The organism is Arthrobacter sp. ISL-69 (genome assembly GCF_018613775.1).
Lineage (GTDB): Bacteria > Actinomycetota > Actinomycetes > Actinomycetales > Micrococcaceae > Arthrobacter.
In genome coordinates this window covers 56,523-113,292 of sequence record NZ_JAGGPO010000012.1, presented here as the reverse complement: position 1 = coordinate 113,292, position 56,770 = coordinate 56,523, and the positions used below count along the sequence as shown (strand labels likewise).

Genomic DNA, 56,770 nt, shown 5'->3' with positions numbered 1-56,770 from the left:
TAGACGCTGGCTACGAGGTTCTGCAAGCCTTCGCTGTCCGGGAAGTCCCACATGGCGCCGTGGCCTCCCACGAGATAGACGGCGTCGTACTGTTCGGGATCAACGACGTCGACGCGGGCCGTGTTGTAGAGACCGGCGCGCGTGGTTTCGTCCTCCGTAAAGGCAACCTGGATGGGATCTTCTGAGTCCACCTCGTCGCGCGGCGGCTTGCCGCCTTGGATGGACGCAAAGTCGACGAAATGCCCTGAATCCTTGAAGACCTTCCAGGGATGTGCGGCCTCGGCCACGTTGTAGCCGGTCTTCTCTCCGGTATCGCCGATCTCGGAAACGCTGGTCAGTACCATGAGGATTTTCTTCATGAAGTGCTCCTATCGTCTAAATTCCACCCTACGCCTAGCCCAAACTCAGGTCTTCCCTTCCCTTGATAGACATGGCTCTGCCTCATTTTTCGTTAGGGTGATGGCTATGTGCACGGCAGCGGGCCGGTGATTCACCGGCTCCTGAGGTCGCATCGTGTTGGTGGCGCGACGCCTTCGCGCGCCTTCGGACATCGGACCATCATGAACACGACTCTTCCCGCCCCCGCCACGGCAATGGCCGCCCTGCTGCCGGGCAGAGTCCTAATCGGCACCAGTGTCGTTGACCCGCGCGGCGCCGAGGTCGCAGCCTTGCCATAGCCCACGAGCCTGCTGCCGTACACATGAAAACCAGACTAGGCCGCAGGTGCGATTCCTGTGGACCCATCCATCCCGGGCCGAGCATGGCCCCTTATGAGAACGGACGTTGCGGACATATGGCCGAGGCCGAACCGAAACCCCATCCAGACCTGCCCAAGTACTGGTACGGGACTGGAGGGTGGAGCAAAGAGGTTGTCGTCTACGCCTACACTCGTGAGGAGTGGGGCTTGGGAGGCCACAGTGCCAGCGAATCCGCCAACATGGCCAACAGCTTTGTTGGCCAGAGCCTCGTTGCCCTGCTGATGACGGTCCCCGCTATCCTGGCCCCTCTCGGAATACTCTTCGGGATCCTCGCCCTGATCATGTCCTTTCCCGATCCGGGGGAGATGGGTATGGGCTTGATCATCATGCTGGGCTCCGCGGTATGCGCCGTCCTCTTCACTGGCGGCTGGCTCATGAGCGTCCGTTCCCTTCGCGATGAACTCCGTGCCCGCAAGCTCCGCAAGCCCAAGGGACTGCCCAAGCCTCTCTACGCCGTCACCGACGATCAGGCACGCAGATGGTTCGAGCAGCATTCCGGAACCCTTGAAATCACCCGGGAGAACTTCCCGAACAGTACCTACCCCTTTCCCGGAGAGCCGGGATATTTTCGAACCCAAGAGGACCGACCATGGTTTCTGACCGTGGGCGTGAGCGGCGCAAAGATGCCGTGTACGCCGAACACAAGAGGGCTGTAGCGGCCGGTGAGAAGCGTGTTCTCCGCAGGACCAGCACCGGCGAGCTGCACAGCTACCCAGGTGATGAGATCGGCTTCACGCCCGGCCGCGGCCAGGCCCAGGTCAGCACCTAGTGGGGCATGGGGATCCTCATGGTCTTTTCAGCATGCATGTTCATCGCCATGTGTTGGCTGTTCGTCGACATTGATCTCCTGGATCTGGGTCAGGAACATCCCGACCGGCCCGACACGTCCCGATAGGATTCGTTCCGATGTTCAACCAAGATATGCAGTTCCGCAGGCCTGACGGCACCCTGTATGACCCGAGCAGCTTCAGCGTGCGCCGGCACCGGCGCAGCAGGGCACCGCGGCACCAAGGGGAGAGGCAGTCCCAGCGAGGACGGGTCTTCAAATACGGTACCAATCACTCTAAGTATCAGGAGTGGTAGCGCGGTATAAATCCGGGCGAGCCGCCGGCACGCCCCCTAACGAAAGAGGACCATCCGTGATCACAGTGCACCTTCGATATGAGATCGATGCAAGCAAGCTCGCTGACTTTGAAGAATATGGACGGCGGTGGATCCGTCTCGTCAACAGGCTGGGCGGAGAGCATCACGGCTATTTCCTTCCGAGCGAAGGTGACAGCGACGAGGCCTTCGCCCTGTTCACCTTCCCGTCACTCGCCGACTACGAGAAGTACCGATCGGCGGCGGCTGTGGATCCCGAGTGCATCGATGCCTACCGATTCGCGACGGAAACAAACTGCATCCGACGGTACGAGCGAAGGTTCCTCTCACCCATGTTCGAATAACTTCTAGTGGTGATGGGACCTGGCGCGGATGATCCCGGCAGAAAGCCCCGCAGCGGCTATCAGGGATCCAAGCATGATGGCTACGCCTGAGAAGTAGTCAGTGATCGTCATTTCGGTACACCTTCCATCTAGTGGTGTACCGAAGCTACCCACGCAAACCCTGTCCCCGCGCAGGATCGCCGAAGGATTTGCTCACAATTGGGACACGGAACAGGCGCTGCGCCCCGGTCCCTTGTGCTGATGTCTCCCGGCGGACACCATGTAGGGACACCTTTCAACGGCGCCAAGGAGTGGTCTCACCGATGCGAATGCTGATCATGGGCCCTCCGGGGTGCGGCAAGGGCACTCAAGCCGAACGTTTGTCCCGGCACCTCGGCGTCAACGGGGTCTCAACCGGGGACGTCTTCCGCGAGCATGTGAAGAACCTGACGCCGTTGGGCCGTGACGTCGTGGCGCATCTGGACGCCGGCGACTTCGTTCCCGACAGCCTGACCAACCGCATGGTGCGGGACCGCCTGAGCGAGGATGACGTCCGGGACGGGTTCCTCCTGGACGGGTATCCACGCAATGCGGCGCAGCAGGCCGAGCTTGACACGATCCTTGCCGCCAACGGGCAGGCCCTGGACGTTGCACTCCAATTGACGGCCGACGATACCGAGCTGGTCAACCGGGTGCTCCGCCGCGCCACCCTGACCGGGCGCAGCGACGATACCGAGGACGTGATCCGGCACCGCCTGGAGCTCTACTACCGCGAAACCGAGCCGGTGGCCTCGGCGTACTCACAGCGCGGGATCCTGCTGAGCGTCGACGGCATGGGCACGGAAGATGAGGTCTTCGGCCAGCTACTCGCAGCACTCCGGGAGTCCTTCCCCTCAGCTGTGCCCGATTCAGCCCCTTAGGCCATCGCCAGGATCCCCGGCCGCCGTGCGGCCCAGGGCCGCACCGCTTCCACGGCCGCGCCCACTGTGAACACCGCGGCGTCGTCGTACGGGTGCCCGACAATTTGCACGCCCGTGGGGATCCCGCAGTCCGCCATGCCGCTGGGTACGGCCAGCACCGGGCAGCGGTTGGCGATGTTGAACGGCGCCGTCATGTGGCCCTGCCAGTAGTGCTCGAGCTGTTGCCCGCCGGCGTCGATCCCTTCAAGGTACATGCCGTCGGCATCCAGTGCGGCGACGGCGGACGCGGGGCAGACCAGGGCGTCGAAACCGGCCATGGCGGCAGCCAGCTCGGCCTGCAGGCGGGTCTCGGCCCGGATGCCGTCAACAAAGCGGTTCTCCTCGGCTGCCCGCCTGGCATCCGCCATGAAGCGGCGTGTGTAGGGGGCCAGGAGTTCGGTTGAGCCCTCGGTCTCGTCCTCCATGGCCGGGCCCAACAAGTACCCGAAGTGTGTGAACATCGTGCGGCTGATGGACTCCGTGGTCCACGGGAGTTCGATCTCCTCGACAACGGCCCCGGCGTCCTGCAAAGCCGCAGCGACCGCGCGGGTGTTGGCCTCGACGTCGGGCGCTACGGGGTAGTTCCCGACGCGGATGCACAGGGCGATCCTCATCCCTGCGACTGATGCCGCCGCGACGGAAGAACCGCCGTCGTGCGTCTCCAGTCCCGACACCGCAAGCCCGGGCGCGTCCGCGAGAGAGGTGTGGTCCCCCGGGTGCCGTCCGGCCATGACATTGGCCAGCAGGGCGGTGTCCGCCACGGTCCGGGCCATGGGCCCGTCGCCGCGGTAGTGGTCAGCGGCCAGCGGCGCCAGGCCGGGGATCCTCCCGTACGGCGCTTTGTAGCCCACCGTTCCCGTGAACGACGCCGGCAGACGGGTGGAGCCGGCGATGTCCGAGGCCGTCGCCAGCGGAGCCAGCCCGGCGGCCAGAGCGGCCCCGGAACCGCCCGAGGATCCTCCTGGCGAGAACTGCACGTTCCATGGGTTCCGGGTGACTCCCCATAGCGGGCTGTGGGTGACCGTCGCGCAGCTGTACTCGGGAGTGGTGGTGCGGGCGTGGATGATGCCGCCCGCACGCCGGATCCGGTCGACGACCGGGTGGTCCTCCGCCGCCAGCTCGTCCTTCCTGGCCACGAGTCCCTGTGAAAGCGTCCGGCCCTTGAGTCCGTGCTTTTCCTTGGCGGCCACCGGCAGGCCCAGCAGCGGGGTGATGTCCCTGCCGCGGGCGTATCTGGCGGCGGCCTGCCGGGCTGCGGGCAGTGCTTCTTCAAAGAGCGTTTCCGTCAGGGCGTTGACTTCCCCGTTGACGGCCTCCGTCCGCGCAATCACGGCCTCCATCAGCTCCACCGGGGAAAGCTCCCGGGTGCGGAAAAGCCGCAGTGCCGTGGCGGCGTCGAGGTAGTGCAGCTCCGTCATACGAGGGCCCCGCCGACGAGCTCCCGGGTCACACCGGTCAGCATGTCCACTCCCGCCACCATGTCGGCGTCGGTGGTGAATTCACGTTCGCAGTGCGAGACGCCGTCCACGCTGGGAATGAACAGCATGACGGACGGCGCCACCGTGTTCATGGCCACGGAGTCGTGGCCGGCCATGGTCCGGATCCGCCGGGCGGAGAGTCCCAGGTTGGCTGCCACCTTGTCCGCCAGCTCCAGGCCGGACTCGGGGAAGCGGCGGATGGGCCGGATGTCGAAGTCCTTCACGTTGACCTTGATGTCGTGTTCACGGGCCAGCACGTCGATCTTCTCCAGCAGGGTGGTCCGGGCGGCCTTGACGATCTCCGGATCCCCCGAGCGCAGGTCCGCCACGAGGTGCACCCTGCGTGCCACCACGATCGGGGAGTTCGGTTCCAGGGTCAGCTGGCCCACGGAGGAAACCAGTGCCTCGTCCGCGAAGTCACCGGTGACGTCGTGCACCATCAGGATGATCTTCGACGCCGCCACCAGGGCGTCATGCCGGTCCGCCATGGCGGTGGCGCCCGTGTGGGACTGCTCCCCCAGCACCTCGATGTCCAGCTTCTGCGTGTACCAGCTGCTGTCCACCAGGCCGATGTCGATGCCTTCCCGCTCGAGGATCCGGCCCTGCTCAATGTGGATCTCCGCGTAGCCCGCGACGTCCGGGCCCTCGGCGGCGCCCAGGTATCCGATGCGGTCCAGGGCCTCACGGACGGTGACGCCCTGCAGGTCCCGGACATCGAGCATCCGCTCCCGCTCCAGCAGGCCGGCGAAGACCGAACTTCCCATGATGCTCGGCGCGAACCGTCCGCCCTCCTCGTTGAACCAGTTCACCACCGCAAGGTTGAAGCGGGGCACTGCTCCGCCCTCCGCAACCTCGGAAGCCAGCCGGCGGGCCGCGTGCAGGGCGGCGATCACGCCGTAGGCGCCGTCGAAGCGGCCGCCAAGCGGCTGGCTGTCCAGGTGCGATCCGATCAGCACGTACGGTGCGCCGGGAGCCCACTCCAGCAGCCCGAACATGTTGCCGATGCCGTCCACCCGGAGTTCCCAGCCGGCGTCGTGCACCCAGGCGGCGAACCAGTCGCGCGTCTGCGCGTCCTCCGCGGTGGCCGCCTGGCGGTCAACGCCGTTGTTCGTTGTGGCGCCGATGGTGGCCACGTGGTGGAAGTCGGAGAGAAAAGCTGCTGAATTCATGGGAAGTCCTTTGTGTATTGCTGTGAAGAGGGCGGATGGCGGGCTTAGCCCATGCGTCCGCGGGTCTCGGGCACCTTGGTGAACAGCACCAGGAGGAGTACGACGGCGGCAGCGGCCGCCATGTAGAAGCCCGGCGCGTGCGGCACTCCGGTTCCTCCTACGAGGGCGGTGCCGATGAACGGGGCGGTGCCGCCGAAGAGGGCGTAGGCGCCGTTGTAGCTGATGGCCGCTGAGGTGAAGCGGGTGCGCGTGGTGAAGATCTCGACGAAGAAGGTGTAGCAGCCGCCGCCGTAGATGCAGAGCGCCACCACGAAGAGGGACTGTCCCAGCAGTGCCAGCGGCAGGCTGCCGCTGGTAACCAGCATGAAGCTCGGCACGGACAGCACGGCGAGGGCCAGCGAGCCAGCGATGAGCATCGGCTTGCGGCCGAAGCGGTCCCCGAGGCGGCCGCCGATCGGAAGGAGGATGGCGTAGAGGGCAAGTGCTGCGGCGTTCACCATCAGCGACTGTTCGCGGCTGAGGTGGCCGGTGGTCTGCACGTAGGAAACGAAGTAGGCCGAGAGGAAGTAGAAACCCATGGCTGTCAGGCCCATCACGAAGATGACCTGCACCATGCGGAGGCGGTTCTCGCGGAAGGCCTCGCGGACGGGGCTGAATTCCTTGGTCCGGGCTGCCTTGGCCTCGTTGAACGCGTCGCTTTCCACCGTGCGGCTGCGGATCCACACCCCGAACAGGGCCAGCGGCAGGGCGAGCAGGAACGGCAGGCGCCAGCCCCAGGCCATAAAGGCTTCGTTGGGCATCGACTGGCTGAGGACCAGGATCATGGTGCCCGCAACCACGGAGGGCAGGGCGGTGGCGGCGATGGTGATGTTGAGCCAGAAGCCGCGCTTGCTGACCGGGGCGTGCTCGAAGACGAACGACGGAGCACCCACGGATTCACCGCCGGCCGAGAAGCCCTGGATGAGGCGGCAGAGCACCAGGAGTGCAGGGGCCCAGGCGCCGATCTGGCCGTAGGTGGGCAGGAGCCCCATCAGGGCGGTCGCACCGCCGATGGCAACCAGGGTGATGGTCAGGACGCGCCGCCGGCCGATCCTGTCGCCGAGCGCGCCGAAGAACAGGCCGCCGATGGGCCGGACCACGAAGGCGACGCCAAACGTGGCGAAGGTGGCCAGCAAGGCAGCGACGGGGTTGCTGCCGGGGAAGAACAGCTGCGAGAAGATCACGGCAGTGAGGCCGTAGAGGGTGAAGTCGTAGAACTCGATGAACTGGCCAATGCTTCCACCCAGCAGGACGCGCTTCTGCATCTTGGTGGTGCCCGGCTGCCCGGCTCCGGGGCGGGCGGCGTCCTTCTCGAGCGTCGCAGCGCCTGGGCCGGCGGGTTTCATTGAGGACGTGTTGCGGCCGGACTCCGCGGCCGGCTGCGGCTGGTTCTTGATATCGTTGATGGTCATGTGAGCCACACTAGGTTTGCCGTGTTTCCGGTACCCGATGCCGCGTTACGGGCATTTGAAGAATTTTTTACGGACGTTGCCGCGCTGTTGCCGTGATACACCGGTCCGGACATGCCTCGGACACATTGTGTGTGATTCGGAACCATTGAATCTCCTTTGATCAACATGGTCAGCTCGCTGTGGGGTTTCGGCCCAAGCCGTGTTTGCGGGGTTTTCGCCGCTGGAGGATCCCCGGATCCACCCGGTTGCATCAACTGTGTGTGATACCGTTCACATCTGTCCAATTGATTGTTTTTGAGGAATCGATCGATTTTGTCAATGACGACGCGGCCGGATTTACGGCAGGGTTGATGCCGGGTCCGGCCATGCCGGTCAGTTGCGCGACGCCCCGTAGAGGCGGAGGCAGGTCTCCTCAAACGCCAGGGCACGCCGCGTCGGCTGCACGCCCTCAGGACGGACCAGCATCACTTCGATCGGCGGCAAATTGTCCGTCAGCGTCAGCGCCACCACCTTGCCACCGGAGTAGGTCATGTCGCTGTGGAGCCGCTGGTTCAGCAACGCGTATCCGTGGCCCTTCGCCACGAATGACCGGACAGTCTCGTACCCTGCGAAACGGTGCCGGACATTGGGCACCACCCCGGCGATGACATAGAGCTGCTCGAAGTACTCCCGGCTGTGCGGCAGGTCCAGCACCACGGCGGGTTCGCCGTCGAGCTCCTTGAGTGAAATGGTCTTTTCGGGCCGTGCCGCGGCGGGATGCCCGGCATGGACCAGCACGTGCGGCGGGACTCGTTCCAGCACCTGGTACGTGAAGCCGCGACCCAGTCCGAGGCCGTACGTGAGCGCCACGTCGCACTGCCCTTCCAGCAGGGCCGTCTGGAGGCTGGCCAGGTCGGCTTCCAGGAAGGAAACCTCAACGCCCGGGTGCTGCATCTCGAACGTCTGGAGGATCGCCGGAAGCCTGAAGGGCGCCAGCGGAGCAAACACGCCCACTTTGAGCTCACCCACCAGGCTGGCCGCAAGGCCGCGGGCGGATTCGTAGAGCGAATCAGCATGCTCCAGCAGCACCTTGATGTCCTGGGCAAGCTGCCGTCCGGTCGGCGTGAGGCGCAGGCCGCGCGTCCTGAGCCGCACGAACAGCTGCGTAGACAGGCTCGCTTCAAGCTGGGCCATGGCCGTGGACAGGGTGGACTGGGTCACCAGTAGCCGGTCTGCGGCCGCCGTCATGTTCTCGAGCTCCGCTACCACCGCAAAATACCGCAGCTGGGTCAGCGTAAAGGGCTTAGCCATCCGTCAATGTTCGCATTCTGCGGCATCTGCCGCGTTCGGGGGCAGGGGTGGGCTCTGATTCACAGCGCCCGGAGCCTGTGCAGCAGGAGGGCGACGTGCAGCGACGTCCGGGATTCGGCGTCGTCAAGGTCCACCGCCAGGAGCTCCTCCAACCGGGCAAGCCGGGCGTAGAGCGTGGGGCGGCTCAAATAGCCGCTCCGTGCGAGCGCGGCCTTGTTTCCGCCCGATTCGAGATACTGGCCCAGCAGCTCCAGGTATCCGCCGTTCCCCCGGGCCTCGGCCTGCAGCAGGCTTTCCAGTTCGGACTCCACAAACTGCTGTACGCGCGGATCGTTGCGCAGGAGCGCCAGCAGCCCCCGCAGCCGGATGTCGGTGGCCCGGTAGAACTGCTTTCCGGCACCGCGCAGCGTCGCCGCCGTTTCGGCGACGTGGGCAGCCTCGTCAATGCCGGCCGCTGCCTCCAGCAGGGAGCCCCGCGGACGTCCGACGCCGATGGTCCAGGCCGGTGCCGCCGCCCCCCTCAGGCGGGTCCCGCCGTCGTCCGCTGCCTGCGTACCGCCGCCCGCCTGCACCGCCAGGGCGTCCGCCAGCCGCTGCAGGGTGGCGTCCTCGAGTTGCTTCGCCGGGAGGGCAAGGATCATGCCCACCGACCCGGACTGGATACTGGCAGTCAGCGCGCTGCCCGCCGTGGACTTCACCACCTTGGCCAGCAGTTCCAGGAGGGCGCGTTCCTCCTGCTGGCCAGCCAGCGGATCGCGGGACTGTGCGCCGTCGGACGTCGGCGCAGCCTGCGCAGAGGCGCCGGTGCGGTACACAATCGGCACATAGAACGGCGAGCGCTTCAGCCCCAGGGCTCCGGCGCGCGCCAGGGCATCCGCCTCGCTGAGCCCCCGGGGGTGGCGGAGTGCGTTGAGCAGGCCGGCCTGGGCCTGCTGGCTGAGCTCGCGCCGGTCCCGCTCGGCGAGGCGGTTGATGGCGAGGGTCTGCGCCGCGCGCTCAAGCACCATGGCCGCGGTTTCCTCGTCATCCGGGGTCACCGGAAGGACCAGCCGTCCCCACAGCTGCTCCCGGACACCCACCGGAACCTGCAGCCAGTCCTCCGGGCCGGTGCGCACCGTTCTCGCGGACGACGGCGTGGTCCGCGAGCGGCGCTCCCAGTCATGCAGGAGCTCTGTTGTTGCAAGGCCCTGCGCCGAGTAGGCGAGGACCAGGTGGGACAGGTCCTCCAGCACCACGGGCGCTCCGATCATCCCTGCGGCCTGCTCCACCACCCGCTCCGTTCCGGCGCTTTCCAGGCTGAGGACCGTGAAGGCCTCGTGGACGTCGCGGGCGCGTTCCACGCGTTCCAGCTGCTCCGCCACGATCATCCGGTGCACCACCTCGGTGACCTCGACGAAGCGCACCCGCCGCTGCACCACGATCACCGGCAGCGTGCATGACTTCGCCGCCGCCTGCAGCGCGGCCAGGCTGCGGTCCCGTTCCCCCACCAGTTCCACGATCAGCCCGGCGGCCGAGGATTCCTCGAGGGACCGGATGAAGGACGCCGTGGCTTCCGGTTCCTTCTCCAGCTCCAATCCGGTGGTGAGCACCAGCTCGCCGCCGGAGAGAAGGCTGGAAATGTCCAGGAGCTCGCTGACGTGGACCCAGCGGACCGGTGCGTCGAGGCCGGCGGCGCCGCCCGCCCCGCCGCCGAGAATCTGCGGCGAGGCAGCGCGAAGCACAGGGAGGCCAAGAATGGTGCGGAGGGTTGGCAGCATTTACACAGTGTAATGGCAGCCACATTTTCCTTTACACATCGCCCCTTATGGCGGCGGTCCTCCGGCGACAGACTGGACGCAACGCACGAAGCGACCACAAGCCACCATCTAAGGAGATTCCTTGAACATCGTCGAGCACTGGATCAACGGCAGCTACGTCCCGGCCGGCGAGCGCACGGCGCCCGTCACCAACCCCGCCACCGGAAAAGTCACCGCCCAGGTGGTACTGGCCAGCACCGAGGACAGCAACGCCGCGATCGCCGCCGCGAAGGCAGCCTTCCCGGCGTGGCGCGACACATCCCTCGCCCGCCGCACACAGGTCATCTTCGCTTTCCGCGAGCTGCTCAACTCCCGCAAGGACGAGCTCGCCGCCATCATCACCTCGGAGCACGGCAAGGTCCTCGACGATGCCCTGGGCGAGGTGACCCGCGGCCAGGAAGTGGTCGAGTTCGCCTGCGGCATCCCGCACCTGCTCAAGGGCAGCTACACCGAAAACGCCTCCACGAAGGTTGACGTCCACTCCATCCGCCAGGCCCTCGGCCCGGTTGCCGTCATCAGCCCGTTCAACTTCCCGGCCATGGTTCCCATGTGGTTCTTCCCGCTCGCCATCGCCGCCGGCAACACCGTGATCATCAAGCCGAGCGAAAAGGATCCGACGGCGGCCAACTGGATGGCAGAGCTGTGGAAGGAAGCCGGGCTGCCGGACGGCGTCTTCAACGTCCTGCACGGCGACAAGGTTGCCGTGGACGCCCTCCTCACCCACCCTGACGTCAAAGCCGTGTCCTTCGTGGGCTCCACCCCGATCGCCAAGTACGTCTACCAGACCGCGACGGCCCACGGTAAGCGTGTCCAGGCCCTCGGCGGCGCCAAGAACCACATGATCGTGCTGCCCGACGCCGACCTGGACCTCGCGGCGGACGCCGCGGTCAACGCCGGTTTCGGTTCAGCCGGCGAGCGCTGCATGGCGATCTCTGCCCTGCTGGCCGTGGGCGACATCGCCGACGAACTCGTGGCCAAGATTGCCCAGCGCGCCAACTCCCTGCGCACCGGCGACGGCCTGCGCGGCTGCGACATGGGCCCCCTCGTCACGGCCCAGCACCGGGACAAGGTGGCCAGCTACGTGGACGCAGGCGAAGCGGCCGGCGCCACGATCGTCGTCGACGGCCGGACCATCTCCCCGGACGCCGAAGGTGACGGCTTCTTCGTCGGCCCCACCCTTTTCGACAACGTCACCACCGACATGTCCATCTACCAGGACGAGATCTTCGGCCCGGTCCTGTCCGTGGTCCGGGTGGACACCTATGACCAGGCACTCGAGCTGATCAACAACAACCCCTACGGCAACGGCACCGCGATCTTCACGAACGACGGCGGCGCGGCCCGCCGCTTCGAGAACGAGGTGGAGGTGGGCATGGTGGGCATCAACGTCCCCGTCCCGGTCCCCATGGCCTACTACTCGTTCGGCGGCTGGAAGAACTCACTCTTCGGCGACACCCACGCCCACGGCACCGAGGGCGTCGGCTTCTTCACCCGCGGCAAGGCCGTCACCTCCCGCTGGCTCGATCCCAGCCACGGCGGCATCAACCTCGGCTTCCCGCAGAACGCCTGACCGGCGCCCCTTCGAAAGGAACAGTCATGACTTCCACGATTGAAAGCGGCGTCCTGCCGCAGTCCGGGGACGCCGGAACGGCCCGCCGCGCCTACGACCTGGACCGCAAGCACGTCTTCCACTCCTGGTCCGCCCAGGACCTCCTGGATCCGATGGTCATCACCGCGGCCGAGGGCTCCCACGTGTGGGACGGCGACGGCAACAAGTACCTCGACTTCTCGTCCCAGCTGGTCAACACCAACATCGGCCACCAGCACCCCTCCGTCGTCGCTGCCATCGCCGCGCAGGCTGCGAAGCTGTGCACCATCGCCCCGAGCTATGTCAACGACGCCCGGTCGGAAGCCGCGCGGCTGATCGCCGAACGCACGCCGGGGGAACTGGACCGGATCTTCTTCACCAACGGCGGCGCCGACGCCAACGAACACGCCGTCCGGATGGCCCGGCTCCACACCGGCCGCCACAAGGTCCTCTCCGCCTACCGTTCGTATCACGGCGGCACCCAGCTCGCGGTCAACCTCACCGGCGACCCCCGCCGCTGGCCCAGCGACACCGGCAGCACCGGCACCATCCACTTCTTTCCGCCCTACCTCTACCGCACGGCGTTCCACTCCACCACCGAAGAGGAGGAAAGCCAGCGCGCCCTGGAGCACCTCGAGCAGCTGATCAGCCTCGAGGGCCCCGCCACCATCGCGGCGCTGATCCTGGAATCCGTTCCCGGGACCGCCGGCATCTACATGCCCCCGCCCGGCTACCTGCAGGGCGTCCGGGAGCTGTGCACCAGGCACGGCATCGTCTTCATCGCGGACGAGGTCATGGCGGGCTTCGGCCGCACGGGCAAGTGGTTCGCCGTCGAGCATTTCGACGTCGTTCCGGACCTGCTGACCTTCGCGAAGGGCGTCAACTCCGGCTACGTCCCGCTCGGCGGTGTGGCCATCAGCCCCGAAATCGCAGAGACCTTCGGGAAGCGTGTCTACCCCGGCGGGCTCACCTACTCCGGACACCCGCTGGCCACGGCAGCCGCCGTCGCCACGATCGACACCATGGAACGCGAAGGCATCGTGGAACATGCCGCCTTCCTGGGCGAAACCGTCATCGGCCCCGCACTGGCCGGCTTTGCCGAACGGCACCCGTCAGTGGGCGAGGTCCGCGGCACCGGCGTGTTCTGGGCCATCGAGCTCGTCCGGGACCGGACCACACGGGAGCCGCTGGCGCCCTACGGCGGCTCCAGCCCGGTGATGAACGAGCTCGTCGCGGGGTGCAAATCCAAGGGCCTGCTGCCGTTCGCCAACTTCAACCGGATCCACGTGGTCCCGCCCTGCAACACCAGCGTGCAGGACACCGAGGCCGGCTTGGCCATCCTCGACGAAGTCCTGGAAATCGCCGATCAGGCCATCGCCTGACCGCTCCCGCCGGTACCGTCCAATAGCCGGGCCCCGGGTCCCCTGCAAAAGGGGACCGGGGGCCAAGCTGCTGATCCTTGGGCGGTAAACCGCCGGGCTCCGGAGCGCCGGGTTAAGGAACGTCCGGGCGCTGGTCCGGGCGCTGGTCCGGGCGCTGGTCCGGCCGCTGGTCCGGCCGGTGGCCGCGCAGGTTGTCCTGGACCTTGCCGAAGAGATCCTTGATGGTGGATTCCGTGTTGGTAAGCATGTCCGGCTGGACGTAGACATTCTGCGTCGGCGGCAGGCTGTAATGCGACGGCAGCCCTCCGGCGCCATCAACGCCCTCCAGCGCGACGGTCACTCCGCCTTCCTTGCGTGCGATGGCGCCGATCCGGCCGAACACCAGCGTGAACTCGTCCGGCTGGAAGCTGACGGTTTGCCCGATGTGTGTCCGGTTGAGCTCGCCCGCAGCTACTGCTTTCTCGTTGCCGGTCCCTGAGTAGTCCATGGTCTCTCCTAAAAGGTGGATGGCAGCTTATGCCAGCAGTCTAGGGCGGGGCACGGATGCCGCATAGACCACGCTGGACGGCTGCACAATACTTTGCGGCACCATCATCACTTCATCCATTGAAAGCCTTCCCGGCCAGCGGCTTAGATGGATCTTGTCGGCGCTGACACACCAGTTGCCGCAGGGGAATCAAGCAGGCTTCTAGGAACGGGCATCGAGGAACATTGTGACGTCACAAACGAATTGGGTTGGCGGCGGACCGGGCTGGGACGACGTGCAGGTTGGGGACAGCGTGCAGCTGAGCCGGAACGGGCGCATCGAATTCACCGGCCAGGTGGACGACCGTACCGCAGCCGGTGACATCGTCTGGATCAAGTCGAGCCTTGGCCGCAGGCGGCTCTTCCACGTCGAAGACGGCTTCCAGCTCGCCGGGAGCAGCATGTGATCGCGGAAGCTGAAGACGCACTTTGTGAAGAGGACTGCCACTACTGCTCGGGGCCGGAAACGGACTAGCCGTAACGGAACCCATTTCCCCGCTAGAATTGCAGGGATCCGCCAGCCTCCTCCCGCACCAATGCCGGCGCCCCGGAGCGCGCGGATCGCAGCCGGCAACGAACCAGCCTGAGGGAGGACTCCGTGCGCACTCATTACGCCCGGACTCCTTTCCATTCCCTCCGAGCGGCCATGGTTGCCGCCATGATTGTGACTCTCGGCGCGGCCGCCCACGTGGTTGCCGGCGGCGAACTGCCGGTTCCGGGCATCATGCTGGCTGTCCTGGCACTCACCGGCATGGCGGCCACCGCGGCCACCCGCCTCAGACTGAATTTTCCCGCGATGGCCGCGCTCCTGGGAGCCGGTCAGCTGGTCCTACACGAGGCCTTCAGCGCTTTTAGCTCCCCTGCCGGGACCGTGCACGCAAACGTACCGGGGCATCACCCGGCGGCCCCGTCACTGGCCGGATTCCCGCTGGAAACCGCCGGCGCCGCGCACGTGCACCATGCCGCCCCCTGGGCCGCCTCACTGATGCTGGCGGGGCATGCCCTGGCCACCCTCGCCTGTGCACTGCTGCTAGCCAAGGGCGAGGCCGCCCTCTGGTCCCTCGCCGCGTGGCTCCGGCCCCTCGTTCAACTTCCCGAAGCGGCAATGCCCGACGTCGCCGCCGCACCTGCCGCCGCCGGCTGGCCGGCGGATTCCGCGCCGCTCCCCTGGCGCAACCTCAGGCCGGACTGCAGGCGGGGCCCGCCTGCCGCCGTCGTACTCTCCTGACACCTTTTCCTGGCTCCGGCCTGCCCGCCGAACCGCCGCTTCCGGCAGTTCCAGCGGCCCCGTGCCGCGGCACCGGACGCCCCTCCATAGTTTTGTGCACCGCCACTGGCCCCGTGCACCTTTGAAAGGCCCTCTTTTGAAAAAGTCATCACCCAAGTCCTTCCGCCGAACCCTCTCCGCAACGGCCGTGGCCGGCGGCACCGCAGCACTCATGCTGGCCGGAGTCACGGCTGCGTCCGCGCACGTCGGCGTCACCCCGGACAAGACCGACGCCAACTCCTACGCGCTGCTCACCTTCGGCATTCCGCATGGCTGCGACGACTCAGGCACCACCAAGGTGACCATCACGCTCCCCGAGGAACTCAACGACGCCCAGCCCACGGTCAACCCGAACTGGACCGTGGAGAAGGTTGTGGAGCAGCTGCCGGAACCGAAGAAGCTCGCGGACGGCGCAACCATCACCAAGCGGACCAGCCAGATCGTCTACACCGCCAAGGCACCGTTGGACCCCGAACTCCGGGACGCGCTGGTGCTCTCCGTCAAGCTCCCCGACGCCGCCGGCAAGACCCTCCATTTCCCCACCCTGCAGAACTGTGAGCAGGGGCAGACGGACTGGTCCGAGATCGCCAAGGACGGCCAGGACCCGCACTCCCTCGAAGCGCCGGCACCGTCGCTCACCGTCACGGCTGCCGCCGCGGACAGCCACGGGTCGGCGTCAGAAACGCCGGCGGCCGCGGCCCACGCCTCATCCGTATCGGACGAGGGGACGGACGACGGCTCGCAGCCGCGCAGCTGGGCCGGCCTCGTAGCAGGCCTCGGCGGACTTGCCCTCGGCGGGGTGGCGCTGATGCGCAGCAGGAACGGCAAGACGGCCGAGGCCCGTGTTGCAGCGGCCACTTCCGAACCCGGCGCTTCCGAACCGACTGATTCCAAGCCCGGGAAGTAGTACGCGGGATTGATGCCCGGAAATCACAATCCGGGCATCAATCCGCGGCAGCGGTCGTGGCATCGTTGACTCAGGCAACCGCGGGCATGAAGGTTGAGCCATGAGGTCTCAGCCAATTAAAAACGGTCTTGTCATCACGACGGCGGTCGCGGCCGCCGCCCTCCTGCTCACAGCATGCGGGCCCAGCCAGCCCCAGTCCCAGGGGACTCCGGAGCCGGCCTCCACTTCCAGCACTCCGTCCGGTTCCTCCGCGCCGGCCACAAGCCAGGCGCCCAGCAGCACACCGCCCTCGTCGGCCCCCGCACCCGCGGGACCCTCGCTGTGCAAGGCCGCGAACCTGACGGTGTCGGAGGATTCCACCGGTGGGGGCGCTGCCGGCAGCGTCTACTCCAAGCTCATCCTTACGAACTCCGGCGCAGAACCCTGCCTCCTGAGGGGCTTTCCGGGCGTCTCCCTCACCGCGGACGCCACCGGGGCACCTATCGGGGCACCGGCCCGGCAGGACGGGTCGTCGCCCGTTGCGGACGTGCTGCTGGCCCCCGGCCAGGCCGGAGCCGCGGAGATGCGCTACACGCAGGCGGGCAATTACCCGGACTGCACCGCAACGAAGGCTGCGGGCTACCGGATCTATCCGCCTGAGGACACCGCCTCACTGTTCCTGGCCATGCCCCGGAACGCCTGCACCAACGACGAGATCGAGCTGCTGACCATCGGGGCGTTCCACGCCATGTAAGAATTCGAGGTAGCCGCCCGGTCCTGTTCCCCGGTCACGCAGCCCATGACATGATAAGTCGACTTATGAACTCTTTCGGAGTCCCGACGGTGATGTCACGGGACTGAGGAAAGGCAGGCCGGCCGATGACCTCGTTGTGGTTGGACCGCACCCACACGTTCCGCAGCGACCAGTTCCATCCCCGCAGCGCGTTTGACACGGTGGTGGCAGGGGCCGGGCTGACCGGGCTGGTGACGGCCCTGCTCCTCGCCCGGTCAGGCAAGAAAGTGCTGGTTCTCGAAGCCAGGAGCCCGGGCGCCGTGACCACCGGCAACACCACGGCAAAGGTTTCCCTGCTGCAGGGCACTGTGCTGTCCGCGCTGAGGAACCAGTATTCGCAGAAGGTGGTGGATGCCTACGTCGAGATGAACCGCGAGGGACAGGCCTGGCTGCTGCGGTATCTCAGGGACCGGGGAGTGGCGTTCCAGCGTCGGGATGCCTATACGTACGCCACTTCCGAAGACGGTACCGACATCCTCCGTAAGGAAATGGCGGTTGCCCAGGCCGCTGGACTTGCTGTGGAGTATGTCCGGGAACCCGGGCTCCCTTTTCCCGTCAAAGGTGCGCTCCGCCTGGGCCGGCAGGCCCAGATCCACCCCATGGAAGTCATCGACGCCCTGGTGGACGACGTCCGCTCGCACGGAGGTCAGATCGTTTCCGGCGTGCGGCTGAACGGGTTCCGGGGACTTGGTGCGCTCCGGGGTGCGGAACTGGAGGTCCAAACAGATCATGGACCCGTGCGTGCCGGGGACGTGGTGCTTGCCACGGGGACCCCGGTCCTGGACCGGGGGCTATATTTCGCCAAACTCAAGCCGCTGCGGTCCTACGCGGCGGCCTTCGAATTGCCCGGGACAACCGCTGTCCCGGACGGTATGTTCCTGTCCGTTGAGCAGCCGATCCGATCCCTGCGCGATTATCCCGCCGACGGCCGTCGGCTCCTCCTGGTGGGAGGCAACGGGCATCCGGTGGGCCGCGCCAGGTCAACGCAGGCCTACCTCGACACACTGATCGACTGGACAACGGCGAAATTCCCCGGCGCCAGCCTCACCCACTCCTGGTCCGCTCAGGACTACCAGGCCACCAACCTGATGCCCTTCTTCGGCAAGCTGCCGCGGGGGCTGGGCCGGGTTTATTTCGCCACGGGGTACAACAAATGGGGCATGGCCAACTCCGTGGCCGCCGCCCTGGACATCACGTCCGGCATCCTCGGCACCCGGCTCCCCTGGGCCAGCGTCATCCACCACCGGGTCACGTCCGCGGCCGGAGCCGCCTCGGCAGCAACCCTCAATGCGGCGGTGGCCGCCACGCTAGCCAGGGATTGGGCGCAGGTGGGACTCAAGCGCCTGGGCGAGTCACGGGAGCAGCCGCCGGAGGGGTCGGGCATGGTGTTCCGCCGCGGCCGGAAGCCTGTGGCCGTGTCCACCGTCGACGGCACCAGCTGCCAGCTGTCCGCCGTCTGCACCCATCTGGGCGGCATTGTGCGGTGGAACGACAGCGAAAAATCCTGGGACTGCCCGCTCCACGGCTCCCGCTTCAGCAGCACCGGGACGGTGCTGGAAGGTCCGGCCACCCGCGATCTGCGGCAGGTTGACTGACCCTGCGGGGGCCTCGCCGGAACCCGCCGGGAGTGCCGCCAATAGTGTCGGTGCCTTAGGGCATGATGGAGGAATGCAGGGGAAGGACGTCGCCGGCGGGCGGCCAGGCAAAAAACAGTCGGGCGACACACCATCAGGAACGCCGGCCGGCGGGACTTCTTCCGGGCGGACCATGGACAGGTTCAGCCAGTCCACCAGGGAGTGGTTCCTCGGTGCGTTTTCCGCGCCCACACCCGCACAAAACGGGGCCTGGGACGCCATTTCGTCCGGCTCCCACGCGCTGGTGGTTGCCCCGACTGGCTCCGGCAAAACCCTCGCAGCATTCCTGTGGGCACTCGACCGCCTCCAGGCGTCCGCTCCCGCCGAACCGGAAGCACTGCCCGGCCTGGACCAGGCTGCCAAAGGCAGGAAACCGAAGGCGCCCCGGCGCAAGACCCGCGTCCTGTACATATCGCCGCTCAAAGCGCTGGGTGTCGACGTCGAACGCAACCTCCGGGCGCCGCTGATCGGCATCACACAGACAGCCAAACGGCTGGGCCTGCCCGCCCCGCTGATCACCGTTGGGGTCCGTTCGGGGGATACGACGACGGCGGACCGCCGCGCGCTGCTCTCGCACCCGCCCGACATCCTCATCACCACCCCGGAGTCCCTGTTCCTTATGCTCACGTCCCGGGCGCGGGAAACCCTGGCCGAGGTGGACACGATCATCGTGGACGAGGTCCACGCCGTCGCCGGCACCAAGCGCGGCGCGCACCTGGCCGTGTCGCTGGAACGGCTGGATGCGCTCCTGCCCAAACCCGCGCAGCGGATCGGCCTCTCAGCCACCGTGGAGCCCCGCGAACTCGTGGCCCAGTTCCTCGCAGGATCCGCCCCGGTGGAAATCGTGGCGCCGCCGTCCAAGAAGAACTGGGACCTGACCGTGTCCGTTCCGGTGGAGGACATGTCCGATCTGCAGGGGGCCGCCGGCACCTTCGACTCCGGCCCTGCGTCGGGGCTGCAGCCACAGGCGTCCATCTGGCCGCATGTGGAGGAGAAGATCGTGGACCTGGTGATGGCCAACCAGTCCACCATCGTGTTCGCCAATTCGCGCCGCCTCGCCGAACGCCTGACGGCCCGCCTCAACGAGATCCACGCCGAACGTGAACTGGTGGCGGCGGGCGGAGGCTGGGGCGAATTCGGCGCCGGGGGGCCGGACTTCGGATCCTCGCCTTCAGCAATACAGTCCGCCGTGCCGTCGGCGGTGCCGTCCGCGGGCACCGGCATACCGGCGTCGACGGCGACGCCGGCCCACATGATGGCGCAGGCGGGCAGCACCGCCGGCGCCGATCCCGTGCTGGCACGGGCCCACCACGGTTCCGTATCAAAGGACCAGCGCGCGCTGATCGAGGACGACCTGAAATCGGGCCGGCTGCGGTGCGTTGTCGCCACGTCCTCCCTTGAGCTCGGAATCGACATGGGCGCGGTGGACCTGGTGGTCCAGGTGGAGTCGCCGCCGTCCGTGGCCAGCGGTCTGCAGCGGGTGGGCCGTGCCGGTCACCAGGTGGGCGAAGTGTCCCAGGGCGTCCTGTTCCCCAAACACCGTGCCGACCTCGTGCATACGGCCATTACCGTGGAGCGGATGCTCGGCGGCAAGATCGAGCGGCTTAGTGTTCCCGCCAACCCGCTGGACATCCTGGCGCAGCAGACGGTGGCGGCCACGGCCTTGGGCTCCATCGATGTGGAGGAATGGTTCTCCACGGTCCGCCGGTCCGCCCCGTTTGCTTCCCTCCCCCGGTCCGCCTTCGAGGCCACGCTGGACCTTTTGGCCGGCCGCTACCCGTCCGACGAATTCGCCGAGCTCCGGCCCAGAATCATCTGGGACCGGAACGCCGGCACCATCGAGGGCCGCCCCGGGGCTCAGCGGCTGGCCGTGACGTCCGGCGGCACCATTCCGGACCGCGGGCTCTTTGGCGTCTACATCATCGGCACCGAGGTGGAAGGCTCTGCCTCGCCTTCCAGCGAGGGCAAGGCTGCCAGTCCGGGGGCCTCCGCCGCCAAGGGTGGCCGGCGCGTGGGTGAACTCGACGAGGAGATGGTCTACGAATCCCGGGTGGGCGACATCTTCGCCCTCGGTGCCACCAGCTGGAAGATCGAGGACATCACGCACGACCGCGTCCTGGTGTCCCCGGCCTTCGGCCAGCCGGGCAAGCTCCCCTTCTGGAAGGGTGATTCGCTGGGCCGGCCGGTGGACCTGGGCCGCGCCCTGGGCGCCTTCGTGCGTGAACTGTCCGCGTCCGACGTCGGACCGGCCATGGAGCGGTGCAAGGCCAGCGGGCTTGACGACTTTGCTGCGAACAACCTGATCCAGTATCTGGCCGAACAGAAGCTGGCCACCGAAGTGGTCCCCAGCGACACCACGCTGGTGGTGGAGCGGTTCCACGACGAACTGGGCGATTGGCGGGTGGTCCTGCACAGCCCCTTCGGCCTGCCCGTGCACGCGCCCTGGGCCCTCGCCGTGGGCCAGCGGCTCCACCAGCGCTACGGAATGGACGGCTCCGCGATGGCCGCGGACGACGGCATCGTGCTGCGGGTGCCCATGATGGAGGACGAACCGCCGGGCGCCGAGCTGTTCCTCTTCGAACCCGAGGAACTGGAGCAGATCGTCACGGCCGAGGTGGGTGGCAGCGCCCTCTTTGCCTCGCGCTTCCGTGAGTGTGCCGCCCGGGCGCTGCTGCTGCCCCGGCAAAACCCGGGAAAGCGGCAGCCGCTGTGGCAGCAGCGCCAACGGTCCGCGCAGTTGCTGGACGTGGCGCGGAAATATCCGACGTTTCCCATCGTGCTGGAAACCGTGCGTGAGTGCCTGCAGGACGTCTACGATCTCCCGGCGCTGAAGGACGTCGCAGCGTCCATCGAGCGGCGTGAACTGCGGATCCTCCAAACCACCACGCAGCAGCCCTCCCCGTTCGCGAAGTCCCTGCTGTTCGGCTACGTCGCGCAGTTCCTCTATGAAGGCGACTCACCCCTTGCGGAGCGCCGGGCTGCCGCGCTGGCCCTGGATTCAACCCTGCTGAATGAGCTCCTGGGCCGGGTGGAGCTGCGCGAACTGCTCGACGCCAGGGTCATCGAGGCCACCGAACGGGAGCTGCAGCGGCTCGCGCCGGACCGCCGGGTGCGCGGGATGGAGGGCGTCGCGGACCTGCTGCGCATGCTCGGTCCGCTGACCCCCGAAGAAGTGGCCGCACGGCTGGAAACCGCCGCCCCGGTGGCTGAGCCGACGGAAACCCTGGTGGCTGAGCCGGCGGAAACCCTGGTGGTTGAGCCTGCCCAGGTGGCCGACGCCGTCACGCACCTCACCGCCCTGCAGCGGGCCAACCGCGCACTCCGGGTGTACATCGGCGGTGCCGAGCGCTTTGCCGCCGTGGAAGATGCCGCCCGCCTGCGGGATGCCATCGGAGTGCCCCTGCCCATGGGGGTGCCGCTGGCGTTCATCGAACCGGTGGCCGACCCCCTTGGCGACCTCGTCTCCCGCTACGCCCGCACCCACGGACCGTTCACGGCAGCTGAAGCCGCGGCAAGGCTGGGACTCGGCGTCGCCGTCGTCAGTACTGCGCTCAAGAGGCTCGCCGCGGACGGCCGCGTGGTGGAAGGAGAGTTCCGCCCGCATTCCGCGCCGCCCGAACAGGTGGCCGCCGCCGAACACCCGGAAACGGGGGACGCTGATGCCGCCCAGGCCCCGTCCCCACCATCCGTGGTGGCACTGGCCGGCACCAGTGAATGGTGTGACGCAGAGGTGCTGCGAAAATTGCGCCGCCGGTCGCTGGCGGCGCTGCGTGCCGAAGTGGAGCCCGTGGATACGGCGGCGTACGGCCGGTTCCTTCCGGCCTGGCAGAACGTCCGAATCCCGGGAGGCGGCCGGGGCCAGTCAGCCCTGCGCGGGCTGGACGGCATCATCACGGCTGTCGATCAGCTCTCCGGCGTGCCGGTTCCGGCTTCGGCATGGGAACCGCTCGTCCTCGCCAGCCGGGTTGCCGACTACCAGCCCGCCATGCTGGATGAGCTGATGGCGGCCGGCGAGGTCCTCTGGTCCGGTGCAGGCGCGCTTCCCGGCAACGACGGCTGGGTGAGCCTGCACCTCGCGGACTCGGCCGAACTCACGCTGAATCCCGCGGCTGACTACGAGCCCGGGGACGCCCAGCAGCGCCTGCTGGACCATCTGCAGAACAATGGCGGCGGCTATTTCTTCCGCCAACTGACGGACATCGCGGGCGGCATGGACGCCGTGATGAGCGACCAGGATGTTGTGGCTGCGCTCTGGGACCTGGCGTGGGCAGGCCGCATCACCGGCGATACGTTCGCGCCCGTCCGGGCCATGATTGCCGGCGGCCACACAGCCCACCGGCAGGTTGCCCGGGCACCGCGGGCGCGCGCACCCCGGATGAGCCGGCTGGGACGCGCCCACGGCACCGGTCTGCTGGGATCTCCCGGGCTGACCGGGGGGCGCTACGGTTCGGTCACAGGTGCCGCCGCCACGCCGCCGCTGGCGGCCGGCCGATGGTCTGCCCTGCCGTCGCCCGAACTTGACCCGACCATCCACGCCCGCGCCACGGCGGAGCTGCTGCTGGACAGGTACGGTGTCGTCACCCGCGGATCAGTCATGGCGGAGAACATCCTGGGCGGCTTTGGGCTGATGTACAAGGTCCTGGCCAGGCTGGAGGAAGCCGGACGCTGCCGCCGGGGTTATTTCATCGAGCACCTCGGCGCCGCCCAGTTTGCTGTGCCGGCCACGGTGGACCGGCTGCGGTCCTACACGGAGGACACCCAGCTGGCGAAGCCGGAGCCTGTTGCCCTGGCCCTCGCCGCGACGGACCCCGCCAATCCCTACGGCGCGGCGCTGGCCTGGCCCGCGCTCAGTGTGGAGGCCGGCAGCGGCCACCGCCCGGGGCGGAAGGCAGGAGCCCTCGTGGTCATGGTCGACGGGTTTCTGGTCCTCTACGTGGAGCGCGGTGGCAAGACACTGCTCGCCTTCGATGAAGATCCGGAAATACTCGCCGCCGCGGCGGCAGCCCTGGTGGGGGTGGTGAAGCGCGGCGCGGTGGACAAGCTCATCATGGAGAAGGTCAACGGCCACGGCATCCTGGACACGCCTGCGGCAGCCGCTTTGACCCACGCCGGCGCCTATTCCACTCCGAAGGGACTGAGAATCCGTGCCTGAAGGTGATTCCGTCTGGCGGGCCGCGGCGCAGCTGCACGCCGCCCTGGCCGGACAGCAACTCACAGCCTCCGACTTCCGGGTGCCCAGATTTGCCACGCTCAAGCTGGACGGCTGGACAGTGGACGAGGTGGTTCCCCGCGGCAAGCACCTGCTGATGCGGCTCCGGGGTCCGGCGGAGGAACAGCTGACCATCCACTCCCACCTGAAGATGGAAGGCGCCTGGCAGGTCTACCCTCCCGGCGGCCGCTGGCGGAAACCGGGGTTCACGGCCCGGTGCGTGCTGCGGACCGCCACGGCGGACGCCGTCGGGTTTTCCCTCGGCATCCTGGAAGTGGTCCGCACGGCTGACGAGGTGTCCGTCGTCGGCCACCTCGGGCCGGACCTCCTCGGCCCGGACTGGGACATCGCCGAGGCGGAACGGCGGCTGCTCGCGGCGCCCGACGTTCCCATCGGCGTGGCCCTCCTGGACCAGCGCAACCTGGCCGGCATCGGCAACATCTACCGCTGCGAGGCCTGCTTCCTTTCCGGCATCCATCCCGCCGCACCTGTCTCCGAGGTAACGGACCTGCGCGCCATAATGGCCGATGCCAAGCAGTTGCTGGAGGCCAACCTGGGACCGGGTCGCCGCACCACCGTGCTCAACGCCCGCGGAGCACCGGTGGGCAGGATGGCCGGAAGGCCTGGATACTGGGTATACGGTCGCGAGCACCAGCCATGCCTGAAATGCGGGACGCCCATCCGCCGCGGCGTGCTCGCCAAAGGCACCCACACAGGGACCGGCACCGAAGAGCGGGACATCTACTTCTGCCCGAAATGCCAGCCGCCGCCGGGAACAAACGCCTGACGCAGAGTGGAGCCGGCGCCGCACTCAGGCGGCCCGAGGCCTGAAGCAAACACGAGCCCGTGCCCGTGCCTCACTCAGGCGGCCGTCACCGCAGCCTGGGACTGCTCCCCTGCCCCGGGTCCGCTGGCTTCATCGGAACCCGTGCCAGCACCCTTGCCGACACCCTCGCCGACACGGGCCTTCCGTGCCTCCGGCACGGTGAACCGCGGCAACAGCAGCTGAACCAGCGGGCCGATGGCCAGTGCGTAAACCACCGTGCCTACCCCCACGGAGCCGCCCAGCAGCCAGCCCGTGCCCAGAACGACGATTTCGATTCCGGTCCGCGAGGTACGGACCGACCAGCCGGTCCGCCGCGCCAGCCCGGTCATGAGTCCGTCGCGGGCGCCGGGGCCGAACCGGGCTCCGATGTAGCAGGCCGACGCGATCCCGTTCAGCAGCACGGCACCCGCCAGCATGCCGATCTGGCCGCCCAGGTGCGAGAACTCCGGAATCAGCGCCAGCCCCACATCCGCGAAAACACCCACCAGGACGGCGTTGCACAGGGTGCCGAACCCGGGCCGCTGCCGCAGCGGAATCCACAGGAGCAGGACGAGGAAGCTGACGATGACAACCACCGCTCCGATGGAGAGTCCGGTTTTACCCGCCACGCCCTGGTGGAAAACATCCCAGGGGTCAAGGCCAAGTCCGGCACGGATGAACATGGCCAGCGATATGCCGTACATGGCCAGGCCGGTGAACAGTTGAAGGAGTCTGCGGGTCATCATGAGATCCATCCTCCGTCAAAACTGGCCTTGCAATCCATATCCAGTTTGAGATACTGGCTACATGTCCGGCTCCCTGAACCCCACTGCACTGGCACGGCTCCTCGGCGAATGGAACCGCGGTGCGGCGCCCGCCTACCGCGAGCTGGCCGACGTCGTACGCCTGCTGGTCCTGGACGGCCGCGTCCCGCTGGACGTGGCGCTGCCCAGCGAGCGGGCACTGGCCGAAACCCTGGGGGTCAGCCGGACCACCGTGACTGCCGCCTACTCCAGCCTGCGTGCACAGGGATTCCTCAGCAGCCGGCAGGGCAGCCGGGGCCGGACCTGCATTCCCCGGCGGATGCCGGCGGGCACCAACGGCCCCGGCGGTGCCACCGACCTGATCAGCCCAAACGCCCTGGCCGGAGCGCCGGGACTAGCGCCGCCGCCCGGCCTGCTCGACCTTGCCTACGCGTCCCTGCCGGCCAGCGGCGAAGTGGTGCACCGCGCCTTCGCGGCCGCGCTGACGGAGCTCCCGGCGCTGCTTCCGGGATTTGGCTACGACGCCATTGGCATTGCACCGCTCCGTGAGGCGATCGCTGCCCGGTATTCCGACGCCGGGGTTCCCACCACGGCAGACCAGATCCTGGTGACGTCAGGCGCGCAGCATGCGCTGAACATCGTGCTCCGCACCCTGGCCGGCCGGCAGGACAAGGTGCTCGTGGACCATCCCACCTATCCGCACGCCCTGGATGCCATCCACGCCAGTGGCTGCCGGCCGGTGCCTGTAGCCCTCCCGCACGGGCACGGCTGGGACGTGGACGGCATGGAAGCCGCCATGATGCAGCAGCGCCCCAAGATGGCCTACGTCGTGCCGGATTTCCACAACCCCACCGGCCGGATGATGTCCGACGCCCAGCGCCACAGGCTCGTTCAGGCCGCCGCCGCAGCCGGAACGGTGCTGGTGGTGGACGAGACGCTGCGCGAGCTGAATCTCGACGGCGTCTCCACGGCCCCGGTGGCGGCCATCAGTCCGGCGGTGGTAACCATCGGGTCCCTGAGCAAGTCGCACTGGGCCGGGCTGCGCACCGGCTGGATCCGGGCCGGCAGATCCCTGATCCAGCGCTTCGCCGCCACCCGGACCACCATGGACCTGGGCGGGCCCGTGGTGGAACAGCTGGCTGCTGCGCACCTGGTCCGGTCGCTCGCGGAACCGCTGCCGGCCCGGCTGGAGGCCCTGCGCGGGAACCGGGCCGCGCTGCTTGAGCTGATCGGCGGGATCCTCCCGGACTGGCAGCCGGAACGGCCCGACGGCGGGCTAAGCATTTGGTGCCGGCTGCCGGCGCCGATCAGCACAGCACTGACGGTCATCGGCCCCGACGTTGGGGTCAGGCTGGCAGCCGGGCCCAGGTTCGGCGTGGGCGGGGCCTTCGAGCACTACCTGCGCGTCCCTTTCACTCTTCCGCCTGCGCAGTTGGAGACCGCTGTCCTGGCCATTCGCTCGGCCCAGGACAGGCTCGACGCCGCACCCCAGCTGCGGCGCAGCCTCCGGCACACGCCCGCCGTCGCCATCGCCTGACCCCCTGCGGGCTCACGGGGCGGGCACCGACAGCCAACCCCGCGAGTGCTACGCGTAGACCTTCTCGAGGTAGTCACCCCAAGCCTCGGCTGTGGCCTCCGGATCCCCGCTGCCGCTGAAATCGTGGACGGTCATGCCCACCGGGGCACCGAACACGTTGCGGCCAAAGAACCGGTACATGGTGTCCGCGGTCCGCAGGCCCAGGAAGTTCTCGTTGGAGAAGTCCACCTGCCCCCTGAGCCGGCCGACGCCGTCGACCTCCACATCGAACGTGTCACCCTGCGGCGCGGCCTCCACGCCGAGGGCCTTCTTCAGCTGCACAAAGCCTTCCGGCGTCTGGGAAGCGGAGGGGCCCTGGATGTCCGTGAACACCACGGGCTGGCCGTCGAAGTACTTCAGGTACTGCCCCAGTGTGTGGAGATAGAACTCCGTGTGCTTGCTCGCGCCGTCGTACTGCTGGTCCCAGTTGTCCGCGAAGATGCCGCTGTGCACGTAATGGAGCCGGGCCCGGCCGCCGTCGAGCGGTTCCAAAACATGCTCCAGCTGGTTGAACCAGCCGTCGGGCCCGTCCATGCGGGACACCAGGTGCTGCGGGTACTCCTCGACGGTCTTGACGTCCGGCCACTGGTCAGTCGGGAACATCCAGCCGGGCGTGCCCTTGGTGACGGCTTCCCAGACACGCTCCGGGGTGCCGGGCAGCTCGGTGTCGTAAACAATCTCGAATTTACGGTCGTCAGTCATTGTCCTGCTCCTTTTCCGTTTCCCCGGACGGGGTGGTTTTGCTTGGTTGTTTGAGTGCGGGATGAAGCGCGACGACGATCCGGTGCTTCCGCCCGCCCGGCCCGCCGTCGTCGTGGTACTTGTCCACCAGCCGGGTGACCGCAACGCCGAGCTCTTCGGCAAAGGCGGCACGGTCAGCCGCGGTACGGAAGGTGATCTCCCCGTCGATCGCGAACGTTGCGAGTTTCTGCCGTGCGGCGGCCGCCCCAGCGATGAGCTTCCCCACTTCCTGGACCATGCGCCCGGCGAGCGCCAGCAGCCAGAAGGCGGAGAACCGGTCCGCAAACCGGTGCGGATCGGGCGCCACGGAAGCCAGTGCCACGGGCGAAATGAGGTAGGACGCCGCGGTGGCCTGCAGGACGCGCTCCGTGACATTGCCCTTCCGGCGCTCCTCAACAAGCTCCACCAGGCCGTGCCGCTCCAGCGCTTTGAGGTGGTAGTTCACCTTCTGCCGCGGCAGCCCCACCTTCGCGGCGAGCTGGGTGGCCGAACCGGGTTCCGCAAGCTCCCGGAGGATGCGGGTCCGGATGGGGTCCAGCGAGGCTTCGGCCGCCGCCGGGTCCTCGATCACTTCAATGTCCAACATGGCTTAAGTATCGTCACCGACAATTTTATTTGTCAAGAACTTTTTTACCGTCGGTGCCATTTAGACGGTTCCCTGCCGGCTCGACGTCGGGCAGCGTCTAGGCCGCAGGGAACCGTCGAAACGGCGGCAGAGAGGACGCCCGGCGGCGCAAAGTAGAATGGACCGGTGATGCAATCCCCCCTCCCCGTGCGCGACGGCGTCAACGCGACCCGCCTGCGCCTCCCGGACGAGGGGCCCTGGGACACCGCCATGGACTACATGATGCACCGCTGGGGCCACATCGACCCGCAGGGCATCGAGGACCGTTTCGACGCCGGCGAGATCGTGGGCGAGGGCGGCGTCCCGCTGGACCGGCGCACCAGGCTCGAGGACCACACCTTCATCTGGTACTACCGCACGCTCCCGCCGGAGACGCGGCTGCCCGTCGAGCTCAGCATCCTCCACCAGGACGATCACATCCTCGTTGTGGACAAACCCCACTTCCTGCCCACCACTCCTGGCGGCACCTACATCCAGGAGTCGGCCTTGGTGCGGCTCCGGAACCAGCTGAACCTCCCGGACCTGATCCCCATGCACCGCCTGGACCGGATGACGGCCGGCATCCTCCTGCTCTCCACGAACCCGGAGACCCGCGGCAACTACCAGGTCCTCTTCGAAAAACGCCAGGTCCAGAAGGAGTACGAGTGCGTGTCCGCCGCGGAACCGGCTGCGGGACATCCCGCCGTCGACTTCCCCGTGGTGGTGCGGAACCGCATGACCAAGTCCCGCAGTTACCTCCTGGCGGAGGTCATCGACGGCGAGCCCAATGCGGAAACCCGCATTGAACTGCTGAAGACGTTCGACGCCGGCACTCACGCAAGTGAACCGACGCGCCGGGGACTGTACCGGCTTGAGCCGCACTCGGGAAAGACCCACCAGCTCAGGGTCCACATGGCCTCACTGGGGCTGGGCATCGTGAACGATGCCTTCTACCCCGACCTGCTGGACAAGGCACCGGACGACTACACCAAGCCGCTCCAGCTCCTGGCCCGCGGGATCCGCTTTGTGGACCCCATCACCAGGGAGCCGGTGGAGTACCGCAGCAGGCTTCAGCTCAGCGAAGCCCCGGCCTGAGCTGGCTGTCCCTTGCCGCCGGCGAAAATGAGGTAACTTGTGGCCATGGACCTGGCCAACGCCGACACCTGGGGAGCGGCGATCTATTTCTGGATCATCCCCATCGTCCTTGGCGATGCCATCTTCCCGCCTATCCCCTCCGAAATGGTGGTGATCACGGGCGGCGCGCTCTCCGCGGAGGGCCGCGCCAACTTCCTGCTGGTGGGCCTGCTGTCCGCCTTCGCCTCGTGGATCGGCGACGTCGTGGTGTTCCAGTTGTTCAAGCGCCGCCTCAGCCATGTCCTGGACCGGTGGCGGTGGGGCCGTAAATTCCACAGCGGAATCCACGCGGCCATCGCCAAGGCCGGGCGTTCCACCACGTACGGAGCCATCATCGGCGTCCGGTTCATTCCGGGAGGCCGGCTCGCGACGTCGGCCGCGGCGGGCATCGCCGACGTCACCACCCGGGCGTTCAGTTTCTGCGCGGCGGTGGGCGCCGTCCTCTGGGCCACCTATCTTGTAGGGCTCGGCTACTTCACGGGCTCCGCGACCAAGCTGCCGTTCTGGGCAAGCTCGCTGATCGGCGTCGCCGTCGGCCTGGTGATCGGCGGGGTGCTGGGCATTATTGTCACCCGCCGGCGCGGCAGCCGTTCGCCCGTGGACGAGCCAACCGATGACATCCGCCCTGATACCTCACCGTCCTGACGCGGCACCTTCGCGCTAGACGGGAGCCCAGCGGCCGCGGCTGCGGCGGAGCACCAAAAGTGCGCCCGTCACCGCAACGCGTTCGACGGCGTCGCGCATCATTGCTGCCGATTCCCGCGCCTGGTTGTTCTCACCGATGAATTCCGTTGCGTCCACCAGGAAGCGGAGGTTCAGTTCCGGCACCCCGCCCGCGATTTGGAGCTGGTTCGATTCCACGTGGTGCCGTGTTCCAAGGGCGTCGACGGCGGCGGCCATCACTGCCTCTGGAGCGTTTCCAGGCTTCAGCCCGGTGATCTTGAGTCTGGTCTGGAACGAAGGCATAAAAACAACCCTAGCGTCAGCGCGAACCGGCAGGTAACACCCGCAAATCAGCGTCCACGGGGCATTAGCTGCCAGTTCGCGCTAGCCGCCCGGGGAAGTGTCCGTGTCGCGGACCGGGGCGGCCCAGCGTTCCTCGATGTGCCCGAACCGCCACACTCCCAGCGCCAGGATCCATGTGCAGACGAAGAGTGCGACGACGGTGTATCCGACCGCGTCCAGGTCGACACCGCCGATGGCTGCCAGCGGGCCGGAGCTGATCCCGGTGCGTTCCACGAGGATCGAAATCAGTTCGATGGAACCGATCCCCAGGGCGACGGCGACAGACAGGGCAGTGATGACGATGTTGTAGTAGACGCGGCGGACCGGCCTCGACAGGGCCCACCCGTAGGCGAAGTTCATGAGGCAGCCGTCCAGCGAGTCCAGCAGGCTCATCCCCGCGGCGAACAGGATGGGAAGCGTCAGGATCGCGTACCAGGGCAGAGCCGAAGCGGCCGCACCGCCGGCGAGGATCAGCAGGCTGACCTCCGTGGCGGTATCGAACCCCAGCCCGAACAGCAGCCCCACCCCGTAGACCTGCCACGGACGCGTGATCAGCCGGGCGGCCCGCCCGAACACCCGGTACAGCAGCCCCGGTGCCGCCGACTGGGCGGCGAGGGCGGCCGCGCTGACGTCGTCCCTTCGCATCCGCAGCACCGACTTGATGATGCCGCGCAGCACCGCCAGGTTCAGGATGCCGATGCACACGAGGAACAGCCCCGAGACGGCGGTCCCCACAAGCCCCAGGAAGGCATGAAGGTCAGCCGTCCCGTCTGCCGTCCGGTCAGCGAGGCCCCGGATCCCGGCCGCCAGCAGCGCGCACAGGCCGAACACAACACTTGAGTGACCTAACGAAAACCAGAAGCCCACGGACATGCTGCGCCTGCCGTCGGCGCGGAGCTTTCGGGTGACGTTGTCGATCGCGGCAATGTGGTCGGCGTCGAAGGCATGCCGCAGGCCCAGCGTGTAGGCCGCCACACCAAGACCAACGCCAAACGCGCCTGTAGAAGCGGCAGGGACGTTTCCCGGGGCGACGACGCCCGCCAGCACTCCCCAGCCGAGGACGTGAAGGACGGCAACGAACGTGGCCATGCCGCCGATCGAGGCCCACTCCCGGCCCGACAGGGCACGGGTTGCGCCGCGGATTCGGCCCGGACGCGCAGCCTCCGGTTGCTTCATGGTCCAGCCTCGGGTTCCATCTGCGATTGAACTGCCATGGTGACTTCGCTGCTTTAGCGGAAGTATACGCCGGTGTCAATCGGGGTGGTTGCATTTTAACCGGGGCGAGCCTATCTTGGCAGGAAGGAGTGCCGATCATGCACGAACTCTCTATCACGCAGAGCCTGATCGACGCCGTTCTCGACCGTACCGGAGAACGGACAGTCACTGCGGTCAACCTCCGGGTGGGGCCGTTGTCCGGTGTCCTGCCGGACGCCATGCGGTTCTGTTTTGACGTTGCATCCGCCGGCACTCCGCTCGAGGGTGCGCGGCTCATGATCGACGAACCGCAGGGCCTGGCCCGTTGCCGGAGCTGCGACGACGAATTCGAACTGGCCGACCTGATCCTGCTGTGCCACTGCGGAAGCGCGGATGTCGAAGTCCTCCGCGGCCGTGAACTCATGCTGCTGTCGGTGGAGGTGGCTTAGCAAATGTGTACAACGTGCGGATGCGGCGACGAGGCCAACACCAGGGTTTCTGCACTGCAGGAACCGGCGGTGTCCCTGCTTCAGGAACCGGCGGTGTCCCTGCTTCAGGAACCTGTGGCGTCTGTTCATCCGCACGGGCACCCCCATGATCACGAGCACGCGCATGATCACGGGGACGGGCACGCACACAACCATGCGCACCCGCACAGCCACGACCACGGGCACCACCATCCCGAAACCATCCCGCTGGAGCAGAACCTGCTGGCCAAAAACGACCTGCTGGCGGCACGGAACCGGGGCTGGCTGGAAGGCCGGGGAATCCGGGCATTCAACGTCATGAGCTCACCCGGGGCGGGCAAGACCACCCTGCTGGTGCGCACCCTGACGGACCTCGGGGACCGGCTGCAGGCCGGGGTCATCGAAGGCGACCAGGAGACTTCCCTTGACGCGGACCGCATCCGCGCCGTGGGACGGCCCGTCATCCAGATCAACACCGGGGCCGGCTGCCACCTGGACGCCGACATGCTCCGGCGCGGGCTGGACGCCCTGGATCCGGAGACCGGGTCAACGGTGTTCATCGAAAATGTGGGCAACCTTGTGTGCCCGGCGCTGTTTGACCTTGGAGAAGAAGCCAAAGTAGTGATCGTGTCCGTAACGGAAGGTGATGACAAACCACACAAATACCCGCACATGTTCATGGCAGCCGATCTGGTGATCGTCAACAAATCGGACCTGCTCCCCTACGTCGATTTCGACGTCGACGGTTTCCGGCGCCGGACCCGGCAGATCAACCCGCGCACCGAATTCCTGGTCCTCTCGGCCACCACCGGCGATGGCCTCGCCGGCTGGTACGACTGGCTTGGCGGCACCAGTTCCCGGTCATCCACCTTGACTGAGTCTTTGACAGACACACTGAGCCCGTAAGGGCCTCCGAAAGAGGCAACGATGCCTACTGAAACTGCACTCAAGGCCGAAGAAGCCCTTATTCACGTGCTATGGATCAACGCAGGGCTCAGCTGCGACGGCGATTCCGTAGCCTTGACCGCGGCCACCCAACCCAGCGTCGAGGAGATAGCCCTCGGCGCCTTGCCTGGCCTGCCGCGCATCGCGATGCACTGGCCCCTGATCGACTTCGAGTGCGGCCCGCAGGAAGGGGCCGATGATTTCCTGGAATGGTTCCGCAAGGCGGACCGCGGCGAACTGGAGCCGTTTGTCCTGGTGGTGGAGGGCTCCATCCCCAATGAGAAACTCCACGATCCCGGCGGATACTGGTGCGGCTTCGGGAACGACCTCGAGACGGGCCAGCCCATCACCACCAGCGAGTGGCTGGACCGCCTGGCACCGAAAGCCACGGCGATCATCGCGGCGGGTACGTGCGCCACGTACGGCGGCATCCACGCGATGGCGGGAAACCCCACCGGCGCCATGGGAGTGCCTGACTATCTGGGCTACGACTGGAAGTCGAAGGCCGGAATCCCCATTGTGTGCGTCCCCGGGTGCCCCATCCAGCCGGACAACCTCTCCGAAACCATGACGTACCTGCTCTACCAGGCCACGGGACAGGCACCGATGATTCCGCTGGACGACGCGCTCCGGCCCACCTGGTTGTTCGGGAAGACCGTCCATGAGGGCTGCGACCGGGCCGGGTACTACGAGCAGGGTGACTTTGCCACGGAGTACGGCTCCCCCAAGTGCATCGTGAAGCTTGGCTGCTGGGGCCCCGTGGTCAAGTGCAACGTGCCCAAGCGCGGCTGGATGAACGGCATCGGCGGCTGCCCGAACGTGGGCGGCATCTGCATCGGCTGCACCATGCCGGGCTTCCCGGACAAATTCATGCCCTTCATGGATGAGCCGCCCGGAGGCAAGCTCTCGACCAGCGCCATCCGCCCCTACGGCTCGGCCATCAGGGCACTGCGCGGGATCACCACGCACACGCTGGACCAGGAGCCCAAGTGGCGCAGGCCCGGACCCGAACTCCTTACCGGTGCCAAGCGCACCTGGTAGCCACCCACTTCCAGACAGGTGAAGAACATGACCTCAACGATTCCTATGGCTTCCGGAAGCGGAACGGGCAACAACAATCTGGTGGAGATGGCGTGGGACCCCATCACGAGGATCGTCGGCAGCCTCGGCATTTATACCAAGATCGATTTCGCGAACAACCAGGTGGTGGAATGCAAGAGCACCTCCTCCATCTTCCGCGGCTACTCTATCTTCATGAAGGGCAAGGATCCCCGGGACGCCCACTTCATCACCAGCCGCATCTGCGGTATTTGCGGTGACAACCATGCAACGTGCTCCTGCTATGCACAGAACATGGCCTATGGCGTGAAGCCGCCGAACCTTGGCGAGTGGATCGTCAATCTGGGTGAAGCCGCCGAGTACATGTTCGACCACAACATCTTCCAGGAAAACCTGGTCGGCGTGGACTACTGCGAAAAGATGGTGTCCGAGACCAACCCCGGCGTCCTTGCCAAGGCCGAAAACACCCGGGCCGCGCACGAAGGCGAGCACGGCTACCGCACCATCGCGGACATCATGCGCTCGCTGAACCCCTTTACCGGAGAGTTCTACCGGGAGGCGCTGCAGGTCAGCCGCCTCACCCGCGAGATGTTCTGCCTCATGGAGGGCCGCCATGTGCACCCGTCCACGCTCTATCCGGGCGGCGTGGGGACTGTTGCCACGATCCAGCTGATGACGGACTACATCACCCGGCTCATGCGGTACGTGGAGTTCATGAAGAAGGTCGTACCCATGCATGACGACCTCTTCGACTTCTTCTACGAGGCCCTCCCCGGCTACGAACAGGTGGGGCTGCGACGCACCCTGCTGGGCTGCTGGGGCTCGCTGCAGGACCCCGACTACTGCAACTTCGAGTACAAGGACATGACCGATTGGGGCCGGAAGATGTTCGTGACCCCCGGTGTGGTGGTGGACGGGAAACTCGTCACCACGGACCTGGTGCGGATCAACCTTGGCATCCGGATCATGCTCGGCTCCTCCTACTACGAGGACTGGGAAAACCAGGAGATGTTCGTGACCCATGATCCGCTGGGCAATCCGGTGGACCGGCGCCACCCTTGGAACCAGCACACCAATCCGCGGCCGCAGAAGCGGGACCTCTCGGAGAAGTACAGCTGGGTCATGTCCCCGCGGTGGTTCGACGGCGAGAACAACCTGGCGCTGGATACCGGCGGCGGCCCGCTGGCCCGCCTCTGGGCAACGGCCCTGGCCGGGCTCGTGGACATCGGCTACATCAAGTCCACCGGCAGGAGCGTCCAGATCAACCTCCCAAAGACCGCGCTGAAGGGCCCCGTGTCCTTCGAGTGGAACATCCCGCAGTGGAGCAACACCCTCGAACGCAACCGGGCCCGCACCTACTTCCAGGCCTACGCCGCAGCCGCCGCGCTGCACTTCGCCGAAAAGGCCCTGGAGGAGATCCGCGCCGGGCGCACCAAGACCTGGGAGACTTTCACGGTTCCCGAGGAGGCCATCAGCTGCGGCTTCACGGAGGCCGTGCGCGGCGTCCTGTCCCACCACATGGTGATCCGGGACGGGAAGATCGCCAACTACCATCCCTACCCGCCCACCCCCTGGAACGCGAGCCCCACAGATTCGTCCGGGACCGCCGGACCCTATGAGGACGCCGTGCAGGGGCAGCCGATCTTCGAGGAGAACGACCGCGAGCATTTCAAGGGCATCGACATCATGCGGACCGTCCGCAGCTTTGACCCGTGCCTGCCGTGTGGTGTCCACATGTACCTGGGCAATGGCCAGACCCTCGAGAAGCTGCACTCCCCCACCCAGACACTGACCGGCGAGTAAAGGCAATGCCTGGCGACGACCGGCCCCGGCAGGCCGGCGACCGGATCGAAAGCCTCCTCGACGCGCTCGGAGCCGGCGGGGCGGTGGCCCGCGGCCGCGCGGAGGAGCTGGTGCGGCAAGTGACGGATCTGTACGGCTCCGGATTGGCCCGGATCCTGGAAATCCTCGACGACCGCGGCCAGCTGGACGATGCCACACTGGACGCACTGACCGCGGACGAGCTCGTGGCCAGCCTGCTGGTGATCCACGGGCTGCACCCCCAGGACCTGGAAACACGCGTGACCGCAGCGCTGGACAGCGTCAGGCCCTATCTGGGATCGCACGGCGGCAATGTGGAGCTCCTGGACGTCAGCCCGGAAGGAGTGGTGCGGCTCAGGCTGCTCGGCACCTGCCAGGGCTGCCCGTCGTCGTCGGTCACGCTCAAGTTCGCCGTCGAGGAGGCCATCCAGTCGGCGGCGCCGGAGGTGACCGACATCCAGGTGGTGGAGCAGGAAGCCCGCGCGGCCACTCCCGCCGTGATCCCCGTGGACGCGCTGCTGGTCCGGTTGAACCACCCGGACGACGGCGGCACGGCGGGCGGCGCGGGCGCCGCACCCGCCCCGGGCACCCCGGGTCACTGGCAGGAACACACCCCGGGCTCCTGGGAAGCCGTGCCCGAGATCGCCGGCCTGGAGCAGGGCGAAGTTGCCGGCTTTATGGTGGGAGGCTACCCGGTGCTTGCGTGCCGGACCGGGCAGGACCTCTACGCATACCGCGACTATTGCCCCCGCTGCACCGGGTCCATGGCGGGGGCCTCGCTGCAGCGCGCCCTCGCCGGTGCGGTCGGCGGCGGCCTGTTGCGCTGCCCCGCGTGCCGTGCGCATTTCGACGTCCGGCAGGCGGGCTCCTGCCTTGAGGACAGGGCCCTGCACCTGGATCCGCTGCCGCTCCTGGTGCGGGCAGGCGTGATGTCTGTGGCCGTGCCGCTCGTCTCCAGCCAGGACGCCTGAGATGACGGCCCCTGAGCTGCCCCAACCCGAACCGCGGAAATCCGGCGGCGGACTGCCCGTCGCCCTGCTCCGTCGGATCGCCGCACAGCCGCCGACAGCGCCGGCCGGCGAGCGCTGCGAAATGTGCGGCGAGCCCATCGGGGAGGCCCACCAGCACGTGGTGGACGTCGAAAGCCACGCCATGATGTGCACGTGCCGGCCGTGCTACCTGCTTTTCTCCGACAGCACAGCCCATCTCCGCTACCGTTCGGTTCCGGACCGGTACTTCTCGTTTCCGGACTTCGAGCTGGGCCCGGGCCAGTGGGACGAACTGGAAATACCCGTGGGCCTGGCCTTCTTCTTCCGCAGCTCCAAACTCGACCGGACCGTCGCTTTCTACCCGGGTCCGGCCGGCGCCACCGAGTCCGAGCTCCCGCTCGACGCCTGGGACGCCGTGCTCGCCCGCAACCCTGCCGTGGCCCTCGCCGCCCCCGACACCGAGGCGCTCCTGATCCGCGGCCCCGGACCTGACCGGCCGCAGGCAGACTGCCACCTCGTCCCGGTTGATGCCTGCTACGAACTGGTGGGCCAGCTCCGCCGCCGCTGGCGGGGGTTCGACGGCGGGCAGGAGGCCCGCGACCAGCTCACCGCCTTCTTCGAAAATGTCAGCCGGCGCAGCAAACCGGTGCATGAGGACTCCCGCGAGTCCGTGCCGGGAGGCCCGCAATGACCGGGCTGGCGTTCGCCGTCGTCGACATGCAGCCGGAACCGTACGCCGCGGCCCCGCAGCTCACCGCCCGGCTGCGGCTGACTGAAGCCACCGGCACCGCCGTCCACGCCATCGCCCTGCGCTGCCAGGTGCGGATCCTGCCGCAACGCCGCGGCTACGCGGAGGAGGAGGAAGCGGGGCTGCTGGACCTTTTTGGCGAGCGCGGCCGCTGGCCCAACACCCTCAAGTCCTTCCTCTGGATGCAGTGCAGCACCATGGTGCAGGGCTTCGCCGGCAGCACCGAGGTGGACCTGCCGCTGCCCTGCACGTTTGATTTCGATGTTGCCGCCGCCAAGTACCTCAATGCCTTGCGGGACGGCGAGATCCCGCTGGAGTTCCTTTTCTCCGGCACGGTCTTCACCAAGGGCCAGACCGGGTTCGGCGTGGAGCAGGTTCCCTGGGATCTTGAGGCTTCCTACCGCCTTCCCGTGTCCGCCTGGCAGCGGCTGATGGACGTGTACTTCCCCAATGCGGGCTGGATCCGGCTTGACCGCGACGTCCTGGCGGCCCTGTCTCAGTACAAATCTGCGCGCGGCCTGACGTCGTGGGAGGCCGCCGTCGAATCCCTGCTGGCAACCGCAGCATCCGGCGTGGGCGGTGAGCGGCGGCCATGAACATGAGCCTGAGCCTCGCCCGTGCAGTGGCCGATGCGGTCCTCTACGAGGGCTACCTCCTGTACCCGTACCGGGCTTCCTCGCAGAAGAACCAGTCCCGCTGGCAGTTCGGCATCCTGGGCCCGCCCGGCGCTGCTGAGGCCGGGTCCGGGGAAGAGCCGGAAATGTTTGCCGACTGCCTGCTGAATCCGGGGTCCGATGCGGAGCTGGAGCTCCACCTCCGCTTCCTGCAGCTTCAGGCCCGCACCGCGGAAACAGCGGACGACGGCGGCAGCTTCCGTCCGGTGGCGGAGCTCGCCGTCGGCGGCGCCCGCTGGCTGAGCTGGGACGAGGCAGTCGAGCAGGAAATCACCCTGGGGCCGTTCGCCGTGGCCCGGTTGCGCGACCGTAGCGGGCCGCTGGTGCTGCCGGTCCGGATCCCCGCGGGTGAGGACGTCGAGGAACTCAGCGACGACGACGGCCTGCCCGCCGGACGGCTGGTGCGCCGCCGCCGGGCCCTGCACGGCGAAGTGACGCTCAGCGCCGCTGCCACCACTTCTCAGGCCACCGGCCGCCCGCTGGTACGGCTGCGCGTCTCGGTGGCGAACACGGCCAAGCCCGGAGCGGAACCTCCGAACCGGCAGGAGGCGATCGCCACATCGTTCATCGGCGCACACGTGCTCCTGAGCCTGCGCGGCGCGGACTTCCTGTCGCTGCTGGACCCGCCGGACCGGGCAAAGGACGCCGCCGCTGCATGCGCCCAGCACCGCTGCTGGCCTGTCCTGGCGGGACCCGAGGGGCAGACGGACGTGCTGCTGGTGTCGCCGATCATTCTGTACGACCACCCCGCTGTGGCACCGGAGAGCTCGGTTGCCCTGTTCGACTCGACGGAAATTGACGAGATCCTCACCCTGCGCGTGCTGACGCTGACGGATGAGGAAAAGGCCGAGGCCCGGGCAACGGATCCGCGTGCCGCGGCGATCATCGACCAGTGTGAAGCCATGTCGCCGGAGGAACTCCAGCAGCTGCACGGGATCCTGCGTAACCCGCACGCTGCGGACTTCCCGGACTCCCGCGGAAGCTTAAGCGGCATCGGAGGGGAACCGGAACCGCCCGCCTGGTGGACGCCGGAAGCGGAAGCCATGGTCCAGCCGCACATGGATGCGGTCCTGATCCATGGCGTTCCGGTAGCCCGCGGCAGCCGGGTCAGGGTCAACCCCAGCCGCCGGGCCGACGCCCAGGATCTCTTCTTCGCCGGGCAGACCGGGCGGGTCACCAGCGTCCATTTCGACGTCGACGGCAGCACGCATGTTGGCCTGGTGCTCGAACAGGACCCGGCGGCGGACCTCCACGAGGGCTACGGGAGGTCCTTCTACTACGCGCCCGAGGAACTTGAACCGCTCGAGGATGGAAAGGGAAACCCGCTATGAGGACTGTAGGAATAGCCACGGTGGGCCTGCTCGTGGCTCTGGCGCTCGGCGCCGTTTATGTGGGGATCCGTTCGGTCCCTGACATCCAGCGTTACCTGAAAGCGCGGCGGATGTGACCGTCCTCGTGGCAGGAGTGGGCAACATTTTCCTGCACGACGATGGCTTTGGCCCGGAAGTGGCCCGCCGGCTGGCCGGTGACGCCGGCCGGACGGTTCCGGGCGTGCTGGCCGTGGACTACGGGATCCGCGGCATGCACCTCGCCTACGATCTGCTGGCCGGTGTGGACGTCCTGGTGCTGGTGGACACTGTCCCTCCGGTCAGCCGGGAGGCCACGGCGCCGGGAAGCATCAGGGTGCTGCGGGTGCGCCGGGAAGACCTGGACGGCACCGCAGCCTTGGATCCGCACGGCATGGATCCCGTGGCTGTGCTGGGGCGCCTTCGCTCGCTCGGCGGCGAACTGCCCGCGACCTATGTGGTGGGCTGCGTGCCCGCCGACGTCTCCGAGGGGATCGGCCTGAGCGCCGCCGTGGCGGGGGCGGTACCGGCGGCGATTGCCGCCGTCGTCGACCTCATTTCGGAACACAACCTCATGTCGGAACGGAACGTCATGTCGGAACAGAACCGGGAGTGAGCACCATGTGCCTAGGAATACCTGGTCAGGTCATCGAGCTGCTCGAGGGCTACGGGAACCAGCTCGCCCTGGTGGACGTGGCCGGTGTGCAGCGGAAAATCAATATCGGGCTGCTGGACGAGGGGCCGCTGGAGCCAGGCACGTGGGTCCTCATCCACATGGGATTTGCCCTGGAGCGCGTCGATTCCGAGGGCGCGGACCGCGCCATGAACGGCCTGGAGCTGATGGGCCGGCCCAGGGACTTCGACGGCGACGCCGGCTGACGCCTCAGAACGGCGGCGAACCACCACAGGGCGAACCATTACAACCAGAATGAGGAGGACATGATGTCACCGACGAATCCGTCCAACGGCAGTGATGCCGCTGAAAGTACCGCCCCGGGGACGGCCCGCGCTTTCGGCAGCGAGCCGCCGCTGAAGGAACCGGCGCAGCCCGGATCCGACGAAACCCCCGAAGACGCGGCAATGGCGCCCGAAGGCGTGGGAGAGAGCACCACCCGCCGGGGCGAGGACGTGATCAAGGAGGAAGGGCCGGAACCTGGCCGCCAAGAGACCGGAACGGATGCCACCCCTGCCGGGCGCCCCACCGGCGAATCCTCGCCGCGGCACTCCACCGGAATCGAACCCCCGGAGGACCAGGACACGGCCGCGCCGCAGTCGCCGTAGCCGTGAGCGCGCGGAGTTGCCCGTGGGCGTCAGCCCTGCGTTCAGCCGTGGCGTTCAAGGGCGATCGCTGCCCCGCGGTGTTCGACGCCGTTGTTGGCGATCCGGAGATGGCGTGCCGTAAAGTGCTGCAGCCGCTGCAGCTGGGGCGGGGAGAGCCGGTCGCACACCCAGTCCCAGTGCAGCGACACCACGTCACCTGCTGCGAGCCCGTCCACAAAACCGGTCCCGTTCACGGCGTGCTTGGCCGTCTCCACCACAGGCTCGCCCACCGCCAGCGCGGCACCGTCCCACACCAGCGGCCGGGACCGCACCACGGCGTCGTCGCCGGTGACCGCCAGCACCTCGCCCCACCGGATCCGGCACCGGTCCAGCACGTTCAGGGCCGTGGCGTGACGGCGGTCGTCGTGGAGCAGCCCCAGCCACGGGTAGATCTCAAAGACATGGAAGCTGTGGTGCGGAACCCCGCCGGCCAGGACGCCCTCGGCCAGATGCGGGAACTGGCGTCCCGTGCGGGCCCGGAACCGGTCCTCCATGGAGTTGCCGATGTTGGTGATGCCCACCGACTCCAGGAGGCTGTTTCCCACCCAGTACGCCTCCACCACGCGGGCGTCGAGGGGGTCGGTTATGCCGTTGGCGCCGGCAATAAGCTCCAGGTAGGGCCACGCGCCGGCGAAGCCCTTGGCCAGCTCGCGGAGTCCCTGGTCCGTCACACCGGACTGGCCGTAGTGCAGCAGCGCGTCACTGTCCGGAGGCCCGCAGCTGCCCCGGGAATTGGGCGGGTAGGCATACCGGACAAACAACTGGGCACCGTCGACAACCATCATTTGGCCACCTTCTGCAAAAGGTTCTTTGAACGTAGCACCGGCCCCCTGTGCCGACAAGGGGGCCGGAACTCCGTTGCCGTTGACAGCCTCGGCCTTCGGGCGGATCCTGTGAAGAACCTACGCACAGGGGGTCAATCCATGCGAGTCGACGATCTAAACCGCCGCACCGTGCTCCAGGTTCTGGTGGCGGGCGGCTCCGCAGCCCTTCTCGCCGGATGCGGGGCCGCCGGCGCCCCGCCGGCTGCGTCCCCCGGAGCTTCCGGGAGCGGCTCCCCGGGCGCCGCCAGTGCAGGGCCCATCAGCATTACAGACCAGCGCGGCAAGACCCTCACGTTCGCCAAGCCGGTGACGAAGGTGGTGACCATCCCGATGCCGGCGGCCTCGCTGCTGGTGGCCGTGGACCGCAGCGCCGAGCACCTGAGCGCCATGCACAACGCATCATGGGTGGCGATGCGTGACGGCATCCTGGGAACCATGTTCCCGCAGGCGCTGGAGCTGCCGCACGAAATCGCGACCCAGGACTTCACGCCCAATGTGGAGAGCGTGCGGGCCCTGGACCCCGACGTCGTGGTGCAGTGGACCGACTCCCAGCTGGTCGAGCCCCTGGAGAATGCCGGCCTGACCGTGCTCGGACTCAAGAACACCGGCAAGCAGGAGGACGTGGACGCCTGGATCGCTATGTTCGCTGCGATGCTGGGCAAGCCGGAACGGGCCACCGAAATCAAGGAACACAGCGACAAGGAGCTCGCCGAAATTAAGAAGGCCGCGGCGGGGCGTGGATCCGCGGGACCCGGCATTCTCTACTTCAACCGGTTTACCGGCGGGCTGAAAGCCGCCGCCGCGAACACCTACAACGACTTCTACATCAAGCTGGTGGGCGGAACCAACCCTGCCACCGGCCCGGACCCGCTGCCCGGCACCGGAATGGTGGGCCTGGACGTGGAGCAGGTCCTCAGCTGGGATCCAGAAGTCATCCTCCTGGGCAACTTTGACCAGGCCATCCCGCAGGACATCTACTCGGACCCGGTGTGGCAGAACATCTCGGCTGTCCGTTCGCGGCGCGTCTACAAAGTGCCGCTCGGAGGGTACCGCTGGGATCCGCCGGGCCAGGAATCGCCGCTCATGTGGCACTGGCTGTCCGATATCGCCTTCCCGCAGGAGCACTCCGGGCTGCGCGGCAAAGTCAGCGAATACTTCCAGTTCCTCTACAACCACGAGCCCACCGACAAGGAGCTGGACAGGATTCTCTGGATCGCTGAGAACAGCGACTCCGCCAACTACCACCAATTCAATGCTGGATGAGGCCAGCTCAGCGCGACTGAACCGCCGTGGCCCGCGTGCCGGCCGGGCCGCACGGCGGCCGGGCCGCGGAAAAACCGCGGTCGTGGGGCCGATCGCCGTCGCCGCCGTGCTGCTGACCGCCGTCGGGCTCATGGCGCTGGCCGTGGGCCGCTTCAATGTTCCGCTCTGGCACGTGGTCCAGATCCTTACCGCGCAGCTGGTGCCGGTCCCCCTCGAGGCGGGCCAGACGGAACAGAACGTGGTCCTGTTGGTCCGGCTGCCGCGGATCCTGCTCGCCCTGCTGGTAGGCGGCGGGCTGGCAATCGGCGGCGCCGCCCTGCAGGCCATTTTCCGCAACCCGCTGGTCAGCCCGGAGATCATCGGAGTCTCCGCGGGAGCGTCCTTCGGCGGCGCCCTGGCCCTGCTGCTCGGGCTGGGATCCTTCCTGCTGGTCACGGGTTCGTTTCTCTTCGGCCTCGTGGCGCTCGGACTGCTGTTTTTGATCACCTCGGGCCGCGGCGGAACACCCATGCTGATGATCGTGCTCGGCGGCGTGGTCACGGGCTCGTTCTTCTCGGCCCTGGTGGCGCTGGTGACCTACATCGCGGACCCCAACACCACCCTTCCGGCGATAGTCTTCTGGCTCCTCGGCAGCGTGGCCACGGCTACTTTCGCGAAGGTCGCGGTGGCGCTGATACCGGTGGTGGGCGGCGCCGTCGTGCTTCTGCTGCTGCGCTGGCGGATCAACGTGCTGTCGCTCGGCGACGAGGATGCGGCGGCGCTGGGCGTCAAACCCCGTCCGCTGCGCTGGGTGGTGCTGGTGGCGGTGGCACTCATTGTGGCCGGGGCGGTCGCAGTCAGCGGCGCGGTGAGCTGGGTTGGCCTGGTGGTACCGCACCTGGCGCGGATGTGGGTGGGTCCGGACCACCGTGTGCTGCTGCCCGTGTCCTTCCTCCTCGGCGGCGCCTACATTGTCCTGGTGGACACCGTGGCCCGCACCGCGACCGCCGGCGAGATCCCGCTCGGTGTCCTCACCGCCCTGATCGGCGCCCCCGTGTTCTTCCTGCTGCTGCGCCGGAACCGGGAGAGGATCTGGGAAAGTGCTTGAGCTCGACGGCGTGGGATTCGGCTACAGCCGGCAGGACTGGGTTTTCCGGGACGTCAGCTTCTGTGTCCTGCCTGGCAGCGCCACCGCGGTGCTGGGACCCAACGGAAGCGGCAAGACCACGCTGGTCCGCTGCGCAGCCGGGCTGCTGGAGCCTGCGGAAGGAACGGTCCGCCGGGCCGACGGCGCGGGGTACGTTCCTCAGGCCCACGGCAGTGCGTTCGGCTACAGCGCCCTGGACATGGTCCTGATGGGCCGGGCCCGGGAGGTCGGAATCTTCCGGACGCCGGGGGCCTCGGACCGGGCCGCTGCTTCGGAGGCGATGGAGCGGGTGGGCGTGGCCGGGCTCAGGGACCGCCGCTTCCCTACCCTGAGCGGCGGCGAGCAGCAACTGGTCCTGATAGCCCGGGCCATTGCCGCCGGCTGTCCCGTGCTGGTGCTAGACGAGCCCGCCACCGGCCTCGATCTCAAGAACCAGGTGCGCGTCCTGTCCCTGCTGCGCGAGTTGATGTCCGGCGGCATGGCCCTGCTGCTCAGCACCCACCATCCCGATCACGCCCTGTACCTGGCGGACAGGGCAGTCCTCCTGGGCCGCGGCGGAGCACGGACCGGCCGGGCCGCGGACCTGCTCACCGACCCCGCGCTTTCAGCGCTCTACGGGGTTCCGGTCCGGACGCTCCCCTATTCCGACGGCGGCACTCCCCGCCGCACCATCGTGGTGCCTTACGGAAGCGGCGTGGAGGAAAAAGCCTGACCGCCCTCCGGACGCTCTCTCACTTCCTGCGCCCAAAACCCAAACGCTCTCTCACCTTTCGCGCTGAAAACCCAAACGCTCTCTCACCTTTTGCGCCCAAACCCCAAACGCTCTCTCACCTTTTGCGCCCAAACCTCAAACGCTCTCTCACAGGTGAGAGAGCGTTTGAGGAAAACACACAGGAAGTGAGAGAGCGTCGGTGGTTGGACGCTGGAGGCTATCCCGTGTTGCGGAGGCCGGCGGCTACGCCGTTGACGGTGATGAGCATGGCCCGCTGGAGGCGCTCGCTGATCTCCGAATTGGTTACGCCCTCACCCTCGGCGCGGATGCGGCGCATGAGTTCCACCTGCAGGTAGCTAATGGGGTCCAGGTACTGGTCGCGGATCTCCAGGGACCGCTTCAGGGTGGGCTGCGCATCGAGGAGCACGTGCTCGCCGGTGAGGTTCTGGATCTCCGCGACGGTGAGGTTGTATTCGTCCCGGATGGCCCGGAACAGGTGGTGCAGCTCTTCGGGAACCAGGGTGGAGACGTAGTAGCCGGCAATGTCCATGTCCGTCTTGGCCAGCGTCATTTCCACGTTGGACACCACCGAGCGGAAGAAGTGCCAGCGGTCCATCATTTCCACGAGCTGTGCCGTGTTGCCGGCCTCGCGCGCGGCCTTCAGGCCGGAGCCGACGCCGAACCAGCCCGGCACGATCTGCCGCGACTGGGTCCAGCCGAAGACCCACGGAATGGCGCGCAGGCCGCCCAGCCCTGCGCCGGAGTCCGGGCGCTTGGACGGACGCGAGCCAATGTTGAGGGACCCGAGCTGTTCCACCGGAGTGGACGCCAGGAAGTAGGCCGGCAGGTCCGGGTCATCGATCAGCGAGCGGTAGCGGGCGAAGGCGGCGTCGGAGATGGTCTCCATGACGTGGCCGTAGCGCTCGCGCTCATCCTCGGACGTGCGCGGGGTGCGGTGCAGGGCGGAACCCTGCATCACGGCCGCGAGCGAAAGCTCGAGGTTTTCGCGTGCCAGCTCCGGCAACGAGTACTTGTCCGAGATGACTTCGCCCTGCTCGGTGAACTTGATTTCACCTTCGAGGACGCCGTTGGGCTGGGCCATGATGGCATCGTAGGTGGGCCCGCCGCCGCGGCCCACGGAACCGCCGCGGCCGTGGAACAGCCGCACCCGGACGCCATGCTTGGCCGCGATGTCCCGCAGCTTCCGCTGGGTCTTGTGGATTTCCCACTGGCTGGTCATCACGCCGGATTCCTTGTTGGAGTCCGAGTAGCCGAGCATAATTTCCTGCACGTCGCCGCGGAGCCGGACCAGTTCCCGGTAGGACGGATCGGACAGCAGCTGGTCGACGATCTCGGCGGATGCCCGCAGCTCCTCCACTGTTTCCAGCAGGGGGGCAAAGCCGATCTTGGCGTACGGCGCTTCGCCGAAGAGGTTGACGAGGCCCGCCTCGCGGGCCAGTACCGCGGCGGCCAGGACGTCGTCGGCTCCGCGGGTCATCGAAATGATGTAGGTCTCGATGACGTCCGGGCCGTAGGTCTTCAATGCCCGGCGGATCTCACGGAAGACGTCGTACGTGCCGTCAGCGACGCCGTCGAGCTTAATCGGGTGGCCGGACAGCGGACGGCGGGAGCCCAGCTCCGCACCCAGCACCTCAAGGCGCTCGGCACGGCTGAGTTCGGAATACTGCACACCGGGGCCGCCGAGGCGGTCCATGAGCTGCCCCACGGCGTCGTGGTGGTGGTCGGCGTGCTCGCGGATGTCCAGGGTGGCAAGGTGCAGGCCGAAGGAGGCGATGGCACGGCGCACGCGGGCCAGGGCGCCGTCGGCTGCCAGCCCGGCGTGGTGGTTGCGCAGGGACGCCTCCAGCAGGCCAAGCTCGGCGAGGAGCCCGGCAGTGGACGTGTAGTCGCGGCCCGGCTGGTGGGACGAGCCTGCTGCCACGCGCTTGGCCGTGTTGAGGAGCTTGGCCTTGATGCAGGTGAGCTTGAGCCGGTAGGGCTCCTGGGCGTTGAGTTCCAGCACCCGGCGGTCCAGGCCCGGAAGGTTCTTGAGGTCCGCGTCGATCGAGTCCAGCAGTTCCTGGTCCGCCCCGGCCAGCGCCGTGGAGTTGGAGAGGATGGAGATGAGCTCGTCGATCATCGCGATGCTGATGCGGACGGCGTGCTGGTTCTGGATCTGGAGGATCTCGCGGGTGACGGCTGCGGTGACGTTGGGGTTGCCGTCGCGGTCGCCGCCGATCCAGGAACCGAAGCGGATGGGGGCCTTCTGCGACGGCAGGGTGACGCCGTGTTCGCCCAGCAGCTCGGACAGGTCCGACAGCATTTCGGGCATGGCATCGGTGAGGATGCTGTTGAGGTAGTAGATGGCGTTGCGGGCCTCATCCACCGGGGTGGGGCGGACCTGGCGGAGTTCGTCGGTCTGCCACATCTGGTCGATGACTTCGGCGAGCTGGCGGTCCTGGCGGCGGCGGGCCGAGGTGCCCTCCTCGGTCGAGACTGCCAGCACATCGGAAAGCCGGCGGATCTTGTCCAGCACCGAGCGGCGCGAGGCCTCCGTGGGGTGGGCCGTAAAAATGGGGCGGACGTCGAGTTCGTTGACCACTTGCTGAAGCACGGCCGGGCCGGCCTGGCCGGAGATCTCCTCCACGGCCTTCGCCAGCCAGCCGTCCTTTTCCTGGCGCGTCCGCAGCCCGCGGACCCGGTGGACCTGCTCGGCGGCGTTGGCGAGGTGGAAGTAGAACGCAAAGGCACGGACCAGGTCGGTGGCCTGGTCAATGGGCAGGGAGCCGAGCAGCTCGCGGACCTGGGCAACGACGTCGTGCGAGCTCCAGGGGCCGGTGGCATCCGCGCCCCCGCGGGCAGCTTCCTTGGATTCCTTGGTCAGCAGCCGCACCTGCTCCACGAGGTTAAGGAGCTCGGGGCCGTGCTGGCGGACCAGCGATTCGCCCAGCAGCGTAGAGACGCGCCGGACATCCGCCCGGAGTTCGGACGCAAGATCGGCGCTGGCGAGGTCTGCGCCTGCGAGATGGGTGCCTGGATTTACTGCAGTGTCAGCCATGGAAACTATCTTTCGAGGGTTCGGACTTGGCTCGTACACTGCGCTGGATACTGTGAGCCGGGTTACTTGTTCCTATGGATATTACCCGGCCCCGTTGCGGCGTGGGAATCTGTCTCAGATAGTGTCCGTGCCCTTGACGTCCGCTGCCGCCCCTGTTTGAGTGGGCGCCGCATCGGGCTTTCCGGGCGCCGCATCGGGCTTTCCGGGCGCCGCATCGGGCTTTCCGGGCGCCGCATCCGGGCGGCGGGCCGCCCGGATGGTGATCCTTCCGGTGTAGGCCTCGTTATGGTCGGGGCCCTTCCCGGACTGGGTGGACTCGTGCCGCCGCTGCTTCAGCTCTTCGCGGGCAGCCGCCGCCTCCTCACGGGTGGGGGCGCCGGTGGCGGGGTCGATCATGCCCAGCGCACTCCCCAGCGTTCCCGTGGCTCCCTTGGGGTTCCCGCCGCGCTTCAGGACGGACATCCCGGCCAGGGTGAACCCGGCAATGAGCGCCAGACAAGCCAGAACGGTGAGGACTGCGTCCATGCCCCGGCCGCTGTTTCAGCGGACGATCTTGAAATTGAAGTCGGGCGTGCCCAGGGCGCCCCATAGCCGGATCCAGACCGGCAGCATCATTTCAGGGCCCCGGGCAGTGGTGATATCGCCGAGGTCGATGATGTCCTGATGACCGAGGCTCTGCAGCAGGGACGTCACGGCTTTTTTCGCGTCGGCGTCGTTGCCCGAGACAAACACGGAGTGGTCTCCCCCGCCCACACGGCCGGGATTGACCATCAGCCCTGCATTCATGGTGTTGAGCGTCTTCACCACCTTGGCCTCCGGGAAAGCCTGCTGGATCTGCTCGCCGAGGCTGTCCGTGTTGACCGGGTTCAGCGACGGCGGGAAGCCCTGCGACGGATCGAGCGGATTAGCGATGTCCATCAGGATCTTGCCGGCCAGGTTCCGCGTGCCTGCCGCGGCCAGGGCGTCGAGGGAGCCCATGCCGTTAGTCAGGTTGATCACCAGTTCCGCTGCCGCGGCTGCGTCGGGGTAGGCCGCGAGCGCCACGTCGACGTGCTGGGTACGCCACTTGGCAAACGGCGGAGTCCCCATGGTGTCAGTGTCCTGCCGGGCTAGCGTGGCATGGGGATCGCGGGTCCCGATCACCACTTCGTGCCCCAGTTTCGCCAGGGCCGCCGCCATCGTTCGGCCGGCAAATCCGGTGCCGAGGACAGCTATTTTCATGGCGGTCACTTCCGTAGTCCGCTGGGTAGACAACCTTGTCTCGCGCGTTCGCCTGGAACGTGTTTGACGCTACCAGCTGGGCTGACGGGCGGCAATGGACCCGGAGTGCGGTGGCGCGGCCGCGGTCTCGGACTGAACGGAATGTTGCGGGAACTTATGCGGTTGTACCGTGGGCCGTACGCCATTGCCCTGGAGGACCCATGAACACCGCCCCTGACGCCCAGCTGGACCGCTGGAACCGCTTCCGCGCCAACCGCAACAAGGCGCTGGCCGGCGAGTACGGCTGGTTGACGCTCACGTCGTTCCAGTGGCTGGAAAGCCAGCCCGCCGCCGTCGACCTCGTCCCCGGGCTCTGGTCAACGGACGGCACGACGGCGTTCCTCACCGCCGGTGCGGCGGACGGGCTGACGCTGGTGGAAACCGGCGAAGCCGTGGACGGCACCATCTCGGCCGCGCTGGCAGACGAGGAGTCGCTCATGTGGGTGCAGTTCGGCGGCGCCGACGGGAAGCAGGTGGTGGTGGAACTCGCGATGCGGGCGGACAGGTACGCCATCCGCACCCGGGATTCGCAGTCGCCGGTGTTCACGGAGTTCGACGGCGTGCCCACCTTCGAATACCGACCTGACCTGGTGGTTGAGGCCAGCTTCCGTCCCTACCCCGAGCCGGTGGACGTTCCCATCGGAACCGCGAACCCGCTGGTGGACGGCGTGCACCGGTCCGTCGGCGACCTGGTCTTCCGCCTGCCCGGCAAGGACCACGAGTTCCACCTGCAGGCGGAGGAGGAGAAGCTCGGCGCCCTCACTGTCACGTTCCACGACGAAACCAACGGCGACTCCACGGACGAGTGGCGAAAGGTGTCCACGGCCCGGCCCCGCCCGGACGGCTCCGTGGTCCTGGACTTCAACCGCGCCATCAACTACCCGAGCGCCTTCACGCCGTACGGGACCTGCCCCATGCCCGTGAGGAACAACAGCCTGGACTACCGCATCGAGGCCGGCGAGAAGGACCCGATGATCGCCGACTGAGCGCGAACGGACACTTAGGGCCATCACCCGGAGCGCGAACTGGCAGCTAATCCCCGCAAACTCACGTTTTGAGGTCATTTGCTGCCAGTTCGCGCTGGTTGGGTTCGCGCCGGGTCCCGGCCGCGGAAGGCGCTCAGACGATCGCGGATACCCCGGTGACGGCGCGGCCGACGATCAGGGTGTTGATCTCGAACGAGCCTTCATAGGTATAGATGGCCTCGGCATCGGCGAAGATCTTCGCGATCCGGTAGTCCGTGACGATCCCGTTGCCGCCCAGCATGGACCGCCCCATGGCCACCGTTTCGCGCATCCGGGCGCTCGTGTACGACTTCGCCAGCGCCACCTGCGCCATGTCCGCCGTACCGTCCTGCTGCAGCTGGGCGATACGGACCATCATGCCCATGCTCGCCACGGCATTGCCCAGCATGGTGACCAGCTGCTGCTGGATGAGCTGGAATTTGGCCAGCGGGCGCCCGAACTGCTGACGTTCGACGGCGTGCTGCCGGGCGACGTCGAACGCCGCCAGCTGCTGGCCCACCGCCTGCCAGGCCACCATGATCCGGGACCCGCGGAGCAGTTCGTTGGTGTCCTCGAAGCTCCCGATGCCGGCGAAACGGTCAGCCTCCGCCACCCGCACCTCCCGGAAGACGATGTCCGCGTTCTGCACCGTGCGCAGGGCAATCTTGTGTTCGATCCGGCTCCGGCTGACGCCGGGGAGGGCCGCATCCACGATGAAACCCCGGATGGCGCCGTCGGCCTCGTCCCGCGCCCACACGAGCATGTAGTCGCAGAACGTCCCGTTGCCGATCCAGCGCTTGGCGCCGTTAAGGATCCAGTAATCGTCGGCTTCCCCGGTCAGGCCGGAAACCCGGCGTGCCCGCGTTTCCATCCCGCCGGCCACATCGGAGCCGTGTTCCGGCTCGGTGAGGGCGAAGGCGCCGGTAGTGCGGAGGTTGGCGGCGTCGTCGAGCAGCCGGGCCTTCTGCTCCTCGGAACCGAACCCGTAGAGCGACTCCACAAAGAGGTCGTGGTGCACCAGGAAAAAGGTGGCGATGGACGTGTCCACCCGCGTCATCTCGGCAATCACCAGTCCCGCGAACAGGTGGCTGTAACCGCGCTGGGCGGGGGCGCTGAGTTCGAGGGCCGCCAGTTTGGGCAGGATGTGGGCGGGAAACTCGGCGTTATTCCACCACTCGGTGGCGAACGGCGCGATTTCAGCAGCCAGGAACTCCCTCAGCTCCGCCAGCTTCCGCTGTTCCTGTTCGCTGAGCAGCGACTCGAACCCGAAGAAATCGGCCGTGGGCAGTGAATCCACAGAGGTCGCAGCCGGGACCTGCTGCCCAGCGGCCGCCGCCGCCGTCACTTCGGTCCCATCCGGATGGCACCGTCGAGGCGGATGGTCTCGCCGTTGAGCATGGCATTGTCCACGATGTGCGCGGCCAGGCTGGCGTATTCGGCCGGGCGGCCCAGCCGGGAGGGATGCGGCACCTGCCGGCCCAGCGAATCCTGGGCCTCCTGGGGCAGTCCTGCCATCATGGGCGTTTCGAAGATGCCCGGCGCGATGGTGACCACGCGGATCAGGGAACGGGCGAGCTCGCGGGCTATCGGCAGGGTCATGGCCGCCACGGCGCCCTTGGACGCGGCGTAGGCGGGCTGGCCGATCTGGCCGTCGAACGCGGCGACGGAGGCGGTGTTGATGATAACGCCGCGCTCCGGTCCCCCGAGTTCGGTCACGGCGGGCTCGGTGGCGGCCATGGCGGCTGCGGCGAGCCGGATCACGTTGAAGGTGCCCACGAGGTTGATCTGGATGACGCGGTTGAAGGTGTCCAGCGGGAGCACACCGTCGCGGCCCAGCACCTTCCCGGGGGTGGCGATGCCGGCACAGTTCACCACAATGCGCAGCGGTCCAAGGGCAACCGCGGCGTCGACGGCGGCCTGCACCTGGTCCTCGCTGGTCACGTCCGCCGGGACGAAGACTGCGGACGGGGCGGCCGGCACGTTCAGCTCGGCGGCCCGGGCGTTCAGCTCGGCGGCAGCTGCCTCGCCCCGGGACGACGGCAGGTCCACCAGCACCACCGAAGCCCCGGCGTCGAACAGGCGCCCTGCTGTTGCGGCGCCCAGCCCGGAGGCCCCGCCCGTAATCAACGCGACAGTACCTTTGATGTCCATCCATCCTCCTTGATGTGGAACCCAACCCCGGCGTAACGCTAGTTAATGAATGTTAACTGGAATGGGGCCAAACCGCACGTTCGGACAGCAGCTGGCCCTCCCGGCAGGGCACCCGGCTAGGCTGGCACCATGACCTCCCCAGACGTCGCCGCACCTGCCGACTGGTCCGCCCGCGCCGACGAGGCCGCCCGGTCCGTGACCCGGATGTTCGGGCAGCGGCTGTTCTTCCTCCCGGGTACGCATATCGCGGCGATCGAACGGCCGTCCGGCCGGCTGAAGAACCTGGTCCGCCCCTGGCACTACTGGTGGCAGGCCCACTACGTGGACTGCCTGGTGGACGCCGGACGCCGCGAGCTCGCCCGGGGAGCCAGGTTCGACGGCGGGAACCGCCCGAGTGCCGGGCAGCTGGCCTCGCGGCTGGTCACCGGCATCCGGCTGCGCAATTTCCTGACCGTCGTCAACAACTACTACGACGACATGGCCTGGCTCGCGCTGTCCACCCTCCGCCTGGAGAAGCTCGCGGAGGCGACGCGCAGGCCGGGCAGCCGCCGGCACGCACGGATCCGGAGAAGCCTGACGCTGCAGTTCGATTCGGCCTCCACGGATGACCTGGGCGGCGGCACGTTCTGGAGCACGAAACGGGACTTCAAGAACACGCCGGCCACGGCACCGGTGGCGCTCTACTACGCCCGGACCGGGAACACGGCCAAAGCCCAGGCCCTGGTGGACTGGCTGCATGCCAAGCTGTTCGACCCCGCCCACGGCATGTACCAGGACGGGCTGAGGATCGGCAGCAACGGCGAAGTGGTGCTGGAAGCCGCCATCTACACGTACAACCAGGGCCCGGTCCTGGGCGCGCTGCTGGAACTCGGCGGCCAGCCGAACCTTGACCGGGCAGCCGGACTCGTGGACGCCGTGGCCCGCCACCTGACGCGCCCCGCCACCCTCGCATCCGGCCGGACTGCCGCAGTGCTCCGCTGCGACGGAACGGGCGACGGCGGCCTGTTCACCGGGATCCTGGCCCGGTACCTTGCGCTGGCCGCAGCGGACGGACGGCTTCCCGACCGGACGCGGGCCATAGCGGCCGCCCTGGTCATCGAAACGGCACAGGCGCTCTGGGAGGGCCGCCGCGCCGTTGACCCGGCGGAGCCGCTGGCACGCCAGGGGGCGCAGCTGGTGTTTTCGGTATTCCCCGAGACGCCGGCGAGCCGGGCATATCCGGCGGGTGCCGCCGTCGAACTTTCCACCCAGCTGCAGGCGTGGATGGTACTGGAGGCCGCCGCAACCGCTGGGGATGCACCCCACGATCCGCCGCCCCGTACGAATGGCCGCACGAATTAAGTCACGTAAAAGTTCCGTAATTGATGTGATTCTACTCACTTAAGCCTGCCCCGGCTTGGTCCCTTAGGTTTGGCTAACCTACAGTTTTGGCAGTGAGCATGCCCTAACTTCCCCTCACACGGACTCCGGTCCACCAGACTTTTTTCCAGAAAGAAGCCCCCATGAAGATCCGCACCAACGCGCTGGCGGGAATCGCACTCGCCGCCACTGCCGCCCTCGGCCTGGCCGCCTGCGGCTCCGGAAGCTCCACCCCCGCCGCGAGCACCGCTGCGGCCGACGGCAAGACTTCCGGCGAGATCACGGTCTACAACGCCCAGCATGAAAGCCTGACCAAGGAATGGGTGGACGCGTTCACCGCGGAGACCGGCGTCAAGGTAACCCTACGCCAGGGCTCGGACACCGAAATGTCCAACCAGATCATCCAGGAAGGCGCGGCTTCCCCGGCCGACGTGTTCCTGACGGAAAACTCACCCGCAATGGCGCAGGTTGAGAACGCCGGACTGTTCGCGGACGTGGACAAGGCCACCATTGACCAGGTGCCCGCCGACTTCCGCCCCTCCACCGGCAAGTGGACCGGCATTGCCGCCCGCTCCACCGTCCTGGTGTATGACAAGGCCAAGCTGAGCGAAGACAAGCTGCCCAAGTCCATGCTGGACCTGGCCAAGCCGGAGTGGAAGGGCAAGTGGGCCGCTTCACCGTCCGGTGCAGACTTCCAGGCCATCGTTTCGGCACTGCTTGAGCTCAAGGGCGAAGCCGCCACCGACGAATGGCTCAAGGGCATGAAGGAGAACTTCAAGGCCTACAAGGGCAACAGCACGGCCATGAAGGCCGTCAACGCCGGCGAAGTGGACGCCGCCCTGATCTACCACTACTACTACTACGGCGACCAGGCCAAGACCGGCGAAAACTCCAAGAACGTCACGCCGTACTTCTTCAAGAACCAGGATCCAGGCGCGTTCGTGTCCGTCTCCGGCGGCGGCGTGCTGAAGTCCTCCAAGAACGCTGCGGCTGCCCAGGCGTTCCTGAAGTTCATCACCGGCAAGAAGGGCCAGGAAGTCCTCCAGAAGGGCACCTCCTTCGAATACGCCATTGCCTCCGAGGTCCCGGCCAACGACAAGCTGGTTCCGATCAAGGAACTGCAGGCGCCGACCGTGGACCCGGCCAAGCTCAACTCCGAGAAGGTCACCGAACTGATGACCAAGGCAGGACTCCTGTAACTCGGTGCCAAATGGAAACACTGTGCTAACTGACCTAGCGGCACCGGAAGCTTCCGGAAGCACGACGACGGCGGGTAGGGGCAAGCGCTCCCGCCCGCCTTTCGGCGTTTCCGCAGTAGCCATCATTGCTGTCCTCATTGCCCTGTTTTCCCTGATCCCGCTGGGCTACGTCGTTGTGATGACCGCGGCCACGGGGTGGGACGCCGCCGTCGGACTCATCTTCCGCGAGCGGGTGGGCGAGCTGCTCCTCAACACGCTGGTGCTGATGGCGATCACCGTGCCGCTGTGTGTGGCGCTGGGCGTCGGGGGCGCCTGGCTGGTGGAGCGGACCGGGCTGCGCGGACACAAGTGGTGGGCTGTGCTGCTGGCCGCCCCGCTGGCCATCCCCGCCTTCGTCAACAGCTACGCCTGGGTCTCCGCCATACCTTCCCTGGGCGGCCTGTGGTCCGGCGTCCTGATCGCTACGCTGTCCTACTTTCCGCTGGTGTACATCCCGGCGGCCGCCACCCTCGGCAGGCTTGACCCCGCCATCGAGCAGTCCGCCGCGTCGCTGGGCCTGGGCGCCTGGCGCACCTTCTTCCGCGTGGTCCTCCCCCAGCTCCGCATCGCCATGACCGGCGGCGCCCTGCTGGTGGCGCTGCACCTGCTGGCTGAATACGGCGCGTTTGCGATGATCCGTTTCGATACCTTCACCACCGCGATCATGGTGCAGTACCAGTCCACGTTCAACGGCACCGCCGGGAACATGCTGGCGAGCGTGCTGGTGTTCTTCTGCCTGATCCTGCTGGTGGTGGAGGTGCGCGGCAGGGGCACCGCCCGCTACGCACGGGTGGGATCCGGAGCACAGGCCAGGGCGCTCCGGCTGCCCCTGCATGCCTACCAGGCCCCGGCGCAGCTCTTCCTGGCCGGTCTCACCGCCCTTGCCTTCGGCCTTCCGCTGACGTTCGTGCTCCGCTGGGTTTTCGCGGGCGGAGCGGACATCTGGGCGACGGACGAGTTCTTCCCCGCACTGCTGCAGACCCTAGGCTACGGACTGACCGGGGCCCTGGCTACAACCGTGGTGGCTTTCCCCATGGCGTACCTTGCCGTGCGGCACCCGAGCTGGTTCAGCAAGGCACTGGAGCTGTCCAACTACGTCACCAGCTCCATGCCGGGCATCGTGGTGGGCCTGGCCTTTGTCACCGTGAGCATCCGGGTGGCCCCGGAGTTCTACCAGACAACCGTGCTGCTCATCGCGGCCTACGTGCTGCTGTTCCTTCCCAGGGCGCTGGTCAATATCCGCGCCGGGCTGGCGCAGGCCCCCAAGGAACTCGACGAGGCCGCGCAGGCGCTAGGGAAGCCGCCGCTGCTGGCCTTCATCCGGGTGACGCTGCGCCTCACCGCCCCGGCCGCGGCCGGCGGGGCCGCACTGGTGTTCCTGGCCATCGTCAACGAACTCACGGCGACGCTGCTGCTCTCCCCGAACGGGACGCGCACCCTCGCCACCGAGTTCTGGAGCAAAAGCAGCGAGATCGACTACGCCGGCGCTGCGCCGTATGCGCTGCTGATGATCCTGATCTCCGCCCCCATGACCTACCTTCTCTTCCAGCAGTCCAAGAAAGTGGCCGGACAGTGACCGATTCCTACACTTCCCGTGATGCCCCCTCCAGGTTTCCGGAACCACGGATAGCCCCGTCCGTGGCGCCCAGCACCAACAGCCACCTCGGGATCGAGGCCGTCACCAAGAACTTCGGTTCGCAGGCGGTCCTCAAGGGCGTCAACCTGTCCGTGGCCAAGGGCGGAACCACCGCGATCGTGGGCCCGTCAGGCTCGGGCAAGACCACGCTGCTGCGCCTGATCGCCGGCTTCGAACATCCCGACACCGGCAGCATCTCGCTCAACGGCGCCACCGTGGCCGGCGACGGTTCCTGGGTACCGGCGCACAAACGGCACGTGGGTTACGTTGCGCAGGACGGCGCCCTCTTCCCCCACCTGACCGTGGGCCAGAACATCTCCTTCGGCCTCAGTGCCAGC

At 67.5% G+C, this 56,770-nt stretch carries 53 protein-coding genes (2 of these 53 only partly in view); 35 read left to right on the top strand and 18 right to left on the bottom strand.

What is annotated here, in order from left to right; all coding sequences use genetic code 11:
- Positions 1 to 359, bottom strand: the 5' portion of a protein-coding gene (locus J7I79_RS08550; RefSeq protein WP_214952260.1) for a type 1 glutamine amidotransferase domain-containing protein. The gene continues 418 nt to the left of window position 1, outside the view; 359 of the gene's 777 nt are visible here — the first part of the coding sequence; its start codon is at positions 357 to 359; its stop codon lies beyond the left edge, outside the window.
- A 545-nt stretch (positions 360 to 904) separates the two neighbouring features.
- Between J7I79_RS08550 and J7I79_RS08545 the strand changes: the two genes are divergently transcribed.
- From J7I79_RS08545 to J7I79_RS08535, 3 genes are all read left to right on the top strand, one after another.
- Positions 905 to 1,414, top strand: coding sequence for a hypothetical protein (locus J7I79_RS08545; protein WP_214952258.1), 510 nt, complete (start codon positions 905 to 907; stop codon positions 1,412 to 1,414).
- 483 nt (positions 1,415 to 1,897) lie between these two features.
- Positions 1,898 to 2,203: an NIPSNAP family protein gene (locus J7I79_RS08540; protein WP_214952256.1), complete on the top strand. Its 306-nt coding sequence runs from the start codon at positions 1,898 to 1,900 to the stop codon at positions 2,201 to 2,203.
- Between the two features lie 308 nt (positions 2,204 to 2,511).
- Positions 2,512 to 3,102 carry an adenylate kinase gene (locus tag J7I79_RS08535; RefSeq protein WP_214952514.1) on the top strand — a complete coding sequence of 197 codons (591 nt, stop codon included), beginning with the start codon at positions 2,512 to 2,514 and terminating at the stop codon, positions 3,100 to 3,102.
- Here J7I79_RS08535 and J7I79_RS08530 read toward each other — a convergent pair.
- The 5 genes from J7I79_RS08530 to J7I79_RS08510 all read right to left on the bottom strand — a co-directional run bounded on the left by J7I79_RS08530 (position 3,099) and on the right by J7I79_RS08510 (position 10,286).
- Positions 3,099 to 4,559, bottom strand: coding sequence for an amidase (locus J7I79_RS08530; RefSeq protein ID WP_214952255.1), 1,461 nt, complete (start codon positions 4,557 to 4,559; stop codon positions 3,099 to 3,101). The genes J7I79_RS08535 and J7I79_RS08530 overlap by 4 nt on opposite strands.
- Positions 4,556 to 5,788, bottom strand: a complete 1,233-nt coding sequence (locus J7I79_RS08525) for a M20 family metallo-hydrolase (RefSeq protein WP_214952253.1) — start codon at positions 5,786 to 5,788, stop codon at positions 4,556 to 4,558. Before J7I79_RS08525 ends, J7I79_RS08530 begins: the two co-directional genes overlap by 4 nt.
- A gap of 44 nt (positions 5,789 to 5,832) precedes the next feature.
- Positions 5,833 to 7,239, bottom strand: a complete 1,407-nt coding sequence (locus J7I79_RS08520) for an MFS transporter (RefSeq protein WP_251042558.1) — start codon at positions 7,237 to 7,239, stop codon at positions 5,833 to 5,835.
- Between the two features lie 372 nt (positions 7,240 to 7,611).
- On the bottom strand, positions 7,612 to 8,529 hold the full coding sequence (locus tag J7I79_RS08515; RefSeq protein WP_104174001.1) for a LysR family transcriptional regulator: 918 nt from the start codon (positions 8,527 to 8,529) through the stop codon (positions 7,612 to 7,614).
- A 59-nt stretch (positions 8,530 to 8,588) separates the two neighbouring features.
- Positions 8,589 to 10,286, bottom strand: a complete 1,698-nt coding sequence (locus J7I79_RS08510; protein ID WP_214952251.1) for a PucR family transcriptional regulator — start codon at positions 10,284 to 10,286, stop codon at positions 8,589 to 8,591.
- Between the two features lie 121 nt (positions 10,287 to 10,407).
- Between J7I79_RS08510 and J7I79_RS08505 the strand changes: the two genes are divergently transcribed.
- Complete coding sequence (locus J7I79_RS08505; protein ID WP_214952249.1) at positions 10,408 to 11,895, top strand: CoA-acylating methylmalonate-semialdehyde dehydrogenase; 1,488 nt, start codon at positions 10,408 to 10,410, stop codon at positions 11,893 to 11,895.
- Between the two features lie 26 nt (positions 11,896 to 11,921).
- Complete coding sequence (locus J7I79_RS08500; protein WP_214952247.1) at positions 11,922 to 13,295, top strand: aspartate aminotransferase family protein; 1,374 nt, start codon at positions 11,922 to 11,924, stop codon at positions 13,293 to 13,295.
- Between the two features lie 112 nt (positions 13,296 to 13,407).
- Here the strand turns inward: J7I79_RS08500 and J7I79_RS08495 are convergent, their stop codons facing one another.
- Positions 13,408 to 13,782, bottom strand: a complete 375-nt coding sequence (locus J7I79_RS08495) for a hypothetical protein (protein WP_214952245.1) — start codon at positions 13,780 to 13,782, stop codon at positions 13,408 to 13,410.
- 226 nt (positions 13,783 to 14,008) lie between these two features.
- Here J7I79_RS08495 and J7I79_RS08490 point away from each other — a divergent pair, with 226 nt between their 5' ends.
- The 7 genes from J7I79_RS08490 (at position 14,009) to J7I79_RS08460 (ending at position 24,396) form a co-directional block, all read left to right on the top strand.
- Entirely contained in the window at positions 14,009 to 14,227 is a 219-nt protein-coding gene (locus J7I79_RS08490) for a hypothetical protein (protein ID WP_214952243.1), read from the top strand.
- A 191-nt stretch (positions 14,228 to 14,418) separates the two neighbouring features.
- Entirely contained in the window at positions 14,419 to 15,048 is a 630-nt protein-coding gene (locus tag J7I79_RS08485; protein ID WP_214952241.1) for a hypothetical protein, read from the top strand.
- Between the two features lie 136 nt (positions 15,049 to 15,184).
- Complete coding sequence (locus J7I79_RS08480; protein ID WP_251042557.1) at positions 15,185 to 15,994, top strand: YcnI family protein; 810 nt, start codon at positions 15,185 to 15,187, stop codon at positions 15,992 to 15,994.
- A 100-nt stretch (positions 15,995 to 16,094) separates the two neighbouring features.
- Entirely contained in the window at positions 16,095 to 16,727 is a 633-nt protein-coding gene (locus J7I79_RS08475) for a DUF4232 domain-containing protein (protein ID WP_214952239.1), read from the top strand.
- A gap of 125 nt (positions 16,728 to 16,852) precedes the next feature.
- Positions 16,853 to 18,361, top strand: a complete 1,509-nt coding sequence (locus tag J7I79_RS08470) for an FAD-dependent oxidoreductase (protein WP_214952237.1) — start codon at positions 16,853 to 16,855, stop codon at positions 18,359 to 18,361.
- Positions 18,362 to 18,533: 172 nt separating this feature from the next.
- On the top strand, positions 18,534 to 23,552 hold the full coding sequence (locus J7I79_RS08465; RefSeq protein ID WP_214952508.1) for a DNA glycosylase AlkZ-like family protein: 5,019 nt from the start codon (positions 18,534 to 18,536) through the stop codon (positions 23,550 to 23,552).
- Entirely contained in the window at positions 23,545 to 24,396 is an 852-nt protein-coding gene (locus J7I79_RS08460) for a DNA-formamidopyrimidine glycosylase family protein (protein WP_214952235.1), read from the top strand. The genes J7I79_RS08465 and J7I79_RS08460 overlap by 8 nt, the downstream gene beginning before the upstream one ends.
- A gap of 74 nt (positions 24,397 to 24,470) precedes the next feature.
- Here the strand turns inward: J7I79_RS08460 and J7I79_RS08455 are convergent, their stop codons facing one another.
- Positions 24,471 to 25,160, bottom strand: a complete 690-nt coding sequence (locus J7I79_RS08455) for a YitT family protein (RefSeq protein ID WP_251042556.1) — start codon at positions 25,158 to 25,160, stop codon at positions 24,471 to 24,473.
- 61 nt (positions 25,161 to 25,221) lie between these two features.
- Here J7I79_RS08455 and J7I79_RS08450 point away from each other — a divergent pair, with 61 nt between their 5' ends.
- Complete coding sequence (locus J7I79_RS08450) at positions 25,222 to 26,715, top strand: PLP-dependent aminotransferase family protein (protein WP_214952233.1); 1,494 nt, start codon at positions 25,222 to 25,224, stop codon at positions 26,713 to 26,715.
- Positions 26,716 to 26,763: 48 nt separating this feature from the next.
- On the opposite strand, the gene J7I79_RS08445 is transcribed toward J7I79_RS08450, so the two are convergent.
- The gene (locus J7I79_RS08445; RefSeq protein WP_214952231.1) at positions 26,764 to 27,456 is read right to left on the bottom strand and encodes an SRPBCC domain-containing protein; all 693 of its coding nucleotides are present in this window, start codon (positions 27,454 to 27,456) and stop codon (positions 26,764 to 26,766) included.
- Positions 27,449 to 28,081 (bottom strand): helix-turn-helix domain-containing protein, encoded by a 633-nt coding sequence (locus J7I79_RS08440; RefSeq protein WP_214952229.1) that lies wholly within the window; start codon positions 28,079 to 28,081, stop codon positions 27,449 to 27,451. Before J7I79_RS08440 ends, J7I79_RS08445 begins: the two co-directional genes overlap by 8 nt.
- A gap of 168 nt (positions 28,082 to 28,249) precedes the next feature.
- On the opposite strand from J7I79_RS08440, the gene J7I79_RS08435 reads away from it, so the two are divergent.
- Both J7I79_RS08435 and J7I79_RS08430 read left to right on the top strand, forming a co-directional pair.
- Positions 28,250 to 29,194, top strand: a complete 945-nt coding sequence (locus tag J7I79_RS08435; RefSeq protein WP_214952507.1) for an RluA family pseudouridine synthase — start codon at positions 28,250 to 28,252, stop codon at positions 29,192 to 29,194.
- Positions 29,195 to 29,239: 45 nt separating this feature from the next.
- Positions 29,240 to 29,878 carry a DedA family protein gene (locus tag J7I79_RS08430; protein ID WP_214952227.1) on the top strand — a complete coding sequence of 213 codons (639 nt, stop codon included), beginning with the start codon at positions 29,240 to 29,242 and terminating at the stop codon, positions 29,876 to 29,878.
- Positions 29,879 to 29,893: 15 nt separating this feature from the next.
- On the opposite strand, the gene J7I79_RS08425 is transcribed toward J7I79_RS08430, so the two are convergent.
- Together J7I79_RS08425 and J7I79_RS08420 are read right to left on the bottom strand one after the other, a co-directional pair.
- Positions 29,894 to 30,199: a hypothetical protein gene (locus J7I79_RS08425; RefSeq protein ID WP_214952225.1), complete on the bottom strand. Its 306-nt coding sequence runs from the start codon at positions 30,197 to 30,199 to the stop codon at positions 29,894 to 29,896.
- An 81-nt stretch (positions 30,200 to 30,280) separates the two neighbouring features.
- Complete coding sequence (locus tag J7I79_RS08420) at positions 30,281 to 31,414, bottom strand: HoxN/HupN/NixA family nickel/cobalt transporter (protein WP_251042555.1); 1,134 nt, start codon at positions 31,412 to 31,414, stop codon at positions 30,281 to 30,283.
- A 137-nt stretch (positions 31,415 to 31,551) separates the two neighbouring features.
- On the opposite strand from J7I79_RS08420, the gene J7I79_RS08415 reads away from it, so the two are divergent.
- From J7I79_RS08415 to J7I79_RS08365, 12 genes are all read left to right on the top strand, one after another.
- Entirely contained in the window at positions 31,552 to 31,881 is a 330-nt protein-coding gene (locus tag J7I79_RS08415) for a hydrogenase maturation nickel metallochaperone HypA (protein WP_214952223.1), read from the top strand.
- A gap of 3 nt (positions 31,882 to 31,884) precedes the next feature.
- Positions 31,885 to 32,805 carry a hydrogenase nickel incorporation protein HypB gene (gene hypB / locus J7I79_RS08410; protein WP_214952221.1) on the top strand — a complete coding sequence of 307 codons (921 nt, stop codon included), beginning with the start codon at positions 31,885 to 31,887 and terminating at the stop codon, positions 32,803 to 32,805.
- A 21-nt stretch (positions 32,806 to 32,826) separates the two neighbouring features.
- Positions 32,827 to 33,885, top strand: coding sequence for a hydrogenase expression protein HypE (locus J7I79_RS08405; protein WP_214952219.1), 1,059 nt, complete (start codon positions 32,827 to 32,829; stop codon positions 33,883 to 33,885).
- Positions 33,886 to 33,912: 27 nt separating this feature from the next.
- Positions 33,913 to 35,706 (top strand): nickel-dependent hydrogenase large subunit, encoded by a 1,794-nt coding sequence (locus J7I79_RS08400; RefSeq protein WP_214952217.1) that lies wholly within the window; start codon positions 33,913 to 33,915, stop codon positions 35,704 to 35,706.
- A 5-nt stretch (positions 35,707 to 35,711) separates the two neighbouring features.
- Positions 35,712 to 36,695: a NifU family protein gene (locus J7I79_RS08395; protein ID WP_214952214.1), complete on the top strand. Its 984-nt coding sequence runs from the start codon at positions 35,712 to 35,714 to the stop codon at positions 36,693 to 36,695.
- Between the two features lies 1 nt (position 36,696).
- Positions 36,697 to 37,404, top strand: a complete 708-nt coding sequence (locus J7I79_RS08390; protein ID WP_214952213.1) for a DUF5947 family protein — start codon at positions 36,697 to 36,699, stop codon at positions 37,402 to 37,404.
- Positions 37,401 to 38,057 (top strand): DUF6084 family protein, encoded by a 657-nt coding sequence (locus tag J7I79_RS08385; protein WP_214952211.1) that lies wholly within the window; start codon positions 37,401 to 37,403, stop codon positions 38,055 to 38,057. Before J7I79_RS08390 ends, J7I79_RS08385 begins: the two co-directional genes overlap by 4 nt.
- Positions 38,054 to 39,466, top strand: coding sequence for a hypothetical protein (locus tag J7I79_RS08380; RefSeq protein ID WP_214952210.1), 1,413 nt, complete (start codon positions 38,054 to 38,056; stop codon positions 39,464 to 39,466). The genes J7I79_RS08385 and J7I79_RS08380 overlap by 4 nt, the downstream gene beginning before the upstream one ends.
- Positions 39,463 to 39,582, top strand: a complete 120-nt coding sequence (locus J7I79_RS24925; RefSeq protein ID WP_374953651.1) for a DUF6893 family small protein — start codon at positions 39,463 to 39,465, stop codon at positions 39,580 to 39,582. The genes J7I79_RS08380 and J7I79_RS24925 overlap by 4 nt, the downstream gene beginning before the upstream one ends.
- Complete coding sequence (locus J7I79_RS08375) at positions 39,579 to 40,097, top strand: hydrogenase maturation protease (RefSeq protein WP_214952208.1); 519 nt, start codon at positions 39,579 to 39,581, stop codon at positions 40,095 to 40,097. The genes J7I79_RS24925 and J7I79_RS08375 overlap by 4 nt, the downstream gene beginning before the upstream one ends.
- 5 nt (positions 40,098 to 40,102) lie before the next feature.
- Positions 40,103 to 40,360, top strand: coding sequence for a HypC/HybG/HupF family hydrogenase formation chaperone (locus tag J7I79_RS08370; protein WP_214952503.1), 258 nt, complete (start codon positions 40,103 to 40,105; stop codon positions 40,358 to 40,360).
- A 63-nt stretch (positions 40,361 to 40,423) separates the two neighbouring features.
- The gene (locus J7I79_RS08365) at positions 40,424 to 40,762 is read left to right on the top strand and encodes a hypothetical protein (protein WP_214952206.1); all 339 of its coding nucleotides are present in this window, start codon (positions 40,424 to 40,426) and stop codon (positions 40,760 to 40,762) included.
- A 41-nt stretch (positions 40,763 to 40,803) separates the two neighbouring features.
- Here the strand turns inward: J7I79_RS08365 and J7I79_RS08360 are convergent, their stop codons facing one another.
- Positions 40,804 to 41,586 (bottom strand): DUF6390 family protein, encoded by a 783-nt coding sequence (locus J7I79_RS08360; protein ID WP_251042554.1) that lies wholly within the window; start codon positions 41,584 to 41,586, stop codon positions 40,804 to 40,806.
- Between the two features lie 138 nt (positions 41,587 to 41,724).
- On the opposite strand from J7I79_RS08360, the gene J7I79_RS08355 reads away from it, so the two are divergent.
- The 3 genes from J7I79_RS08355 (at position 41,725) to J7I79_RS08345 (ending at position 44,726) form a co-directional block, all read left to right on the top strand.
- Positions 41,725 to 42,888, top strand: a complete 1,164-nt coding sequence (locus tag J7I79_RS08355; RefSeq protein ID WP_214952204.1) for an ABC transporter substrate-binding protein — start codon at positions 41,725 to 41,727, stop codon at positions 42,886 to 42,888.
- A gap of 82 nt (positions 42,889 to 42,970) precedes the next feature.
- On the top strand, positions 42,971 to 43,975 hold the full coding sequence (locus tag J7I79_RS08350; protein WP_311380549.1) for an iron ABC transporter permease: 1,005 nt from the start codon (positions 42,971 to 42,973) through the stop codon (positions 43,973 to 43,975).
- A complete protein-coding gene (locus J7I79_RS08345; protein ID WP_214952200.1) occupies positions 43,968 to 44,726 on the top strand; it encodes an ABC transporter ATP-binding protein in 759 nt (252 codons plus the stop codon). Before J7I79_RS08350 ends, J7I79_RS08345 begins: the two co-directional genes overlap by 8 nt.
- 217 nt (positions 44,727 to 44,943) lie before the next feature.
- On the opposite strand, the gene ppc is transcribed toward J7I79_RS08345, so the two are convergent.
- The 3 genes from ppc to J7I79_RS08330 all read right to left on the bottom strand — a co-directional run bounded on the left by ppc (position 44,944) and on the right by J7I79_RS08330 (position 49,005).
- On the bottom strand, positions 44,944 to 47,784 hold the full coding sequence (gene ppc / locus J7I79_RS08340; RefSeq protein WP_214952198.1) for a phosphoenolpyruvate carboxylase: 2,841 nt from the start codon (positions 47,782 to 47,784) through the stop codon (positions 44,944 to 44,946).
- 114 nt (positions 47,785 to 47,898) lie between these two features.
- Positions 47,899 to 48,309, bottom strand: a complete 411-nt coding sequence (locus tag J7I79_RS08335) for a hypothetical protein (protein ID WP_214952196.1) — start codon at positions 48,307 to 48,309, stop codon at positions 47,899 to 47,901.
- Positions 48,310 to 48,324: 15 nt separating this feature from the next.
- Positions 48,325 to 49,005, bottom strand: a complete 681-nt coding sequence (locus tag J7I79_RS08330) for an NADPH-dependent F420 reductase (protein ID WP_214952194.1) — start codon at positions 49,003 to 49,005, stop codon at positions 48,325 to 48,327.
- 200 nt (positions 49,006 to 49,205) lie between these two features.
- Between J7I79_RS08330 and J7I79_RS08325 the strand changes: the two genes are divergently transcribed.
- Positions 49,206 to 50,030, top strand: coding sequence for a DUF1684 domain-containing protein (locus J7I79_RS08325; RefSeq protein ID WP_214952193.1), 825 nt, complete (start codon positions 49,206 to 49,208; stop codon positions 50,028 to 50,030).
- 133 nt (positions 50,031 to 50,163) lie between these two features.
- On the opposite strand, the gene J7I79_RS08320 is transcribed toward J7I79_RS08325, so the two are convergent.
- Positions 50,164 to 51,393: an acyl-CoA dehydrogenase family protein gene (locus tag J7I79_RS08320; RefSeq protein ID WP_311380548.1), complete on the bottom strand. Its 1,230-nt coding sequence runs from the start codon at positions 51,391 to 51,393 to the stop codon at positions 50,164 to 50,166.
- Entirely contained in the window at positions 51,390 to 52,199 is an 810-nt protein-coding gene (locus J7I79_RS08315) for an SDR family NAD(P)-dependent oxidoreductase (protein ID WP_214952191.1), read from the bottom strand. Before J7I79_RS08315 ends, J7I79_RS08320 begins: the two co-directional genes overlap by 4 nt.
- Before the next feature lie 129 nt (positions 52,200 to 52,328).
- On the opposite strand from J7I79_RS08315, the gene J7I79_RS08310 reads away from it, so the two are divergent.
- The 4 genes from J7I79_RS08310 to J7I79_RS08295 all read left to right on the top strand — a co-directional run.
- Positions 52,329 to 53,540 (top strand): glycoside hydrolase family 76 protein, encoded by a 1,212-nt coding sequence (locus tag J7I79_RS08310; protein ID WP_214952189.1) that lies wholly within the window; start codon positions 52,329 to 52,331, stop codon positions 53,538 to 53,540.
- 161 nt (positions 53,541 to 53,701) lie between these two features.
- On the top strand, positions 53,702 to 54,757 hold the full coding sequence (locus J7I79_RS08305) for an iron ABC transporter substrate-binding protein (protein WP_214952187.1): 1,056 nt from the start codon (positions 53,702 to 53,704) through the stop codon (positions 54,755 to 54,757).
- Between the two features lie 22 nt (positions 54,758 to 54,779).
- Positions 54,780 to 56,372, top strand: coding sequence for an iron ABC transporter permease (locus J7I79_RS08300; RefSeq protein ID WP_214952185.1), 1,593 nt, complete (start codon positions 54,780 to 54,782; stop codon positions 56,370 to 56,372).
- 50 nt (positions 56,373 to 56,422) lie between these two features.
- Positions 56,423 to 56,770, top strand: partial view of an ABC transporter ATP-binding protein gene (locus J7I79_RS08295; RefSeq protein ID WP_214952497.1) — the start only. It continues 789 nt past the right edge of the window; 348 of the gene's 1,137 nt are visible here — the first part of the coding sequence; the start codon lies at positions 56,423 to 56,425; its stop codon lies off the right edge, out of view.

Bases quoted from the DNA above. Each gene is read 5' to 3' on its own strand.
- J7I79_RS08360 (WP_251042554.1), bottom strand. From the start codon at position 41,586: ATGATGGTTGTCGACGGTGCCCAGTTGTTTGTCCGGTATGCCTACCCG.
- J7I79_RS08500 (WP_214952247.1), top strand. From the start codon at position 11,922: ATGACTTCCACGATTGAAAGCGGCGTCCTGCCGCAGTCCGGGGACGCC.
- J7I79_RS08465 (WP_214952508.1), top strand. From the start codon at position 18,534: ATGGACAGGTTCAGCCAGTCCACCAGGGAGTGGTTCCTCGGTGCGTTT.
- J7I79_RS08535 (WP_214952514.1), top strand. From the start codon at position 2,512: ATGCTGATCATGGGCCCTCCGGGGTGCGGCAAGGGCACTCAAGCCGAA.
- J7I79_RS08520 (WP_251042558.1), bottom strand. From the start codon at position 7,239: ATGACCATCAACGATATCAAGAACCAGCCGCAGCCGGCCGCGGAGTCC.
- J7I79_RS08450 (WP_214952233.1), top strand. From the start codon at position 25,222: ATGTCCGGCTCCCTGAACCCCACTGCACTGGCACGGCTCCTCGGCGAA.
- J7I79_RS08325 (WP_214952193.1), top strand. From the start codon at position 49,206: ATGAACACCGCCCCTGACGCCCAGCTGGACCGCTGGAACCGCTTCCGC.
- J7I79_RS08440 (WP_214952229.1), bottom strand. From the start codon at position 28,081: ATGTTGGACATTGAAGTGATCGAGGACCCGGCGGCGGCCGAAGCCTCG.
- J7I79_RS08475 (WP_214952239.1), top strand. From the start codon at position 16,095: ATGAGGTCTCAGCCAATTAAAAACGGTCTTGTCATCACGACGGCGGTC.
- J7I79_RS08445 (WP_214952231.1), bottom strand. From the start codon at position 27,456: ATGACTGACGACCGTAAATTCGAGATTGTTTACGACACCGAGCTGCCC.
- J7I79_RS08380 (WP_214952210.1), top strand. From the start codon at position 38,054: ATGAACATGAGCCTGAGCCTCGCCCGTGCAGTGGCCGATGCGGTCCTC.
- J7I79_RS08400 (WP_214952217.1), top strand. From the start codon at position 33,913: ATGACCTCAACGATTCCTATGGCTTCCGGAAGCGGAACGGGCAACAAC.
- J7I79_RS08420 (WP_251042555.1), bottom strand. From the start codon at position 31,414: ATGAAGCAACCGGAGGCTGCGCGTCCGGGCCGAATCCGCGGCGCAACC.
- J7I79_RS08525 (WP_214952253.1), bottom strand. From the start codon at position 5,788: ATGAATTCAGCAGCTTTTCTCTCCGACTTCCACCACGTGGCCACCATC.
- J7I79_RS08415 (WP_214952223.1), top strand. From the start codon at position 31,552: ATGCACGAACTCTCTATCACGCAGAGCCTGATCGACGCCGTTCTCGAC.
- J7I79_RS08425 (WP_214952225.1), bottom strand. From the start codon at position 30,199: ATGCCTTCGTTCCAGACCAGACTCAAGATCACCGGGCTGAAGCCTGGA.
- hypB (WP_214952221.1), top strand. From the start codon at position 31,885: ATGTGTACAACGTGCGGATGCGGCGACGAGGCCAACACCAGGGTTTCT.
- J7I79_RS08330 (WP_214952194.1), bottom strand. From the start codon at position 49,005: ATGAAAATAGCTGTCCTCGGCACCGGATTTGCCGGCCGAACGATGGCG.
- J7I79_RS08310 (WP_214952189.1), top strand. From the start codon at position 52,329: ATGACCTCCCCAGACGTCGCCGCACCTGCCGACTGGTCCGCCCGCGCC.
- J7I79_RS24925 (WP_374953651.1), top strand. From the start codon at position 39,463: ATGAGGACTGTAGGAATAGCCACGGTGGGCCTGCTCGTGGCTCTGGCG.
- J7I79_RS08395 (WP_214952214.1), top strand. From the start codon at position 35,712: ATGCCTGGCGACGACCGGCCCCGGCAGGCCGGCGACCGGATCGAAAGC.
- J7I79_RS08435 (WP_214952507.1), top strand. From the start codon at position 28,250: ATGCAATCCCCCCTCCCCGTGCGCGACGGCGTCAACGCGACCCGCCTG.
- J7I79_RS08515 (WP_104174001.1), bottom strand. From the start codon at position 8,529: ATGGCTAAGCCCTTTACGCTGACCCAGCTGCGGTATTTTGCGGTGGTA.
- J7I79_RS08315 (WP_214952191.1), bottom strand. From the start codon at position 52,199: ATGGACATCAAAGGTACTGTCGCGTTGATTACGGGCGGGGCCTCCGGG.
- ppc (WP_214952198.1), bottom strand. From the start codon at position 47,784: ATGGCTGACACTGCAGTAAATCCAGGCACCCATCTCGCAGGCGCAGAC.
- J7I79_RS08370 (WP_214952503.1), top strand. From the start codon at position 40,103: ATGTGCCTAGGAATACCTGGTCAGGTCATCGAGCTGCTCGAGGGCTAC.
- J7I79_RS08455 (WP_251042556.1), bottom strand. From the start codon at position 25,160: ATGATGACCCGCAGACTCCTTCAACTGTTCACCGGCCTGGCCATGTAC.
- J7I79_RS08390 (WP_214952213.1), top strand. From the start codon at position 36,697: ATGACGGCCCCTGAGCTGCCCCAACCCGAACCGCGGAAATCCGGCGGC.
- J7I79_RS08365 (WP_214952206.1), top strand. From the start codon at position 40,424: ATGTCACCGACGAATCCGTCCAACGGCAGTGATGCCGCTGAAAGTACC.
- J7I79_RS08385 (WP_214952211.1), top strand. From the start codon at position 37,401: ATGACCGGGCTGGCGTTCGCCGTCGTCGACATGCAGCCGGAACCGTAC.
- J7I79_RS08430 (WP_214952227.1), top strand. From the start codon at position 29,240: ATGGACCTGGCCAACGCCGACACCTGGGGAGCGGCGATCTATTTCTGG.
- J7I79_RS08470 (WP_214952237.1), top strand. From the start codon at position 16,853: ATGACCTCGTTGTGGTTGGACCGCACCCACACGTTCCGCAGCGACCAG.
- J7I79_RS08530 (WP_214952255.1), bottom strand. From the start codon at position 4,559: ATGACGGAGCTGCACTACCTCGACGCCGCCACGGCACTGCGGCTTTTC.
- J7I79_RS08305 (WP_214952187.1), top strand. From the start codon at position 53,702: ATGAAGATCCGCACCAACGCGCTGGCGGGAATCGCACTCGCCGCCACT.
- J7I79_RS08495 (WP_214952245.1), bottom strand. From the start codon at position 13,782: ATGGACTACTCAGGGACCGGCAACGAGAAAGCAGTAGCTGCGGGCGAG.
- J7I79_RS08355 (WP_214952204.1), top strand. From the start codon at position 41,725: ATGCGAGTCGACGATCTAAACCGCCGCACCGTGCTCCAGGTTCTGGTG.
- J7I79_RS08405 (WP_214952219.1), top strand. From the start codon at position 32,827: ATGCCTACTGAAACTGCACTCAAGGCCGAAGAAGCCCTTATTCACGTG.
- J7I79_RS08510 (WP_214952251.1), bottom strand. From the start codon at position 10,286: ATGCTGCCAACCCTCCGCACCATTCTTGGCCTCCCTGTGCTTCGCGCT.
- J7I79_RS08335 (WP_214952196.1), bottom strand. From the start codon at position 48,309: ATGGACGCAGTCCTCACCGTTCTGGCTTGTCTGGCGCTCATTGCCGGG.